Here is a 57094-nt window from a genome sequence, read left to right as displayed (position 1 = left end):
CACCCGCCGATGCGCGCTGCGCCGCCTTCCATGCCGTCGAGCAGTTGGCGATTGCGCAGCAGCAGTCGCACGAGGCCGACGAGGTCGTCGCAGCGCCAGTATCCGTCCATGTACGCCTCGCCCGCGCCGACGGTGCCGTTCGCGGCGACCATGCGATAAAACGCGGGGTCGAGGACGGTCACGTCGACGGTGGGATGCCGCGCGACGGGCACGCCCAGCTCGAATTCACCAACCGCGTCCCGTACGACGAGGGCGCCGTCCTGCAATCCACCCAGGCGATCCAGCAGCAGTCCGCGCAGGTGGCGATCCAGCCAGCCCGGACCGGCCCGCGCGGCGTCGTCGTCGATGAATGCGCTCATGGGGTTCCTCGCGAGTGATGCGGATGGTCGAAGACGGGGTTGCGCTTGAGCCATAGCCGCAATGCCTGCCAGTGGATGGCTGCGAGCACCTGCAGGGTCATGGCCGGATAGCGGGCCAGTACGCGTGCAAGCGAGCGCGTGTCGATGGCGCGGCGGTGCAGGGCGAGATCGGCATCGAAGTCGCGTTCGCCACCGCGAAGCACATCCATGCGCACGCGCAGGTCCTCCGCGGGAGGCGTGAAGGTCCAGCGATAGCGGCGGTCGAGCGGGAGGAAAGGAGACACGTGGAAGCGCTTGTCGAAGTCCCAGCGCAAGGCACGCCCATGGCGCTCGGCATCCTCGACCGGCAGGACGTAGGCGTGCCGTTCGCGCCAGGGCGTGTTGGTGATCTCGGCGACCACGCAGCGCAAGGCGCCGCAGTCGTCGTGACAGTAGTAGAAACTCACCGGGTTGAAGACGTGGCCGAAGTAGCGCAGGTGCGTGAGCAGTCGTATCGGTCCCGTCGGCGGCTCGATGCCCTGGGCCCTGATGCGCTCTCTGACGGCGCCTGCGAGCGGCATCGCCGCAGGCCCGAGGTAATCCGCGCGCCGGAATTGCGCGACGTTCGCGCCACGGCTCGACCATAGCCAGCGCCGCGCGAAGATCCCGTCGATTTCATCGAGGTCGAGGTACAGCTGGGCGATGCGGTAGCGGAACCCGTGCGGGACCGGCGCGTGCCTGCGATGCCGCACGACGCCTTCGTAGACGCAGCTTGCGAACGGTACGTCGTTCATGCGGACGTCCATGCGAGTGCCGGTGGGTGCCCCGTCGTGTCGGTCGCGCGCGTCGACGAGGAACTCCAGCGCACCCCGAGCGCGTTCGCGACCTCGACGGCGCTACGCATGCCGTCCTCGTGGAAACCCCAGCCCCAATACGCCCCAGCGAACCAGACGCGTCGTCGTCCCTGGATCTCGGCCTTGCACCGCTGCGCCGCCACTGCCGCTCGGGTGAACACCGGGTGGTGATAGCGCATGCGACGCAGCACGCGCGCGGGATCGATGTCGCCCGCGCGGTTGAGGCTCACGATGAACGGCACGGGTGCCTCCAACCCTTGCAGGAGATTCATCCAATAGCTGACCGTGCAGTTGCCGTCGGCCTCGTGCGGCACATGCGCGTTCCACGCCGCCCAGGCCTTGCGATGGCGCGGCAGCACGCGCTCGTCCGTGTGCAGCACCGCCTCGTTCGTGTGATACCCGATCGCGCCGAGGATGTCGCGTTCGCGCTCGCTCGCATCGCGCAGCAGCACGAGAGCCTGGTCGCTGTGGCAGGCGAGAACGACCTGGTCGTAACGATCGATCGAACTGTACGCGTGCACGTCGACGCCGGATGGCGAGCGGACGACGCGGATCACCCGCGTGCCGAGTCGCACCTTCACGTTCCAGCGCGCGGCCATCGCGTCGACGTAGCTGCGCGATCCATCGCACACGACGCGCCACTGCGGGCGTCCGGCGACGCGCAGCATCGCGTGGTTGGCCATGAACTCGACCAGATGGCGTGCCGGGAAGGCGAGCGCCTGCGACGCCGGCGCCGACCATAGCGCCGAGGTCATCGGCACGAGGTGGTCGTCGCGGAATGCGGCGCCGAACCGGTGACGCTCGAGGAACTCCGCGAGCGTCGGGCCCTCGCCACGCTGCGCGAGCAGCGAAGGCGCGAGGCGATAGAAGCGCGCGACGTCGCTCAGCATGCCGAGGAACCGGGGCGATGCGATGTTCCTGCGCTGGCAAAACAGCGTGTCGATGGTCGCGGCGTTGTACTCGAGGCCCGTGCGGTCGTTGCGCACCGAGAAGCTCATCGTCGTCGGGCGCGTCGCGACGCCAAGTTCGTCGAACAGCCGCGTCAGCAGCGGGTAGTTGCCGCGGTTGTGCACGATGAAGCCAGAATCGATGCGGTAGCTGCGTCCGCCCCACTCGATGTCGTGCGTGTGCGTGTGCCCGCCGAGGCGGGCATCGGCTTCGTACAGCACGACCTCGTGTTCGCGCGAAAGCAGCCAGGCCGAAGCGAGGCCGGAGATGCCGGAACCGACGACCGCGATGCGCATGTCAGCGCGCTCCCTTCGCGAGCACCCAATCGGGCACGGGCTTGAGGCCGCGCACCACCCCCATTGCCGCAAGCAGCCGCAGGCCGTACCAGGTGGGGTCCACTTCCCACCAGCGGAATCCCTGCCGGGCCGATCCGGGAAAGAAGTGATGATTGTTGTGCCAGCCTTCGCCGAACGTGAGCAGGGCGAGGAAACCGTTGTTTCGGCTGTCGTCACGTGTCGCATAGCGCCGAGTGCCGAAGCGATGGGCGAGCGAGTTGATCGTCACGGTGGCGTGGAACAACGCCGTCGTCGAGACGAAGAATCCCCATACGAGCATCTGCGCGCCGTTGGTGCCCCATTCGGGCGCGCACGCTTGCAGGAGTACGCCGGCCAGGTACAGCGCCGACGCAAGCGCGACGGGAGCGGCTATGTCGTAGCGATCAAGCCAGCGCAACTCGGGATACGCCGCGAAGTCGCCAATGCGTTCGTCGGCGGTGCGGAACGCACGGGGCGTGAGGAACCAGCCGGCGTGGCTCCACAGGAACCCGTGCACGCGCGGCGAATGCGGATCCAGCACGGTGTCCGCGTGACGATGGTGGTCGCGGTGGTGCGCGGCCCACCACAGCGGGCCGCGTTGCGCGGACGTTGCGCCGATGAACGCGAACAGGAACTGCACCGGGCGCGATGCTTCGAATGTCCGGTGCGAGAAGTAGCGGTGGTAGAACGCGGTGATCGCGAACATGCGCACGGCATACAGCGCGATGGCCGTCCACACGGCCACTGGCGACGCGCCGACGGCGAACACGCCCAAGCACGCGAGGTGCATCGCGACGAAAGGCAGGGCACGCAGCCAGTCGATGCGCTGCGCGTCATCCGAGGCATGCGCGGACCAAGCGCCACCGTCGAACCAGGCGCGCAGTGAACGAACGGCTGCCGCGCGGCGGTGACGAGCTTCCGACCATGACTGCGCCACTATGCGCTCCCGCCCCGTTTCGATGCCCTTCGTACGGACGGGAGCGGCGATCGGATGCGCCCGGCAAGCCGCGGCAGGACGGGTTCGTCACCGAACGGCGGGCCGGTCATCGTCATGGGCAATGCCCGCTCAGTTCGACGCGCTGTGCTGCAACGAGCTCGGCCTCGCTCGCGGCCGACGCGGACAATTCGCGCGGAAAGCGGATCACCATCTCCTGATGGCGCCCGTGTTCGTCACGGATGGTGCCGATGCCGCGGAACTCGCGCAGCACGCGGTCGTCGTCGTAGACGAGCGACATTGCGGGCAGGGCAAACCCGTACCAGGCGTCGAGTCGCACCTTCAGGCGTCGCTGGTGCAGCACGCGATCGGCGTCCGTGGTTTCGTCGCGCACGCGAACGTCGACAGCGGCAAGACGGCTGGGCAGAAGCAGGCGCACACCGAGGTCCGTGCCTGGCGCGAAGGAGTTCCAGCGCGACCTGATGTATGCGTCGAACCCGGCGTCGACGACGACGTCCGGTGCCGAGGAGAACTGCCGCGTACGGACAGGCGTGCCGGCGCGCTCCTGCAAGTAGATCTCGTGGCCTCCTTGCGATCGGCGCGCGCCCTCACGGTGGCCGTCGCGACCGTCGATGAAGTCAAAGTCGGGGCGGCTGGCGCCGCCGGTGTCGCGCAGGGTCTTCCGCGCGAACGGTGGCCCGTCCGGACAGCTGTAGAGGACCAGGCGTGTCGCGACGCCGTTGTCGCGATAGAGCCAATGGGTTTCCCGGTAAAGGAGTGCGGCACCGTCGGCGCCATACGCGCGACCCTCGTATCGCTTTACGTCGACGTCAGGCGATGCCGTCGCGCGCGTGAGGAGAAGCGCCGCCGGGAGCATCGCGCCCGCGAGGATTGCCCGCACGGCGTGCGAGGGCGCGCGATACAGTGATGCCCGCAATCGCGCGTTGCCGACATGAGGATTCATGGTCCGGCGATACGCAGTGCAGCGGCGTCCGGATGCAGGGGCGATTCAGCTGGCGCCGTTCGCGTGGCGCAGACTTTGGTAGCCCTCGAGCGCCGCGGTGCGGCTGGCCGCGAGGTCGATCAGCGGTGTCGGATAGCCGCTGCGCCGGAGCGCCGCAGGATCGGTCCACGGCCGATGGATCGAGCGCGCGTCGAACGCGGCGAGTTCCGGCACCCAGCGGCGCACGTAGTTCCCGTCGGCGTCGAATCGCTCGCCCTGCGTGACGGGGTTGAAAATGCGGAAATACGGCGCCGCGTCGACGCCGGTTCCGGCCGTCCACTGCCAGCCCTGCGTGTTGTTGGCCAGATCGGCGTCGACGAGGGTATCCCAGAACCAGCGCGCGCCGTGCAGCCAGTGATGGCGCAGGTTCTTGGTAAGGAATGACGCAACGAGCATGCGCACGCGGTTGTGCATCCAACCCGTGGCCCAGAGTTCGCGCATGCCGGCGTCGACGATCGGGATGCCGGTTCGGCCCTGCTGCCAGCGGCGCAGCCGGCGCGGCGCGATGCGCGCCCACGGATACCGGTCGAACGCGGGATTGAGGTTGTGGTCGGTGCTGTCCGGGAAGTGGAACAGCAGATGATGCGAGAACTCGCGCCAGCCGAGCTCGCGCAGGAAACGTTCCTTGCCGTCGCTGCGCGCGCGTTCGAGTTCCCACGCAATGCGCATCGGCGATATCTCGCCGAAGTGCAGGTGCGGCGACAGGCGCGAGGTGCCCGATATCGACGGCAGATCGCGCGCGGCGCCGTAGTCGCCGATCGCTTCGTCGAGGAAGCGCTGCAACGCGGCCTCGGCGCCGGCTTCGCCGGGGCGCCAGAGGGCGTCCAAGCCGGCGTCCCAGCGGATGCGCGGCAGCAATCCCAGCGCCTCGATCGTCGACGTCGCGACGGCGGACGTCGGCAGGTGTTTCGGTGCAGGCAGGGGCGGGCGTGGCTGCAGGCGCGCACGCAGGTTGCGCCAATACGGCGTAAAGACGCGATACGGAGCGTTCGATGCCGTGGTGATCTCCCACGGTTCGCACAACAGCGCTGCGTTGAAGCTCCTGGTATGGACACCGACGGCGCGTAGCGCCTGCTCCACGCGCAGGTCGCGGGCGAGCGGCGCGGGCTCGTACACGCGGTTCCAGTAGACCGCGCGCGCGTCGGTTGCAGCGGCGAGGCAGCGCAAGGTCGCCAGGCTGTCGCCCTCGTGCACGTGCAGCGCGGAACCGCGCGATCGAAGGTCACGATCGAGTGCCGCGAGCGAACGATGCAGCCACCAGCGGCTCGCTGCACCCGGCGACCAGGGTGCCTCCTCGCGTGGTGCATGAACGTATACGGGAACGACGCGCTCGTGCGAAGCGAGAGCCGCCGACAGCGCGGGATTGTCGGCGAGGCGCAGGTCGCGGCGGAACCAGACCAGCGCGACGGTCATGCGAAGGTCGCTCTGCAGGAGGAAGCCGGATCGCTCGTCATCGGTCGGAGTCGGCGGGAATGTCCTCTCTACGCACGCGGGTGCGTTCCGGATGCAGCTCACTCCACGCGCAGGTCGTCCACCCGTGCCGCGCAGATGAAATCGTTGAGCGAAAGCCCGCCGACGTCGTGCGTCGAGTAGTGCACGACGCATCGGTCGTAGTGGACTTCGAGGTCGGGGTGATGATCCTCGCGGTGCGCGACCGAGGCGACGGCGTTGACGAAGGCCATCGTGCGGAAATAGTCGGGGAAGCGAAATTCCTTGCGGAGGCCTTTGCCGTCGGCGGTGCGTTCCCAGCCGGGCAGCGCGGCGAGCGCGTCGTTGATGCCGGCGGCGTTGAGGCCGGCCTCCTTGCCCTTGCGTGGCACGCAGTGCGCGGCGCGCAGTGATTCGATCGAAATGGTCATGTCGAATATCCGTTCGAAGAGGGTGGGAAGAGGGTGGTTCGAGTATAGGCGGATGACGGCGGGTCAATTCAGTACTAAACTGGTACGGTATTTTTGCGGACGTCCTGTCCGCGAAAGACGGAGCGGTCGTCGCTGGCCGCACTTTTCATCGAGAGCAGAGCATTCGGGCAGGACACGCATCATGATTTCGTTGTCGGCTTCCGCGCAGGAGCATTTCCGCAAGCTGGTCGAGCAACAGGCGCTGCCGGGACTCGGCATCCGCGTCGTCGCGGTCGATGCAGGGACGCCGAAGGGCGATTGCCAGCTCGAGTTCAGCGAGCCGGGCGATCGCGACGGCAGCGAGTGGGAAGTCGAATGCGACGGCTTCTCGCTGTTCGTCGATGCGCACAGCGTGCCGTTCCTGGACGGCGCGACGATCGACTTCGCGCGAAGTGCAACCGGTGGCGAGTTGACGATCCGCGCGCCGGCGCTGCGCGGCAGCGTGCCGGGCGAGGACGCGAGCGTGGTCGAGCGCGTGCGCTACGTGATCGAGAGCGAGATCAATCCGCAGCTCGCCTCGCACGGCGGCCGCGTCGGCCTGCGCGAAGTGACCGCCGACGGCATCGTCGTGCTGCAATTCGGCGGCGGTTGCCATGGTTGCGGGATGGTCGACAAGACCTTGCGCGGTGGTGTCGAGCAGACGCTCAAGGCGCGCGTACCCGAGGTGACCGGCGTCGCCGACGCGACCGATCATGCGAGCGGCAGCACGCCGTACTACAAGCGGCAGGCGAACGCCTGAAGCGTGGCCGCGCGCCGGATGGTCGCGCGGCGAACCTGCGGCGAAAGAAATGCGGGGTGGAACAACGCCCCTCACACGCAAGGGCGCGGCATCACGCCGCACCCGCATGGATCAGTCGCCCTGCACCTTGTTGTGCAGATCGGTGAGCTTGCTGCCCGGAAGGCTGGCGAAATAGGCGGACACGTTGACGATGTCTTCCTCCGACAGCGTCGTCGCGAAGCCCGCCATGATCGGGTTCTTGCGTTCCCCGGTCTTGTACTCGCGCAGCGCGCGTTCGAGGTAGTCGTGATACTGGCCGGCGAGGCGCGGATATTGCGGATCGGCAGCGTTGCCGTCGGCGCCATGGCAGGCCTGGCACGGCACGGATTTGGCCTTGCCGGCCTCGATGTCGCCCTTGGCGAAGGCGGGCGTCGCACAGGCGGCGAGCGTCGTGATCAACAGCGATGCGGTGAAACGCTTCATCTCGTGCGGTCCTGTCTCAGGGCGTGAGGCTGGAAAGGTAGGTGGCGATGTCGCGGATGTCCTGCTCGGACAGGCTCTCGCCCTGGGCGCGCATCGTCGGGTGGGCACGCTCGCCCTTCTTGTATTCGGTCAACGCCGCGACGAGGTAGTCGTAGTTCTGTCCGCCGATCTTCGGCACATGGTAGTTCGGATACGGGTTCTTCCAGCCCGGGATGCCATGGCAACCGGAGCAGGTGTAAACCTTGGTTTTGCCGGCGGCCGCGTCGCCTATTTCGGCGGCGAAGCAGGGCAGGGAGGTGATCAGCAGGGCAGCGGCAAGCAGAGGCGCTCGGGTCATTTTCGTTCCGGTACGGCGTTGGTTGAACTTCTCGGGCGTCAAGCCTGTGAAGTATAGCGGCCAACCGCCGTTGCCGGCCACCGTTCGCATGCACGAACTGCGCCGCGTGTGTTCCTGCGGCCGTGCGCATCCCACGCAACGCTTCGGCTTCTTCGTGCATCCAACGCCGCAAGCCGCGCGCTCGTGACTACCGGCTCACGACGCGGCGCCGGTTCCGGCGCACGATCCGCTGCACGGATCGCCACCCTGCTGCAACGGCGGGGCAGCACGGAAGCACGACCACGGGTCGAACTGCCGGGCTGCCCGGGCTATTGCACTAGAATAGTGATGTAGTCTACTATAACACCAAGTCAACCCCTCCCAGGCCGACTCCCATGCTCCCGAACTTCGCCGCCTCCCCCAATTCCCGCGGTTTCCGTTACCTGCGTACCTCCGCCCTCGCGGCCGCGATCGCGCTGCTGGCTGCCTGCGGCGGCGGTGGCGACGGCATGGGCAAGGAGGCCAATACCCAGGCCTCGATCCCGGTCGAAGTCGCCCCGGCCTCGCATCAGACGATCACCGCCAACTACTCCGGTACGGCCACGCTGGAGGCGGTCGGCGACGCGCAGGTCGTCGCCAAGACCTCGGGCATCGTGCTGAAGCTCTTCGTCGAGGAAGGCACGCACGTGCAGAAGGGCCAGGTGCTCGCCGAACTCGACAGCGATGCCGCGCGCAACAAGCTCGCGCAGGCCACGGCGACCCTGAAGAAGGCGCAGGCCGCCTACGACAAGGCCGACAAGGGTTTCGCGCTCAAGATCACGCCCAAAGCCGACTACGACAGCACCAAGTACGACCTCGAAACGCAGAAGGCGATCGTCGAAGGCGCGCAACTGGATCTCTCCTATACGCGCGTCGTTGCGCCGATCTCCGGCGTGATCGCCAAGCGCTCGGTCAAGCTCGGCAACCTCGTGCAGCTCAACCAGGCGCTGTTCCAGATCGTCGACCTCGATCCGCTCGAGGCGGTGCTCAACGTGCCCGAGCGTGATCTCGACACGCTCAAGGCCGGCCAGCCCGTGCGCATGCGCGTCGACGCGCTCGGCGGCAAGTCGTTCGACGGCTCGATCGCGCGCATCGCGCCGGTCGTCGACGCGGCGAGCGGCACGTTCCGCGTGACCTGCGCGTTCCGCGACACCACCTCGACGCTCAAGCCCGGCATGTTCGGCCGTATCGAGGTCACCTACGACCAGCGCCATGACGCGCTCGTCGTGCCGCGCAACGCGATCGTCGAGGAAGACGGCGTGAGCTCGGTGTTCGTGATCGAGCCGGCGCCGCCGAAGGACGAGAAGAAGGACGGCAAGGACGTGCCGAAGGGCAAGGCGGGCAAGGCGGGCGAGGCGGTCGCGGCGGAAACCGCGAAGGCGGCGCTGCCTGCGTTCGTCGCCAAGCGTCGCGTCGTCAAGACCGGCTACGCCGAAGGCGACCGCATCGAGATCCGCGACGGCCTCGCCGACGGCGAGCGCGTGATCACGATCGGCCGCAACGCGGTGCGTGAAGGCACCGAGGTGCAGGTACTCGACAACGCGACCAAGAGCCCGGACGCGATGGCCTCGGTCGCGAAGACGGAGACGCATTCGTGAATCTCCCGGAGCTCGCGACCCGCCGGCGGGTCACGATCGGCATGATGACCGTGACCCTGGTCCTGTTCGGCCTGATCGGCCTGACCGGACTCAAGGTCAACCTGCTGCCGGACCTGTCGTATCCCACCCTGACGGTGCGCACCGACTACGAAGGCGCGGCGCCGCTCGAGATCGAGAACCTCATCAGCCAGCCGATCGAGGAAGCGGTCGGCGTGGTGAAGAACGTGCGCAAGGTGCATTCGGTGTCGCGCACGAGCCAGTCCGACGTCGTGCTCGAGTTCGCCTGGGGCACCGACATGGACATGGCGAGCCTGGAGGTGCGCGACAAGCTCGACACGGTGCAGCTGCCGCTGGAAGCGAAGAAGCCGCTGCTGCTGCGCTTCAACCCGTCGACCGACCCGATCATCCGGCTCGGCCTCAGCGCGAAGGGTGACACCGACGAGGCGCGCCTCAAGCAGCTGCGCCGCTTCGCCGACGACGACCTCAAGAAGCACCTCGAACCCGTCGCCGGCGTCGCCGCGGTCAAGGTTGGTGGCGGCCTCGAGGACGAGATCGAGGTGCTGATCGACCAGCAGAAGCTCGCGCGCCTCGGCATCGACATCAACGACGTCAACACGCGCCTCAAGAACGAGAACGTCAACGCCTCGGGCGGCCGCATCGACGAAGGCAGCCAGCGCTTCCTCGTGCGCACGATCAACCAGTTCAGGACGCTCGACGAGATGCGCGAGCTGCTCGTCAAGATCGACGGCACGGTGCCGATCCGCCTCAAGGACATCGCCGAGGTGCGCCAGGGCTTCAAGGAGCGCGAAGGCATCGTGCGCATCGACGGCCACGAGGCGATCGAGCTCGCGATCTACAAGGAAGGCGACGCCAACACGGTCAATGTCGCCAACTCGGTCAAGGCCGAGATCGAGCGCCTCAAGAAGACGCTGCCCACCGACACCGACCTCTCGATGATCGAGGACCAGTCGGTATTCATCGAAGGCGCGCTCAGCGACGTCAAGAAGGACGCGCTGATCGGCGGTGTACTGGCGATCCTCATCATCTTCTTCTTCCTGCGCGATTCGTGGAGCACGTTCATCATCTCCCTGTCGCTGCCGGTGTCGCTGATCGCGACGTTCTTCTTCATGGACCAGCTGCATCTGTCGCTCAACGTGATGTCGCTCGGAGGCCTCGCACTCGCGACCGGCATGGTCGTTGACGACTCGATCGTCGTGCTCGAGAACATCGCGCGGTTGCGCGAGCAGGGCGCGTCGATCCTCGAAGCCGCGGTGCGCGGCACGGCCGAAGTCGGCATGGCGGTCACGGCTTCGACGTTGACGACGGTCGCGGTGTTCTTCCCGCTCGTGTTCGTGCAGGGCGTCGCCGGCCAGCTGTTCCGCGACCAGGCGCTCACGATCACGTTCGCGATGCTCACCTCGCTCGTCGTCGCGATGACGCTGATCCCGATGCTCGCCTCGCTGAAAGGACGCTCGCCGCTCGCCTACAAGGACGAGCCGGTACAGGGCGACCCGCTCTGGCGCAAGACCCGTTCGGTCCTCCCGATGATCACGTGGCCGCTCAGGAAGCGCTGGCCGGCGGTGCTGCGCTGGGCGATGCTCGTGCTGATGCTGCCGTTCTCGGTGCTGCTCGCGCTGGTCTACGTCGTCACGTTGCTCGTGATGTTCGTGATCTCCTTCATCGTGCGCCTGTTCACGTTGCTCGGATTCATCGTGTTCCGGCCGATCGGCGCCGGCATTGGCTACGTGCTCAAGCGTATCGCGGCCGTCGTGCTGTGGCCGTACGAGCGTGCGGCGAAGGCGTACCATGGCTTCCTGCCGAAGGCGATCGAACGGCCGTGGCCTGTGCTCGGATTCGCCGTCGTCGCGCTCGCCGCGACGCTCGCGCTGGTGCCGACCCTCGGCCTCGACCTCATCCCGCAGCTCGCCCAAGGCCGCTTCAACATGACGGTGACGCTGCCGCCGGGCACGCCGCTCGCCGAAACCGACAAGGTCGTCGACGAGATCTCGACGCGCCACGCCAAGGATCCTGGCGTGGAGTCGATCTACGGTGTCGCCGGCACCGGCACGCGCCTCGATGCGAACCCGACCGAGTCGGGCGAGAACATCGCGCGCCTGTCGATCGCGCTCAAGGATGGCGGCAGCAAGAAGGTCGAGGCGGCCGAAGTCGAGCGCCTGCGCAGCGGCATGACGCGCGCCGATGCGAACGTGAAGTTCGCGCGCCCGGAGCTCTTCAGTTTCTCCGCACCACTCGAAATCGAGATCCGCGGTTACGACCTCGAAGCCCTCGCCAAGGGCGGCCAGCGCCTCGCCGGACTCATGAAGGATTCGCCGCGCTTCGCCGACGTCAAGTCGACGGTCGAAGGCGGCTATCCGGAGATCCAGGTGCACTTCGACCAGGATCGTGCCGCCGCGCTCGGCCTCACCACGCGCGAGATCGCCGATCGCGTCGTGCGCAAGGTGAAGGGCGAAGTCGCCACGCGCTACGACTTCCGCGACCGCAAGATCGACGTGCTCGTGCGTGCACGTGCCGCCGACCGCACCGGCGTCGAGGACGTGCGCAATCTCGTCGTCGGCTACATTTCCGCGAAGGGTGCGAGCACCGGTTCGACGAGCAGCGCGGCGGGCGCGATCGGCAGCGGCGATTCGGGCAGCGGCACTTCCGGGGGGAGCGGCAATGGCGTCAGCGAAACCGCGCAGTCGAGCGCGGACACGCCGGTGCGCCTGTCCGCGGTCGCCGATGTCATCGCGACGGAAGGGCCGAGCGAAATCCATCGCGTGAGCCAGGAACGCGTCGCGATCGTCTCGGCGAACCTTCGCCACGGCGACCTCGCCAGCGCGGTCAAGGAAGTCGAGGGCCTCGTCGCGAACAACCCGCTCGCCGCGGGCGTCAAGGTGCGCATCGGCGGCCAGAGCGAGGAACTCGATTCCTCGGTGCAGTCCCTGGTGTTCGCGCTCGGCCTCGCGATCTTCCTCGTCTACCTCGTGATGGCGTCGCAGTTCGAGTCGCTGCTGCATCCGTTCGTGATCATGTTCTCGATCCCGCTCGCCGCGGTCGGCGCGATCCTCGCTCTGAAGCTCTCGGGTTCGGCGATTTCGGTGGTCGTGTTCATCGGCCTCATCATGCTGGTCGGCATCGTCGTGAAGAACGCGATCGTGCTGATCGATCGCGTGAACCAGTTGCGCGGAGCGGGCGTGCCCAAGCGCGAGGCGCTCGCGCAGGGCGCCGAATCGCGCCTGCGCCCGATCGTGATGACCACGCTGTGCACGCTGATCGGCTTCGCGCCGCTCGCGCTCGGCTGGGGCGAAGGCGCCGAGGTGCGCGCGCCGATGGCTCTCACCGTGATCGGCGGCCTCGCCGTGTCGACCCTGCTCACCCTCGTCGTGATCCCGATCGTGTACGACCTGCTCGATCGCCGCGGCGACGAGTGGTACGTCGCGCGCGGCGAGCGCCATCGCGCCAAGGCCGAGCACGTCGGCGCGGACGAGGATCTGCCGATCGAAGGTCCGGCGCAGGGGCAGCACGCATGACACTCGCCGAGCTCAGCCTGAAGCGGCCCGTCACGGCGATCATGTTCTTCGTGACGATGGTGGTGATCGGCCTGATCGCCGCCTTCAGGCTGCCGCTCGAACAGTTCCCGAGCATCGACGCGCCGTTCCTGTTCGTGCAGATCCCGTACCCGGGTTCGACCCCGGCGGAGATCGAGCGCACGATTACGCGCCCGGTCGAGGAAGCACTCGCGACCTTGCCCGGCGTCAAGCGCATGAACTCCACCTCGGACGCCGAGTCCGCGCAGATCTTCATGGAGTTCAAGTGGGGCGAGAGCGTCGCGATCAAGGCGGTGCAGGCGCGCGAAAAGATCGACGCGATCCGCTCCGAGCTGCCGTCGGACATGCAGCGCTACTTCGTGCAGAAGTTCTCGACCTCGGACGAGCCCGTGCTTCAGCTGCGCATCGCCTCCAATGGCGCCGACCTTTCGAACGCGTACGAATTGATAGAGCGCGAGATCAAGCGCCCGCTCGAGCGCATCCCCGGCGTCGCCAACGTCGACATTTCCGGCATCGGCAAGCCGGAGGTGCAGATCGAACTGTCGTCGGACCGCCTCAGCGCGCACAACATCAACCTCAACGACCTCTACACGAAGCTCTCGAACGCGAACTTCGCGATCTCGGCCGGGCAGGTCGATGCTGCCGGCACGCGCTTCCGCGTGCAGCCGCAGGGCCAGTGGCGCACGCTCGACGACATCCGCGCGGTGCTGCTCGACGCGAAGGGCCTCAAGCTCGGCGATATCGCGACCGTGACCCTGCGCCCCGCGCGCGTCGATTTCGCGCGTCGCCTCGACGGCAAGCCGGCGATCGGCGTCGACATCCGGCGCGAACGCAACGCCAACCTCGTCGACGTCGGCACCGCGGTGATGGCCGAAGTGAAGAAGATCCAGGCCTCGCCCGAACTCAAGGGCATGCAGGTCTACGCGATGGAGAGCCAGGCGGAAAGCGTGACCGGCTCGCTGTCGCAGCTCGGCAAGGCCGGCCTCGAGGGCACGCTGCTGTCCGTGCTCGTGCTGTTCTTCTTCCTGCGCGACTGGCCGTCGACGCTGATGGTGTCGCTGTCGATCCCGATCTGTTTCGTGATGACGCTCGGCTGCATGTACTTCTTCGGCATCAGCCTCAACGTGCTGTCGATGATGGGCCTGCTGCTCGCGGTCGGCATGCTCGTCGACAACGCGGTCGTGGTGGTCGAGAGCATCTACCAGTACCGCGAGAAATATCCCGACAAGCCGTGGTACTGCGCGGTGCAGGGCACGCAGGTCGTCGGCGTCGCGATCGCCGCGGGTACGCTGTCGAGCGTGGTCGTGTTCCTGCCTAACATCTTCGGCGAGGCGAACAACATTTCGATCTTCCTCGCCCAGGTCGCGATCGCGATGTCGATCGCGCACCTCGCCTCGTGGCTGGTCGCGGTCAGCATCGTTCCGATGTTCGCCGCGCGCATGCCGCCGCCGAAGTTCATCGGCCACGAGAACGCGATCACGCGCCTGCGCGACCGTTACGGCCGCTTCGTCGCCTGGACGCTCGCCCACCGGCGGTGGACCATGCTCGGCGTGCTCGGCCTCGTGATCGCGAGCTTCGTGCCGATGACGCAGACGAAGATGGATTTCTTCGGCGGCGGCGAGGCGCGCAACCTGCGCATGTTCTACCAGCTCAACGCCAACTACCGCCTGCAGGACCTCAAGCCCGAGGTCATGAAGGTCGAGAAGTACCTCAACGACAACCGCGAGAAGTTCGAGATCGCGTCGATCTACACCTGGTACTCCGAGCAGGGCCAGGCGATGACGCGCGTGCTGCTGCAGGACAAGAAGCCGGGCGTCGTCGAATGGGTCAAGGACCTGTTCGGCATGGGCAGCAACCGTCCATCGTCGGCGATCAAGGAGGACATCCGCAAGGGCCTGCCCAAACTCGCGACCGGCAAGGTCGGTTTCGACGGCAACGGCGACGGCGGCCTCGGTGGCGGTGTCGACATCTCGCTGATCGGCGACTCGATGGAGGAGCTGCGCGAGATCGCGCCGAACGTGATCAATGTGCTCTCGCACCTGCCAAGCCTGCGCGACGTGCGCGCCGAGAAGGGCAACGGCGACCGCGAGGTCGCGACCCAGGTCGATCGCATCCGCGCCAAGCAGTACGGCTTCGACGCGCAGACCGTCGCCAACTACATCCAGATCGCGCTGCGCGGCATGCCGCTCAAGGATTTCCATGCCGACGATCGCCAGTTGCCGGTATGGCTGCGCTTCCAGGGCGCGGACACGCAGAGCCTCGCCGGCCTGTCCGACTTCAAGCTGCGCGCGCCCGACGGAACGCAGGTGCCGCTGCTGACGATGCTGCGCACCGACTCGCACGAGACCGCGTCGGCGATCCAGCGCGTCGATCGCCTCACCGCGCTGAAGATCACGGCGAACCTCGGCGAGAAGAAGACGATGCAGGACGCGCGCAAGGAAATCACCGAGGCGCTCGACACGTTCGCGTTCCCGCCCGGCTACCGCTGGAGCTTCGGCGAAGGCTTCGACCGCGAAGACCAGGCCGGCCAGCAGATGCTCTTCAACACGCTGATCGCACTCGTGCTCGTCTACATCGTCATGTGCGCGATGTTCGAATCGCTGATCTACCCGCTCGCGATCCTCACGACGTTCGTGTTCTCCGTGTTCGGCGTGTTCTGGCTGTTCTGGCTGAGCGGCACGACGTTCTCGATCATGGCCGCGATCGGCATCCTGATCCTCATGGGCGTGGTCGTGAACAACGGCATCGTGATGATCGTGCACATTAACCAATTGCGCCACCACGGCCACCTGCGCACCGAGGCGCTCGTGCTCGGCGCGATGGAGCGCCTGCGCCCCGTGCTCATGACGATGGCGACCGCGATCCTCGGCATGCTGCCGCTCGCGCTCGGCGGCGCCGAAGCGTGGAGCGACGGCCCGCCGTACTTCCCGATGGCACGCGCGATCGCCGGTGGCCTAACGTTCTCGACGATCGTGACCCTGCTCGCGCTGCCGTGCATCTACTCGCTGCTCGACGATTCGAGCCTGTGGATGCGCCGCGTGATCGCCGACGCGAAGGGCCGCTTCGGCGCCACGGCGAAGCCGGCAGCGAGCTGAAGAGCAGGGCTGAGGGCCCAGGCCAGCGAGCATCGGGGGTTCCGCTGCTCCCGAGGAGGACTCGGCCAGACTTCGGTAGGAACGACATGGGCGGTACGCGCGCTGCGCGTGCCGCCGTCGCGATCAGCCCCCGAGCAGCAACCGCAGCATCCGTCGGAACATGGTTCCGTACGGCGGATTCAGCAGCCCGACGAGATTCCAGCGCGCCTGGCGGAACACGGGTTTCATGCGCGAGAACGTACGGAAGCCGTCTTCGCCGTGGTACGCACCCATGCCCGATGCGCCGACGCCGCCGAACGGCAGGTGGTGCTGGGCGATGTGCAGGATCGTGTCGTTGACGCTGACGCCGCCCGCCAGCGTCGCATCGAGCACGCGCCGCACGACCGCGCCACGATCGTCGAACACGTAAAGCGCGAGCGGATGCGGACGCGCATTGACGTAGGCGATCGCCTCGTCGACCGAGTCGTACGGGACGAGCGGCAGCAGCGGTCCGAAGATCTCCTGCTGCATGACGCCCATGCGGTCGTCGACACCGGTAAGCAAGGTCGGCGCGATCACGCGCGCATCCTTCGGTGCTTCGGCGAGTTCGTGCGCGACAGCGCCCTGTTCGACCGCGGCGTCGCGCAGTTCGCCCAGCCGCGCGTGATGGCGCTCGTTCGCGATGCCGGCGTACTGCGGATTCGCGGCGAGCTGCGGATAGAGCCGGCCGACCGCCGCACGCGCGCCGTCGATGAATTCCTGCACGCGTGCGCGCGGCAGCAGCACGTAGTCGGGCGCGATGCAGGTCTGGCCTGCGTTGAGCATCTTGCCGAGCACGATGCGTTCGATCGCATGCGGCAGGCGCGCGCCTTCACCGATGATCGCCGGCGACTTGCCGCCGAGTTCGAGCGTGACCGGCACGAGGTTCGCCGCGGCTGCGCGCATGACCTCGCGGCCCACCGCGGTGGAACCCGTGAACAACAGGTGGTCGAACGGCAGCGCCGAGAACGCGCGAGCGACATCGACGTCGCCATTGACGACGACGACCTCGTCCGGTTCGAAATGGCGTGCGACGAGCTCGGCCAGCAAGGTCGCGAAGGCCGGGGTGAGTTCGCTCGTCTTGAGCATCACGCGATTGCCCGCGGCGAGCGCGTCGGTGAGCGGCCCGGCGGCGAGGTAGAGCGGGTAGTTCCACGGCACGATGATGCCGACCACGCCGAGCGGTTGAGGGCGCAGCTCCGTGCGCGCGGGCAGGAACCAGAACCCCGCCCAGCGCCGCCGCGGCCGCATCCAGCGGCGCAGGTGCGCACGCGCGTAGCGGATGCCCGACAGGCTCGGAAACACTTCGAGCAGGTCGGTTTCCTCGGCCGGGCGGCGGCCGAAATCCGCTGCGATCGCTTCGGCGATCTGCGCGCGGTGGTCGCGGATCAGCGTCTCGAGCGCGCGCAGCCGGCGCTTGCGCGTGGAGAGGTCGGGTGCGCCGCTGCGCGCCTGCGCGTCGCGCAGGCGGGCATGCTGGTCGTGCAGGGTAGGCCCGCCGTCGGTCATCGGCTCAGAATCTCACGAGTGCTTCGATACCCCACATGCGCGGCGGCGTGATCAGCGCGTACGGCGTACCGAAGACGGTCGCCGAGATGTTGCTCACGCCGGTCACGTAGCGCTTGTCGAACAGGTTGTTGACGAAGAATGCCACACCGAAGCGCTCGCTGTCCGAGGTCCAGCCGATGCGTGCATCGGTGCGCTGCTGTGCGCTGCCGACGCTGAAGTTCGGACTCACCTGGCAATTGCCCTGCAGCACGGAATCGGCATTGCAGCGCGACTTGCCGCGCCATGCGTGCGAGAGGTCGAACTCGACGTCGCCACCGAGCACGGCGTGCCAGGTGTAGGCGAAGCCGGCCGACATCGACCAGCGCGGTTCGCCGGTCGGTTCGCCGCCGAGGTCGACGCCGGACGGCGAGATCGCGTGGCCGTAGGTCGAGTCGATGTAGGCGCTGGTGAAGTTGAGGCGAAGATCGTCGGTGGGCGCCCACTGCGCCTCGATCTCTAGGCCGTCCGCCTTCTGGTTGCTGCTGCTGACGAGGTAGCGCGGCACGCCGGAGCCGGCCGTGTTCGGATCGAGCGTGAGCGACTGGCGGTTGTCGTAGTCGTAGTGGTAGATCGACGCGTTGAGCAGCAGCCCGTATTCGGGGAACACGCTCTTCACGCCCGCCTCGTAGTTCCACACCTTCTCGGGTTCGAAACGCGAGGCCACCTGCACGCTGTTGTAGCCGCCCGCCTTGTAGCCCTTCGTCGCGGATACATAGCCCATCACGTCGGGCGTGAAGTGGTAGTCGAGCACGACGCGCGGGCTGGTATCGTTCCAGCGATCCTTGAACGTGACCGGCACGCCGACCGCATCGGTGAAGACGAGGTTCTGCTGGAACGTCTCGATCGGGATGCCGATGAGGTCGAGCACGCCTGCCGCCTGCAACTGTGCCAGGGTCGCGTCGAGGCCGGGCGCTTCGCGCGGCGCGTTGAACCAGGAGAACGTCTTCTCGTCGCGGGTGAAGCGCACGCCGGTCGTGAGGTTCCAGTTGGAACCCAGGTGCCAGATCACGTCGCCATAGGCGGCGAAGGCCTTGAAGCGACCATTGTTGGAGATCTGTTCGCGCCATGGTTCGCCGAGGAGCGTATTCGGGAAGCCATTCAGCGCGAGCACCTGGCTGAGGTAGTTGTAGAGCGTGCCGTCCGGCGTCGGCGCGGGCGAGAGGTTCAGCGCGAGCGTGTCGATGCCATCGGTGAAGATGTCGGTCTGGCTCGTCTGGTGCGCGTGCTCGTTGTAGTAGCTCGCGCCCGCGACCCAATCCATCAGCGCGGTGTTGCCGGCGAACTTGAACTCCTGGTACCAGCTGCTGTTGGACTCGATGTTCGCGGTCGAGAGGTAGCTAACGATGTGGTTGGTACCGTCGTAGTCGCCGCGGTTGAGCGTGTCGAAATCGCGCCACGCCGTCGTCGACGTGAAGCTCGCCCAGCCGAACTGGTGGTCGATCGACAGGGTCGCGCCGTCGAAGCGGCGCGATTCGCGCGGGTCGACGGTGTCGTTGTAGAGCGGCGCGTGCAGCGGATCGAGGAACGTCGAGGGATCGGGCGGAAAGGGCGGGCGCTGATAGGTATCGTTGGCGAGGGGGACCAAGCCGATCGCCGCCTTCGGCAACTGGTTCAGTTTCTCGTGGTCCCACGACAGCAGCACGCGGGTATCGTCGGTCGCATTCCAGCGCCAGGCCGCGCGCGTGCCCCAGTCGTCGTCGCCGCCGTAGCGCGTCGCGTTCGCCGCGTCGCGGATCCAGCCTTCGCTCTGGTTGTCGACGATGCTCAAGCGCAGCGCCATGTCGTCGCGCAGCGGCAGGTTGAGCAGGCCGTCGATGTACTGGCGACCGTAGTTGCCGACGCGCACGCGCGCGCGGTCCTCGAACGTGTTGGACGGTTCGTTCGTGATGATCGAGATCGCACCCGCGGCGGCGTTGCGGCCGAACAGCGTGCCCTGCGGCCCCTTCAGCACCTCGATGCGCTTGACGTCGTTGAAGGCGAGCAGGGCGCCGCCCGAGCGCGCCGCATAGACGCCGTCGATGTAGACGCCGACGGCCGATTCCGTACCGACGCCGAAATCGTCGGTCGAAATGCCGCGGATCTGGTAGTTCGGCTGGGTCGGCTGCTCGCCGCTGACGACGAGGCCCGGCACGAACAGGCTCATGCGGCTGAGATCGGTCGCGGCGAGCGTATCGATCTGCTTGGCGGTGACGATCTGAAGCGGGATCGGCACTTCCTGCATTTCCTGCGCGCGGCTCTGCGCGGTGACCGTGATGACGTCCAGGCGCGAAGCGTCGTCCGACGGTTTCGCGTCGGCCGCCGGTTCCTGCGCATCGTCGGCGGCGAGGACGGCGGGGCCACTGGCGACGGCGGCGAGGCCCGACAGCGCACGGGCGAGGCACAGCGCGAGCGCGCGTTTGCGGATCATCATATTGTTCCCCTTGCTGGTTGCGGGTTCACACCCGTCGAGTCGTTCTTCAGCCCGTGCCGCTGCAGGACCCCTCGCGTGCAGCGATCCAGGCGCGGATCAGTTCGAGTCCTTCGCGGTGCACCGTGCTGCGACCGAGCTCGGGCAGCATCACGCCCGGCTCGGCCGACTCCATGCGGAACGGCAGGATCGAGTCGTCGGGCTTGCCGGGCACGAGGTCGATGAAGTGTTCGCCGGTCCCGCGGCCGGCCGCGACCGGCGGCTTGCAGATGCCGAGGTGACGGTCTTCCGGCGTCGCGATGTCGAGCGTGAGCGCGGTCGTGTTCGCCGCGCCCTTCGCGTTGTGGCAGTGGCCGCAGTTGATGTCGAGATAGGCGCGCGCGCGCGCGTCGAGCGGTTGCGCCGCGTCGTTCCAGACCGCATCGCGCGGCGCGTCCGCGGGTGCCGGCGCACCGCTGAGGTAACCGACCCGCGCGAGCTCGGCGAGCTGGTTGCGCTCGCCGCCGGCGTAGTGGAAGTCGCGATTGAGATGGCGCGCCTTGGGACCGATCGGAGCGATCGCGCGCGTGACCCAGTCGCGCGCATGGCAGCTCGCGCATTGGCTTTCATCGGGCACGACGTAGTTGAACGCTTCGCGCGCGCCGTCGGCGGCGACGAGCTCTAGCGGGATCACGTCGCCCGTGCGCGCGAGCACCGCGTCGGTCTGCGCGGCGTTCCAGACGTAGGGAAACGCGGCCCAGCCGTCCGCGCGCCGCACGAGCAGGCGCGTCTCGACGAGGCGCACATGGTCGAGGTCGATGCCGGACGGGCCGTAGTCGTGCGCGACGTCGTAGCTGCGCGCGACCGCGGTCTTCGATCGCGATGCGCGCTCGGGCAGCGGGTAGTAGAACGTCTTGCTGATGATCGTGCCGACCGGGAAGTCGAACGCGTCGGTCGCCGAGTAGGTCGCCGACACGCCCTCGGGCATCCAGATCGTGCGCAGCTTGTGTGCGTAGTCGGTGAAGAGCGGCGTGTTGAGGTCATACGGCACGACGCCCTCGTTCGACACGAGCCGCTTGCCCGCGACGTCGAGCACATGCCAGTCGCTGAGGAGGGGCGGCCGTCCTTCCGCGTGGAACGCGACCGGCGCTGGCGCCTGGTGGCATGCGCCGAGCGCGAGCACGCCGAGGGCGCAGAGGGCGCGCAGGAACGGCGACGACGGCAGCCTCGTCCCTCGCGTCATCACGCCTTGCCCGCGAGCACGACCGGCGGCAGCTTGTCGAGCGTGCACTGGTACGGTTTGGTATCGGTGCTCGGATTCTTGTAGCCGCCAGGCCCATCGGCATTGAGCACGCCGATGTCGCCGTTCTGCACGCAGATGCGATCCGCCGGCGGCGGCAGCCCATCGACGAGCGCCTTGCCGTCGACGTAACCGTCCCAGACGATGTCCGGGAAGTGGCCGGTCACGCCGTAGACCGCGCTCTTGAGGATCTTGAGGTCCATGCCGTCGGGCGAATCGCCGCCGCCCTTGAAGCGGTTGTCGTAGATGAAGATCCCCTTCGGGTAGGGGTTGTAGTTCGGGTCCACGCCGGCCTTGTTGTAGTAGTTGGTCGAGAAGTAACTCGACACGATCACGTTGGCGGTGCGGTGGTCGGCGATGTCGTTGTCGAAGATCTCGACGCGGTCGTTGGAGTTCACGATCACGCCCGAACCCGCCGGCACGCTTGCCACCGCCGCGCCCTTCGCGGCGAAGTTGCCGGTGTTGTTGTCGTGCACCTTGTTCCTGAAGACACGCGCGTTGCGGCCCGCCTGCGACAGGTTGGGCATGTTGAAGACCAGGATGCCGCCGGTGTTTTCGGTCGCGGTATTCTCGTACACGTCGGCGTCGATCGAATTCTCGATTTCGATGCCGGCGACGTTGCGCTCGGCGCGATTGCGCCGGACGACGATCGTCTTCGACTGGCCGACGTAGATGCCCGCGTCGGACGCGCCGATCACTACCGAATCCTCGATGAGCACGTTGCTCGTCTTGACCGGATAAAGACCGTAGGCCCCATTGGTCGTCTTTGGCCCGCCGGTCCATTCCACGCGCACGCCGCGGATCGTGATGTTCGCGCCCTCGTTGATCTTGAGCGCGTCGCCCTTGGTGTCTTCGAGCGCGAGGTTCTCGATCGTGAAGTCGCTCGCGTTGACGAGCAGTCCTTCGGGGCCGACCACCTGGCCCTTGAACGAGAGCACGGTCTTGTCCATGCCGGCGCCGCGGATCGTCACGCCGTTGCTGCGCAGGGTGAGCCCGCGGTTGAAGCTGTAATGCCCGGCCGGGATCTCGATCACGCTGCCCGGTCTTGCGTCGAGCAACTGCTGCTGCAGTTGGCTCTGGAAGCTGGCGTCGGCGCTGCTCTGCGCGGGCGGCGGGGCGCTTTCGCCGCAGCCGGCGAGGGCGGCTGCGATCAGGATCGCGAGGCAGGACAGGCGCATGGCATCGACTCCGAAGGGTTCCCCGTGGGCGCCGCGCAGGCAGACCATGCCGCGGCGTATTGCCGCACTCTCGGCGAACTCGCCGGAATCGGGGAGGGGGGGATTTTCCGCCAATGGGGGGCGGATCGGCCAACCGGGTGTCGCGTCTAGGCCACCGCGTGGCGCGCGGCCTGCGGCGGCATCCCGGTCCACCGCTTGAACGCGCGACGGAACTCGCGCGGGTCGCTGAAGCCGAGTTCGCTGCCGATCTCCGCCACGCTCAACGGTCCGCGTTGCAGCAGGTCGAGCGCGCGTTCGGCGCGTACGCGATCGTGGATCTCGCGGAACACGCAGCCACGGTCGGCGAGGCGACGGCGCAGCGATCGCTCGCTGAGGTTCAGCGTGCGCGCGACGTCGGGCAAGCGGGGATGCTCGCGCAGCCGGTTGCGCAGCAGGTGTTCGACCGACGTGACGAGTTCATCGCCATGCGCGCCGGCGTTGGCGAGTTGCTGCCGGCACAGCAGCAGGGCCTGGGTCGCGGTCAGCGGGTTGTGGCTCGCGAGCGGATGCGACAGCCAGCGCGTATCGATGACCGCGCGGTTGTGGTCCGCACCGAAGCGCAGCTCGCAGCCGAAGAACGCGGCGTAATCCTCATGGTAGGCCGGCGCCGGGTACGCAAGTTCGAGCCGCCGCACCGTGAACGACGGCCCCACCAGGCCGCGCGCGACGGCGAAGGAACTCGCGAACAACTCCTCGCACAGGAACGGCAGCAGTTCGGGATCGCGCAAGCGCGGCCACGCGGCGAGTGCGACGTCGCGCTCGTCGATCGCCTCGAACGTGACGTCGAGCAGGCTGCCACACACGCGATGGTGCTCGATGCCCACGCGCATCGCGTCGCCGAACGTGCGCGAGGTCATCATCGCAAGGCCGAGCAGCCCGAAGCTGCCGACCGTTTCGTTGCAGCCGACCTGCAACCCCAGCGCGGGCTCGTCGAGCGCCTTGAGGGCGCGCCGGATGACCATGCTCGCCTGCCGGTACGAGACGCGCAGCGCGGGATCGGTCAGCTGTCCGACATCGAGGCCGAGGCCGGCGAACCAGCGCTCGCAGGCGATGCCGCGCGCCTTGGCGAGCTCGGTGAGGTGGACGAGCACGTTGGGCGGGATGTCCGCCAGTGTGTAGCGCGCATCGGCGCTGCGCGCGGCGTCCGCCTTCGCGTCCGCATCGGGTGGCATCATCGGAGAAAGTCCGCGCTGTCCGGGCACGCTATCTAGCATGCGCGAGACCGCGATGGTTCACGCAGCGCAGCATGCGCGGGACTGTCAGGGCAAAGTATCCCTTGCGGCAACCAATGCGCGTTCGATGCGACGGTCGAAACCCGCGTCGACCGGCGCACCGAGTTCGCACCAGCGCTGCAGCAGCGCCGCGAGTTCCTCGGCGGGAGGGGTCGCGGAGCCGCCGCCCATGCGCGCGGACAGGCGGCCGATCTGCACCGCGCGTCGCCGTTCGCGATCGTCGGCGGGTGACTCGATGCCGGCGAGCAGTTCGAGCTCGACGAGGACCTCGCGCTGCGCGTCGTCGAGGGCGGCATCGGGCTCCGCGGGCGCGGCTCGTGCTGCGTCGAAGCGCGCCTGCAACGCGCCGGCGGCGACGTCGCAGGGTGCGGCCATCGACCAGTGTTCCTGCGCCTGCCCGATCGGCGTGGCCGCCGTTTCGACGGCACGGCAGAGGCGATAACGCTCGAGCCATGCGTGGTAACGCAGGTGCCGGCGCGCGCGCTCCTGGCGCCGGGCGAAATCGCGCAGGCGCTCGTGCGCCGCGGCGTAACGTCGCGCGAGCGCCTCGTCGCGCGGGCGCAGCGCATCCCACGCGGCTTGCAGGCGGCTCACCGCGCCACGCTCGGCCGGCGCGTCCGCCGCGGCCAGGGCTTCGAGTTCCGTGCAGATCGCCTCGGCCTGCTGGCGCGACTCGACCTCGCGTGCGCTGCGTTCGGCGCGCTCGGCGTCGAGCTTGCCGAACACGCGATCGACCGCCGCGCGGAACGCAGTCCATTGCGCCTGGTCGCGCGCGCGGCGACCGTGGCCGGCGCGTTGCCAGCGCTGCTGCAACTCGCGTGCAGTGGCGACCGCGCCGCGCGGCAGGGTGTCGGCGAGCGCTTCCGCTTCGGCGATCAGCGCGGATTTCGCGCGTTCGACCTCGGCATCGCGGCGCTGGATGCGCCCGTCGAGCGCGGTCAGGCCGTCCTTGAGCGCCTGCGCGAGCGCCTTGCGCGCGCGCGGGTCGACGCGGTCGAGTGCGCGCAAGGCTTCGACGATTTCGCGGCGCAGCTGGATGACCGCAGTCCAGTCCTCGCTGTCGTCGGCAAGCGCGGCGTGGCGCTCGATCAGCGCGCGAATGGCGTCCGCCTGCGACTGGCGAAGTTCCTGGCGCTTCTTGAAATAGCCCTGGGCCGGCGCGAGTGCGGCGCGGCAGGCCGCATGGAAACGCCGGTTGAGCTCGCCCGCGCGTGCGCTGCCGCCCTCGAGCGCATCGAACCGGTTCCACGCCGCCTGTGCCTCGCGCACCTTGGTGGCGACCGCGTCCGGGTGCAGGCCGCTCGCGGGCAGCGCCTCGATCTCTTCGCACCATTGCTGTCGGTGCTGGTTGTCGGCCCAGCGCTGCCAGCGGGCGAGTTCGCCGTAGCGCGACTCGACCACGGCGAGTCGCGCGACCAGCGACTTTGGCAAGGCCGTGTCGATGCGACGGCGCAACGCCTCGCTGCGTGCCTTGGCGGCATGCGCGTTTGCGCTGTGCCCGGACTCCAGTGCCGCGGCGCATTCGCGCAATGCGGTTTCGAGTTCCGCGAGCAGCGCGCGTTGCTGCTCGGCCTGCTGGCGACGTGCGGCCTGCGCCTCGTCGAGCGACGCGGCGAAGCGGGCCTGCGCGATCAACGGCGCGACAACCGCGTCGGCGTCGGCATCGGATGCGTCGGCGTTGGGTGCGTCGGTGTCGCTGGGCTCCGGCTTCGTCTCGGTCGCCGTCGCGGGCGAATAGGCGGGCGCTTCGTCCGCAGCCACCGCCGGGCGCGCAACCACCGGCTCGCGGCTCGCCGCAAGCAGCGCGCGCGCGGTCTGGAATCGCTGGCGCAGCATCGGGGGCGCCGCGGCATCGACCGTGGCCCATTGCGCCGCGAGTTCCTGTTCGGCGTCCGCGTGGCCGGGCACGCGCAGCAGTTGTTCCATGCGCTCGCACAGCAAGCGCGCGCGCTGTTCCAGCGTCGCGTCGTCGCCGCGGCCGATGCGCAGCGCCTCGATGCGTTCGCGGGCGCGGCGGCTGACCTGCTTGTCGGATTTGCGCGCGCGCTCGGCCAGACGATCGAGCATCGCCTCGTCGGCGATGCGGTCGACCAGGGCGAGGCGAATCGAGGCGTCGCGGTCGGCGAGCGCCCGTTCGAGCAGCAGCGCGGGACGCGCGACCTGCTCGAGCGCCGCGCGGCGCAGTTCGGGTTCGGCCGCATGGCAGGCGATGCGCTCGGCGAGTTCCGCATCTTCCTGCGCCTTCAGCAGGCGCAGACGTTCGGAAAGCGGTGGCGCCGACGGGTGCGTGCCGGTGAGAAGGTCGAGCCAGAGCGCGCGTGCCTGCCCGCGCACGTTCGCATCGGCGTCGTGCTGCGACAACGTCTGCGCGATGCCGGGGTCGGCAAGGCGTCTGGCGGCGGCGATGCGCACGCCGGCGTCGGCGTCCTCGCGGGCGAGGCGGCCGAGGTTGGCGACGAGTTCGGCGTCGTTGTCGTGCGCAATCGCGGCGCGCCGCTGCGCGGCGTCCTTGGACTGCCAACGCGGCTTGCTGAGGAAAGCGGGCAATTTCATCGAGCGATGGTCACAAAAGGTTCTTGATGATGTGGAAGCCGGCGACGTACTCGCCGACGATGGTGCCGAGCGTCACGAACATGAAGTTGAGCAGGGTGCGCGCGATGCGGTTCTTCCACCAGCCGGTCCAGTGCGCGACGTCGTCGCGCAGGCTGTCGAAGTCGGCGACGCGCGGCTTGCGCAGCCACGCCTCGACACCGGCACTGAACGCCGACGCCGGCACGCCGGGCCGGAACGGCTTGAGCGGCGCGGCGATGAACGCGGCGAGTGCGCTGAGCGGGTGCGCCGCCGCGATGATCGCGCCGAGCGCCGCGCCGCAGCCGGTGAACAGCGTCCAGGCGAGCAGCGCGTCGGCGCCCGCGCGCGTGCCGCGCGTGAACGCGAAGCCGATCGCGCCGGCGATGACGACGAACACGCCGATCGCCAGCCATTTCGGCCAGCGCGACGGCGGCGGCACCTGCGACAGCTTCTCGACCAACGGCCGCGGCATCTCGTGCTGGCTCGACAGCTCGCGCTGGATGCCGGCGAGGTGGCCGGCGCCGATCACCACCAGCACGCGGCGCACTTCGCCGGACGCGGCCTGCTCGCGCAGGCGAGCGGTCATGTAGCGGTCCCGTTCGCCGATCAGCGCGTCATAGAGCGGCGGCGACTCGCGCGCGAATTCGTTGAACATGCTGCCGAGCAGGTCGCCGCGCTTGAGCTTCTCGATCTCGTCCTCGCTGACGTCCTCGCGCGAGAGCACGCTCGCACCGAGCCCGCCGACGATCGACAGGCGATCGAGGAAGCCGACGCTGTGGTACGCGCGCTTGAGGGTGACGCCGATCTCGCGGTCGACCAGCCACACCGGCAGTCCGCGTTCGTCCGCGCCATCGATCGCGGCCTTCATCTCGGCGCCGGGTTCTATGCCGAACTGCTCGGCAAGGCGGCGCTGGAACGCCGACAGCGCGAGATTGGCGGCGACCAGGCCGACCTTGCCCTGGCGGATCACCTGGAACAGGTCGAGGCGGCGGAATGCCTCCGGATCGCGGATCGACTGGTAACGGGGCTCGCACAGCTCCACCGCGACGGCATCGAACTCCTCGCGCTCGAGGATCGCGCGCACCGCGTCTGCGCTGACGCGCGAGACGTGCGCGGTGCCGAGCAGCACATACTCGACTTCGCCGCGCCGCACGCGCGCGATCGGCTGGCCGGCGAGGGCGTCGGACGGGGCGAGGTCGGTGTTCATCGGCTCATGGCCCGGGGCGTCGGCGTTCAATCGCGGTACCGCCGGGTCAGGTCGGCATACGCATCGATGCGGCGGTCGCGCAGGAACGGCCAGATACGCCTGACGTTCTCGCTGCGGCCGAGATCGACGTCGGCGAGCAGCAGCTCGCGACCTTCGGTCTTCGCCCGGGCGAGGAACTCGCCCTGCGGGCCAGCGACGAAGCTCGAACCCCAGAACTGGATGCCGCGCGCGCCGTCGGGCGCGGCCTCGAACCCGGGGCGGTTGCAGGCGAGCAGGGGCACGCCGTTGGCGACCGCGTGGCCGCGCTGCACGGTGATCCAGGCGTCGCGCTGGCGCTCCTTCTCCTCGTCGGTGTCGCCCGGGTCCCAGCCGATCGCGGTTGGGTAGAGCAGGAGCTCGGCGCCGGCGAGCGCCATCAGGCGGGCACCCTCGGGATACCACTGGTCCCAGCAGACGAGCACGCCGAGCCTGCCGACCGAGGTCGACACCGGTTCGAAACCGAGGTCGCCCGGCGTGAAGTAGAACTTCTCGTAGAATGCCGGATCGTCGGGGATGTGCATCTTGCGGTACTTGCCGGCGATCGCGCGCGAACGATCGAACACCACTGCGGTATTGTGGTAAAGGCCCGCGGCGCGGCGTTCGAACAGGGAGGCGACGACGACGAGCCCGAGTTCCGCGGCGAGGCCGCCGCTGCGCTCGGTGCTCGGGCCGGGGATCGCTTCGGCGCGATCGAATTCGCCAACGTGCTCGTGCTGGCAGAAGTAGGGTCCGTTGTGCAGCTCCTGCAGCAGCACGAGGCGGGCGCCCGCTGCGGCGGCTTCGCGCAGGCCCGCCTCGATCGCATCGAGGTTGGCGTCGCGACTGCCGCGGTCGGTTTCCTGCAGCAGGGCGACCTTCAGGGTTTTCGTGGACATGGCGTCGAGGCGGGGATCCAAACCGGGGATGTTAGCGCGGATCGCGAACGGGGGAAGGACCATGGGGGCGGGGCGCCTGTTGTGGAACAGGCCGGGTCGGTGTAGGAAGGCGGGATGACCGGCACGGGCGGGGCGAATGCTGCACTCGAGGTCCTCGTCGTCGTCGGCAATGCCGACGAGACGGGGCTGCGCGCGCTGCTCGTCGATTCCGGTGCATCGATCACGAGTTGCCCCGGCACGCACGAGGCGGTCGCGCGGCTCGTGCACAAGGCATTCGACGCCGTCGTGTTGTACGTCGCCGGCGCACGCCAGCTCGAATCGGTCGCGAAGCTGCGCGCGCGTGCGCCGGACGTCGCGCTGATCGCCCTGCTCGGGCGCCAGGACCGTACCCTGTGCGAGCTCGCCGTCAGCCGTGGCGCCAGCGACGCGCTCGCGCTGCCAGGGCTGCAGCCGCTCGTGCTGCATTACGCGCTGCGCCTCGCCGTGCAGGGCGTCCTGCAAGCGCGCGAGCAGCGCACGCAGAAGGTAAGCCTGCGTACCGTGTTCGATCTCGACGCGCACCCGGTGTGGATCTGCGATCCCAACACATTGCGCTTCATCGGCGCGAACCGCGCCGCGACCGAGACCTACGGCTACACCGAAGCCGAATTCGCCGAGCTGAGCGTGCCCGACCTGCGCCCGCGTGGCGTCGCGGTCGGCCCCGACCTGCCGCCCGCGGGACGCACCGCGGTCGGCCGGCATCGCACCAAGGACGGGCGCGAGATCGAAGTGGAGTCGTTCGCCGAGCGCGCCGCGCTCTCGGGCCGCGAGGTGCTGCTGCTGCGCGCGCGCGACGTCACCGCCGAGCGGCGCGCGATGCGTGCGCTGGAGGCGAGCGAGCGGCGCTTCCGCGACTTCTTCGAGCACAGCACCGGCTTCATCTGGATCCACGAGCTCGACGGCACGTTGCTGTCGATCAATCCGGCGGCTGCGGCAGCGCTCGGGCGCAGCGTCGGCGACCTGCTCGGCACGCCGCTGCGCGACCTCGCACCGCCGCATCTGCGCTTCCTCATCGACCAATACCAGCAACGCATCGCGCGCTCCGGCGAGGACGCAGGTTTCATGCGCGTGCAGAACCGCGACGGGGCCGAACTCGTCTGGCAGTACCGCAACCGGCTCTACACCGATGCGGACGGCGCCGCCTACGTGATGGGCTACGCGCAGGACATCACCGCGATGCGCGCGGTCGAGCAGGCACTTCAGCTGAGCGAACAGCGCCTGCGCACGGTCGCCGACACCCTGCCGGTCAAGATCGCCTACGTCGACGCGCAGCTGCGCTTCGTGTTCGCCAACGAAGCGTTCCGCCGCGCCTATGCGGCGAACGCGCCGACGATCGTCGGCGAGAACCTGCAGGCCGTGCTCGGCGAAGCGAGATACGCCCGGCGCGAGCCGTACCTCGGCCGTGCCCTCGCCGGCGAACGCGTGACGTTCGAGGACGAAGAGGGCGACGGCGACGAATACCAGTGCGTCGAGATCACCTTCATCCCGGAGACGGCCGAGAAGGACGGCAGCGTGATCGGCGTGCACGCGATGGTGCAGGACATCACCTCGAAGAAGCGCGAGGAGCGGCGCCTGATCCACCTCGCGCGCATCGACCCGCTCACCGGCCTGATGAACCGCGCCGCGTTCCACGAGCGGCTCGACGCGGCGATCGCGCGCTCGCGCGAGAAGGAATGGCTGCTGTCGGTGTTCTACCTCGACATCGATCGCTTCAAGCAGGTCAACGACACCCACGGCCATGCGGTCGGCGATGCGCTGATCCGCGCGTTCGCGACGCGGCTCGGCGAGAACGTGCGCGCGTCCGACGCGGTCGCGCGCCTGGGCGGCGACGAGTTCGTCGTCGTGATGGAGGGCATTCCGGACGTCAAGCGCGTGCGCACGATCGCGACCAAGCTCGTGATGGCGATGTCGCGTCCCTTCGAACTGCGCAGCGAAGGGCTGACGCTCGCGATCGGCACGAGCATCGGCGTCGCCGCCTGCCAGGCCTGCCCGCTGCCGCCGGCGCAGCTCGTCGCGCGTGCCGATGCGATGCTCTACGAAGCGAAGCAGGCCGGCCGCGGCACCTACCGGCTCGAACTCGTCGCGCCGGTGTCGCCGGACCAGGCGAACGCCTGAGCCCCGCTCAGGCGGCGAGTACGCCTGCCGGAAGCTGCATCGTGAGGCAGTGCACGCTGCCGTTCTGCCAGATCAGTTCGCGCGCATCGACCGCGACGACTTCCCGACCCGGGTGTGCCTCGGCGATCACGCGCGCCGCCGCGGCGTCGGAAGGATCACCGTACGCGGGCATGACGACGCCACCGTCGACGACGAGGTAGTTCGCGTAGGACGCCGCGAGTCGGCGCCCGCCATCGACGATCGCACGCGCCCACGGCAGATCGTGCAAGCGGTACGGCTGGCCTCCCGGGGTGCGCAGCGCCGCGATTTCCGCGCGCATGCACGCGAGTTCGGCGTGGTGCGGATCGGACGGGTCGTCGCAGGTCTGCAGCACGATCGCGTCGCCGGGCGCGTAACGCGCGAGCGTGTCGATGTGCGCGTCGGTGTCGTCGCCTTCGAGGTAGCCGTGTTCGAGCCACAGCACCCGCTCGACCGCGAATGCATCGCGCAGCAGCGCATCCATCTCGGCGCGGCTCATCCGCGGATGGCGCTGGTGCAGGCAGCGCCAGGTCGTCAGCAGGCTGCCCTTGCCATCGACCTCGATCGCGCCGCCTTCGAGCGCCCAGTCGATGCGCCGGTGCGTGGCGTCGCCGAACAGACCGCGTGCGTGCAGCGTCTCGACCAGCGCATCGTCGCGGCCACTTTCGTATTTGCCACCCCAGCCGGTGAAGCGGAAGTCGAGCAGCTCGAACCTGCCGTCGCCGGCGAGGGTGAGCGGGCCGGAGTCGCGCAGCCAGGTGTCGTCGTAGGCGATTTCGACGAAGCGCAGGCGTGCGGTCGCGACGCCCGCTTCGGCGAGCAGCGCGTTCGCCCGTGCACGCACCGCCGCATCGGCGACGCAGACGACCAGGGGTTCGAAGCGCGCAATGGCCGCCGCGAGGCCGACGTAGGCGCGTTCGATGCGCGCGAGGCGCGGGCCCCAGTCGGTATCCGCATGCGGCCAGGCAATGATCACCCCTGCCTGCGGTTCCCATTCGGCAGGCAGGCGCAAGCGACGCCCCATCGATCAGGACTTCGGCGCCGGCGGCGCCTCGTCGACGACGTTGTGCAGCACGCGATTGCGTTCGAAGTAGACGGTGTAGCCGGCATAGCGCCAGCGGTTGATCGTCGGATGGCGCGCCGTGTCGCCGCCGGCGGGCGCAAGCTTCTCGGCCGGTGCGCCGAAGCGACGTTCGACCTGGGCCATCGTCATGCCGCGGACGGGCATGTTGGAGGCCGCGCTGGACACGGCATGGTGGTGGTGGCGCTTCGTGGCTTTCGTATCGAGCGTGTCGGCATGGGCGGTCGGGGCGATCAGGATCGCCGCCGCGAGGCTGGTCGCCGTTACGAGAACAAGCTTTACAAACATGGCTCAAATCCTTGTCGGGAAAGGAGGAACTGCCACTGATCCATACCAGCAGCCGCCTTTTTAGCAGAACCCTGCCGATGGTTCCATGACCCGGCGCCGGATGTGCGATGGCGCACAAGAAAAGGGCCGCAAGAAGCGGCCCTTTCTCCAGAATCCGGGAGCCAAGCTCCGCTCAGCGCTGGCGCGCCTTGAAACGCGGGTTGCTCTTGCAGATCACGAACACCTTGCCACGGCGACGCACGACCTTGCAGTCACGATGGCGCGCCTTGGCGGACTTGAGGGACGACAGCACTTTCATGGAAACGCCTCGCAACGGGTTTTGAACGCGGAAAGCGCGGAATTCTAAAAGAATTTTCGCGGCAATGGAAGCGGGGGCGACGCCGGGGGCGCGGTGCACCTCGAATCACCCTTGTGCGGCCTGCGCGGCGGGGCTGGAGCCCCCCGGCGCGCGCGGTCTTCAGTCGATCGAATAGGACTGCAGGTCGACCGGATTGGTCACCTGGATCGTGCCGACCATGCCGGACCCCTGGTGCGCGTCGCAATGGTAGCCGATCGAACCGTGTGCGGCGGCCTGGGTGATCGTGATCGTCGCGCTCCATCCGGCATTGCTGACGTCGCCGTTGCCGCCCGCGCCGTCGCAGCCGTTGGCGCAACGGAAGGCGAGCGGTGCGCCGGCGTCCGATGCGACATTGTGGAAGCCGCCGTCATTGACGAAGGTGACGGTGTCGCCGACGAGTACGTCGATGCTCGAAGGCGTGAAAACGAGGCCAGCACCACCGACGTGGACCGTGTGGTCGATCGCGGACGCGGGGCCTGCGGCCAGGGCGAGGATCAGCGTGGGCAGGGAAGCGGACTTGCGCATGGGTTCGTACTCCTGAGGTGTTTGCGGGCGGCCCGGTTGCGGGGCGTCGGTCAGTGCGTCCCTTCCGGGATCGCAGGGTTCACCGTGGGGCTCCCGCCGGGGGCCTGGGGCGCGTCCGGTGACGGCGCACCCGCCTCGAGCCAGTGCGTGATCGCCTCGATGCTGGCGGCATCGAGCGAGCGCGCGATCGGCGCCATCACCTGCGCCGTGCTCGTCCGCGGGGCGTGGGTCGCGAGGTCCTCGAGCCGGTCGGCGAGGTAGGCGGCGTGCTGGCCGCCGAGGACGGGATACAGACGCGTGCGTGCGTCGTCGGTGGCGGTGCCGACGCGGGCGCGTGCATCCGCGCCGTGGCAGCCCTGGCAGGGCGGCACGCCGCGCGCAGGATCGCCATCGCGATAGATCGTCGCCCCTCGCATTCCGGCAACGGCGCCGCTACCCGCAGCCGGCGGCAGGCTGGCGAACCAGGCCGCGAGATCACGCATCGCCGCATCGTCGAGTTGGGCCACCTGCGCAGTCATCGGCGAGTCTGCCTCGCCCGCGCGCTTGAAGGTCACGAGGCGCCAGTAGAGGTAATCGGCCTTCTGGCCCGCGATATTCGGGAACGCCGGCACCATCGCGACACCGAGCGGCCCATGGCAGGCGCCGCACACGGCCGCCTTGGCCTTGCCCGCGGCTGCGTCGCCGCGGACCGGGGCGACACCGCGCAGGTCGATGAGGTCGTCCGACGCGTGCGCGAATGGCGCGCCGAGCAGGGCGGTCGCGAGCAGCAGGCGGCGCAGGCGTTCGATGGCGATCATGGCGGCCCCCGTCACAGGCGCACGTCGAGCAGTAGGCCGACGAGATTGGCGTCATACCCCTGCGGCCCACCGTCGGTGTATACGCGATGGTCGAACGTTCGCATCGCGTCGAAACCGAGGTAGTGCCAGTCGCTGATTCGCCCGCGTTCGTACAGGTCGAACACGCGCAGCGCGACGCGCTCGTGCAACGGGATGCGCACGCCGACGCTGAACGAATTCACGCGATAGGTCATCGCCGGGAACGAGCCGGAGCCGGCGCCGTCGCCGGTCACGGTATCGGCCCAGGCGAGCGCGAGCGGCGAAGCGAAGCGATAGTCGGTACTGCCGCGCGCGTACAGGTAATTCCAGCTCGCATCGACGCGTACCCGGCCGAACGCGTGCGCGAGCACGACCCCGGCATTGTGGTTGCGTTGCGCATCGTCGGCCCACCAGCGGCCGATCTCGGCGTAGGTGCTGCCGCCCAGGCTCGGATCCGAGCCGCTGTCGAAGATCTCGTTGATGTTGGCCAGGCGCAACCGGGAGCGGTCGTAGCCGTAATAGACGCTCGCATGCGTGCCGGCCGCGGGTTGCCACTCCCATTGCACGGTCGCGCCGAGCGTGTCGTAGCCACGCCGCCCGAGTTCGGCATCATAGTCGTTGAAGTCGCCGCGAAGCGAAGCGCTGACCGTCATGTCCTCGCGCGGCATGAAGGTCGCCATGAGGTCGAGCTTGTGCTCGCTGCGACTGGCGACGTCGTACTTGCGCAGCGCATCGACCGTATGCGCCGGCACGCCGTTGGGCGGCGCGACGAAGCCGGGCAGGCTGATCGAATAGGTGAAATCGTAGGGGTCGTAGTCGTAGCGGTCGCCGTCCTGGTGCAGGTACGTGTAGTTCGCGCGCAGGGTAAGCCAGTCGATCGCGCGGTTGGTCCAGTTGAGTTTCACGCTACCGTCGTCGACGTTGCGCCGTTCGCGGTTGGTCGGCTCGTATCGGCTGAATGCGAGCGTGGCGCCGAGCGTGTCGTGTGCGCCGAGCTTCCAGTCGGCGCCGATGTTCGCCTCCGTGGTCTCCATGTCGAGCGGCAGGCTGCGTACGCGCGTGATCGCCGACGTATCGGACGGATCCCAGATGCCCGATTCCCCGGGCACCACGCTTCCTTGCGACCCGTTCTCGCTGACGTAGCCGTACTGGCCGGTGAGCGGATTGTAGGCGAGGTAGACGTTGCGGTAGTCCTCGCGCTCATGGCGCACGCCTGCGCGCAGCGTGAGGTCGGAAACCGGCTGCAGCGCGATGCGCGCGTCGAGCAGGCTCGTGTCGATGCGCATGTCGGCCGTGCGCCGCGACAGCGCGGCGGGCGTGTTCCAGTTCGCGCAGTCGTGAAGGAACGGATTCTGTGCCCCTGTTTGCAGGCTGCCAGCTAGGCCGATGCCGAACACGCCCTGGCAGTCGATCGGCGCGATCAGGGTGTCGTCCTGGCTCATGCGCCCGCCGGAGGCGGTGATGGAAAGCTCGCCATTCATCGGGAGCTTGCGCGTGAAGGCCGCCTTGATGGTGTGGTAATCGTTGTCGGGTTCGGTCGCGAATTGGCCGGTGGTGAGCGGCGCCGATACCGCGCCACCGACGAGCGGACTCAGCGCGAACGGCATCTCGTAGGTGTAGCGCGTGTAGCGGTCGCGGTAGAACGAACCGGTGTAGCCGAAATCCATGCGCCAGACGCTGCCGGCGTAGCGCAGGCCACCGGCGAGGTTCACCGTCGAATCGTCGATCGGCTTGACCGTCTCGAGCACGCCGCCGTTGTCGGGGAACGGGAAGTTGAAGAAGAACGGCCCGCCGAACGGGCGCGCGCCATGGCGCTGCTCGTCGGTCGCGTTGGCATAGGCCGTCCACTGCGGCGTGAGATAGATGCTGAAACCGAGGCCCTGCTTCTCGCGCGTCACGCCGAGCGTGCGTTCGGGCGTCGCGGCGGACAGTGCCGCGATCGCGTCCGGCGTGCTCGCGCCGGCCGCGTAGCCCGCAGGCAAGGTCAGGCGATTCGTGCCGACGCCGTTCCAAATCGGTTTGGCGGTGTTCGTCACGAGGTTCGGCATGTCGCGCAGGAACGCCTGCACCTTGTAGCTGCCTGCGCGCCCGAACACGGCTTGGTAGTACTCGTCGTCGTCACTGATCCGGCTCGCGCGCACATTCACGTAGCTGCCGTCTTCGGCGCGTTCGGCGTCGAAGGCGAGCAGGGCGAGGACGATGCCGCCCTCCCAGTCGACGTAGCGGTTCCACAGTGCATTGTCGTCGTCGCCGCCGGTCGCGACCGCGCCGACCCTGAGGACGCCCGAGGTCGTCCACGCGCCGTGTGCGGACGTTACGGGAGACGGTGGCGGACAGGCGTAGAGGTTGCCGGTCGGGCTGCGGTGCACGCCCGCTTCGAGCCAGCTCGTGCCGCGTTCGTCGCAGCCCTCGATCGTCGCGCCCGCGGCAGGATCGAGCTTGTTCGCGCGCCAGGTGTCGACGCCGACGCCGCTGTCGGCGCGGGCATTCGTCGCGATCGCCGCGATCGCGACGGCGAGCGGCAGCGGGCGGAGCAGGCGAGGTGTGCGCATCGGTCCTCCCGCGGTGCTATTCGTGGAACTTCGGACCCGACGGCGCGTTCGAGCCGTGGATGTTCGCGTGACAGGTCACGCAGGCACGCCCCATCGCGCGTTCGTCCGGATGCAGGCCGTTGCCGAGCGAGCCGGGCGTATGGAGGTCGTTCGGGTGCCGCAGGCCCGAATGGCACTGCTGGCACAGGAACGGCAGCGGCGTGACGAGCAGGGTCTGCTGGTTCGAACCGTGCGGCGTGTGGCAGTTGAGGCAGTTCTCGCGCACCGGCGCGTGTTCGAACAGGAACGGGCCGCGCTTCTCGGCATGGCACTGGTAGCAGGTTTCGTTGACGCTGTTGGTCTTCAGCAGCGGGCTCGTGATCGAACCGTGCGGGTTGTGGCAGTCGTCGCAGCTCATCTGGCCTTCCGGCAGCGGCATGTGCGAACGTCGGTTGAACTGCAGTCGCACGTCGCGATGGCATTGCGCGCAGGTGTCGTTGATCGACGCCTTCGCCATCAGGCCTTCGGCGGAGAACTTCGCCATCGGATTGTGGCAATCGCTGCAGGAAAGGCCGTTGCGCTGGTGGACCGAACCCAGCCAGTGGTCGCGCGGACCGCCCTCGTGGCAGGTGAGGCAGGTCCTGGTCTGCGTTTCGATCGGCGTGGCCGAGCCTTTCGTGTAGCCGATGATCAGGCCCTTCGCGCTCGGATCCTTCGCGTGCGCGGAACCCGGGCCGTGGCAGGTCTCGCATACAGGGATGGAAGCGTCGGCCTTGTTCGCCGCGTGCAGGCCGAGCGCATGGAACGTATGCGTGAAGTGTTCGCTCTCGAGCTGGTGGCAGGCGATGCAGGTGCGCTCACCGACGGCGGTCGCGCCCGGTGCTCCTGGATTGTCGGCGACCTTCGCCTTGGCGAAGCCCGGCGCGACGGTCCGGTCCAGCATCGCGGCGCCGGCGTGCACGTCGTCGCCGGTCAGGTTCGTCGCCGGCAACGACTTCGCGAGGTCCTCACGGCTCTGCTGCGCCAGCACCGGCACCAGCGTCGCGCATCCCAGCACGAGCGCCAGCAGGCGCCGGATCACGTCAGAGCTTCGCATGGGCCAGTCCCGTCGCCGTGGTCGTCGAGTCGCAGTTGCCGGTCTTGCGTGCGAGTTTGCGCACGGCGGCGCAGGCGTCAATCGAGGCGTCCGCGCTTCGGCTCGAGCCGTCGAGCAGCGCGAACAGCGCCTTGGCGTCGAGGCGCGGATCGATTTCGAGCAGCAACGCGACCGCACCGGTCACGTGCGCGGTCGCGAGCGAACTGCCCGACGCATAGTCGTAGTGACCGCCGGGTTCGAGCGTGAGGATGTCCCGACCGGGTGCGGCGAGCGCCGGGCGGGAGACGGCAGGGGAATCGCTGCTGCGCACCGCGACGACGCCATCGACATCGACCGGGAATCCGTCCATGCGTGCATCGGGCGGCACCGCGCCGACGACGACGATGCCACGCTCGATCGCCTTGGCGACGAGTTGTTCGAGCAGCGGGTCGGACGGGCCGCCGAGGCTGAGATTGATCACGCGCGCGCCGGACGAAATCGCCGCGCCGAGCGCCTGCGCGAGCGTGAACGTGTCGCAGCGCGCGGCGCTGCCGCCGACCTCGACCGGCCAGCAGGCACGCAGCGCGCGGATGTGCGTGCCTGGCGCGACGCCGACGATGCCGACGCCGTTGTTGGCGACCGCGGCGATCACGCCCGCGACTTCGGTGCCGTGGCGGTCGCGCTCGGCAGGCTCGCTCGCCCGCGTCGCGAAATCGCGTTGCGCGACGACGCGGCCGGCGAGGTCGGGCTGCGCGGCGTCGGCCCCGGTGTGGACCACCGCGACTTCGATCTTCGCGCCGCTCGCCCAGCGTTGCGCGGCTGCCGCGCCGATGCGCGAGAAACCCTGTTGCAGGCCGACGTACGGGTCGTTGTACGGCGCGCCGGCGCTCGCGGGCGGCACGGGCGCAGCCGTGGCGGCGGGAGCCGTGGAATAGGTGGTGAATTCCTGCAGTGGTTGCGCGAGGCTCACCCGGCGGTCGCCGCGCATGCGCGCCAGCGCGGCGGCGCGATCACTGCCGGCGGGCAATTCGTAGAGCATGCAGCGCAGGTGCAGCGCGTCGATCGTCCACGCCGACACTTCGCGCAGCGCGTAGTCGTCGGCGATGCGCCGCGCGGCGGCGCGCGTGCGTTCGCTGCCGCCGGCGTAGTCCGGCAGGCCTGCATAGCCGCGCGGAGTCGCTCCCGCGGACGGCGCGGGATCGGCCCTGTCGGCGATTGCGACGACGATCATGCGCGCGCTGTCGGCAGCGTCGCCGGGTGGCCGCTCCAGCGCATGCGCGCCGGGTGCGACGAATGCGAGCAGCGCCGCAAAGGCGGCGGTGAGGCCGGGCAGCGGTGCGGTCATCCAGCTCGAGCGCGCCAGCATCGTCCGGTCACCTCTTCGACGCATTCGCGATCGGTTCGACCAGCAGCACCCCCGGCGCCGCGCGCAGGCGCGCGACGACGTCGGGTGCGGTGCTGCCTGCGGCGACCGGCGCGAGCGTGTAGATCGTGCCGGCCTCGTTCGTGCCGACCACATGCAGGCCGTGCTCGCGGAGCAGCCGCTGCAGCTGGCCGACATTGAGTTCCGGCGACGGCACGAAGCGCAGGCTTGCATCGGGCAGCCGCGTTTCCGGCGTACTCAGCGTGCGATACGCGGGTTCCGCGCTGCGATGCACCGCCCAAGTCGCGAGTGCCGCCAGGCCGATCGCCTGCACGACGACGGCGGCGGCGAGTGCGCGCAGCAGGCGGCGCTGCCGTGCCGGCCGCATCGCCGCGGGATCAGTCGCCTGTTCGCCGGCGATGCGCTCGAGCAGGCGTTCGAAGGCGGGGCCTGCCGCGGGCGTGGCGCTCGTTTCGGCGGCGAGCCCCGCCTGCACGCGCGCCTGGAACGCGTACTCGTCACGGCAATCGGCGCAGCCGGCGAGATGCGCTTCGGCGAGCGCGCGGTCGGCCGCGGCAGCGGTGCCGTTGACGAGCCAGGGGATGAGGTCCCAGGTCTGGCGATGTTGCGGAGACTGCATGGTCAAGCCTGTGCGGAACGGGGATCGGGAGTGATGTCGCCACCGAGCGCGGGCAGCGTGTTGCGAAGGCGCAGTCGCGCGTGGAACATGCGCGCCTTCACCGTGCCGACCGCGCAATTCATGATCGCCGCGATCTCCTCGCACGACTGTCCGAGGTAGTACGCGAGTTCGATCGTCATGCGCTGCTCGTCCGGCAGCAACGCCATGCCGTGGCGCAGCCAGTCGCGCAATTCGGCCTGGCGCGCTTCGCTTTCATCGGGCGCGGCGTCGTGCAGCGCCTCCTGGTCGCGCGCCCCGGCGCCATAGGTCGTCTCGGCCGGGTGATCGCGCAGGTGCTTCATGAGGCAGCGGTAGGCGATACCGATGATCCAGGTCCCCACCTTCGACTCGCCGCGGAAGCTGCCAGCGGTGCGCCATACGACCCACAAGGTCTCGTTGACCATTTCCTCGATGACGTCGCGGCGCGACGTGAAACGGGCGAGGAAACGCGTAAGCAGGCCGTGGTAGTGTCGGTAGAGGCGTTCGAACGCGACGCGATCCTGGCGCGCGATCGCCCCCAGCCAGTCGAGCTCCGTCTCGGAACCCGCGGCATGGTCGTGGTCTGTCCGTGTCTGGCTCACGCGATCCAGGCTCCGCCTATGGCCATCCTGGCGTATGGGTACCCGCCACGGGCAGAAAGGTTGCGCCTCGGGGGCGCGAGGTGCAATGGTGGCGGCCGCCGAGGATCACGGACCGGTTCGGACGACGGATCGCATTGCCGCCACTGCCTGGGGATGACAGCGTTTGCGGCACGTTCACAGCACATCGATGGTCGTTGACGCCGGTTCGTGGCCCTCGTGGGTCGGCGCGGTGCTGCTCGCGCTGACGCCGGTGGCGCACGCCGCCGGACGCTGCGGTGGCGCCGTCGGCCTGTCCTCCGACAACCTCTATCGTGGCACCAGTCTCACCGACGGCCGGCCTGCATGGTTCGCGGACGGCCACTGCGAGTTCGCCGACGGCTGGGTCGCCGGGGCTTCGATCAGCACGGTCCACCTGCCAACGCGCGGGCGCAATGCGCAGCTCGGCCTATATCTCGACCGGCGCTGGCAGCTCGACGACGACTGGAGCGCGAAGATCGGTGCGGTCCACTACGACGCATTCCACCACGGTCGCGCCGAAGGCCTGCGCTACGACGAACTCAACGCCGTGATCGGTTATCGCGGCTTCTGGCGCGCGTCGATCGCCTGGTCGCCCAATGCGACCGACCTGTACTTCGGTGGCGCTGGCACGACGCACCGGACGGTGTGGGCCGAAACCACCTTCCATCGGCCGCTCGCCGGGCGGCTGTCGGCCGACCTCGGCCTCGGCATCGCGCTGCCGGGCGGCCAGGGTGAGCGAAGCTACCGTTACGGCAGCATCGGCGCGAGCTACGCGATCGGCGACGTCTATTTCTACGCAAGCCGGATCTGGACCGATTCGCTGAGCTGGTCGTTCGACTATCTCGGCGAGACCTACACGGCGACTTCACCGTCAAACGCACAGTGGGTCGGCTCGGTGGTCTGGAGTTTCTGATCGTGGAAAGCCCCCAAGGCCTGACCACGTTCCTCCTGCGGACCAAAGCCGGCCGCCCAAGCGGGGAACCCGAGAACCACCAAGCGCGTTTATACCGTGTTCAATTCTGCGGCCGAATCATTGATTCGACGCGCCGGGCGTCGATGCATCGAGGAGAACGCCATGGAACCGATGCTCGTCATGCAGACCGCCGCGGTGCTGCTCGCCATTTCGGCCGCCGGTGGCGTCGTGATGGCTTTCATTCGCTTCGGCGGCAAGCCACACCCACCGATCGCGCTCGCGATGTTGCACGGGTTCCTGTCGGCGGCGGCGGTGACGCTGCTGCTGTACGCCGCCTTCACGACCGGTTTGCCGATGGCCGCGAACGTCGCCCTCGTGCTGTTCCTCGTCGCGGCAGCCGGCGGCGTGGTGCTGAACCTCAATTTCCACTGGCGGGCGATCCCGCTGCCGAAATGGATCGTGATCGTCCACGGCGTCATTGCCGTCATCGGTTTTCTCTGCCTGCTGGGTGCCGTATTCGGCACGCGAGGCCCGTTGTCCTGATCCGCACGATCGCTGGCCGCGCAGCCGAGCGCCGTATGGACGGGAGCGCCGCGCTCACACGCCCGGATGTTCCACCTCGCGGATATCGCTGAGCCACACGTAGGCGGTCCATGGGGGCGCCACCGGATCGTCGATGCGCACGACCGCGTTGAACCCTTCCTCGCCGTCCGCGTTCTGGAACAGCTGCAGCGCAGGCCGCTCGACCACCGTGCCGCAGATCGACTGGCCGTCATGCACGATGATGCGCACGCGCATGTCACTCGGCAGCAAGGTGACGAGATGCTCGAGGCGATCGATGTCCTCGGGGTTCGTACATACGGTCGCAGCGAATCGGCCCATGCTCCGAGAAGACAGGGGCCGTGGACAATCCGCGCTGAACTTCCGCCTGGCGCGGTCGGTGGCGACTCAGGTTCGCCGTCACGGGACGCGTGCCGCCATCCGCTCTAGTACGCCAGGGCCGGCGTCGCTCCATTCCTGCGCCATGCGGCCACGCCCGCGACGATGAAAAGCAGCACGACGATGCCTTGGGCGATCGCGAATGGCGGCTCGGAACCGGTCGGCGCGAGCGCGTGCAGCGCAGGGACCTTCTGGAACAGCTGGGCGACGAGGACGAAGACGTTGAACCACTGGCTCGCCGTTGCGCCGACGATGAAGCCGCGCTTCCAGCCGCCGGCCAAGCGATACGGGCGCCACGCGAGCCAGGTGGGAACGATCACCAGCAATGCGATCGCGCCCACAACATGCGACGGCAGCAGATGATCGCGCTGGAACAGGTAGCCGGTGGCGCTCGTCAATGCGGTCGTCACGAGGAACATGTTGACAGGAGCCGCGCGGAACGTCCCGTGCAGGAAATCGCGCATCACGACGGATCCTGCGGCGATGCCGAGCAGGCTGAGCGCGACGTGCGGGTAGAGAAGGGCGATCGGATCCATTGGCTGAACTCCGTTGAACGACGGAAACACCATGCGCTCTTCGCGCAGCGTGCCTGCGATGCACTGAAGCAACACTCCACTCGCGGACGGTGCGTTCGCACGAACCGTCCGCGCGTTTGCGGTGCTCAGCCCTTGATGAATGCCAGCAGGTCGGGGTTGATGACCTGCGCATGGGTCGTGCACATCCCGTGTGGCAAACCCTTGTACGTCTTCAGCGTGCCGTTGCGGAGCAGCTTCGCCGACAGCAGCGCCGAATCCGCGATCGGCACGATCTGGTCGTCGTCGCCGTGCATGACCAGCGTCGGCACGCTGATCTTCTTCAGGTCGTCGGTGAAGTCGGTCTCGCTGAAGGCCTTGATGCAGTCGTAGTGGGCCTTCGCTCCGCCCATCATGCCCTGTCGCCACCAGTTCCAGATCACGCCCTGGTCCACCTTCGCGCCGGGCCGGTTGTAGCCGTAGAACGGACCGCTCGGCAGGTCGAGGTAGAACTGCGCGCGGTTGGCGGCGAGCGCGTTGCGCAGCCCGTCGAACACGTCGAGCGGAAGGCCGCCGGGATTCGCCTCCGTCTTCAGCATGATCGGCGGCACCGCACCGATCAGCACCGCCTTGGCGACGCGTCCCGGCTTCGCGCGCGCGACGTAGTGCGCGACCTCGCCGCCACCGGTCGAATGACCGACGTGGATCGCGCCCTTGAGGTCGAGGTGGTCGGCCAGTTCCTGCACATCGGCCGCATAGGTGTCCATTTCGTTGCCGTCCCAGGTCTGCGTCGAGCGGCCATGGCCACGACGATCGTGCGCGATGACGCGGAATCCCTTCGAGAGGAAGAACAGCATCTGGTTGTCCCAGTCGTCGGCGCTGAGCGGCCAGCCATGATGGAACACGATCGGCGTCGCGTCCCTGGGTCCCCAGTCCTTGTAGAAGATCTCCACGCCGCTCTTCATGCGGACCGTCGACGACATCGGTGATCCACCGCCGGAATGGGAGGCGTGCGCGGTGCTGGCGCCGAGTACCGGCGCCAACGCGGCGCCCGTGCCGATCGCGGCACCTGCGGCGAGCACGCGACGACGCGTGCGATCGGTTGAATCGATGTCATGGCTGGAACGGGAACGCTTCATGGCTTTGTCTCCTCGCGACCAACGACTTCGGAACCGCAGGGGCGCCTGCGGGCGGTGGGGCAGTCCGGACGGCAATTGAGGGAGAACGAGCGCTGCGTGGAAGGCATCGGGCCCACGCGGATGCAGACTCCGCAGACAAGGCCGCATGTGCGCGAGCCGGCGGCTCTGACAGCCCTATGCGTCGGTCCTGCCCCGCACCTCCCCGCGGGCGGACCGGCCGCCATCATAGGCGTGCGCCTTCGAGGCGACGATGAGACCATCGTCGAGTGCCCGCATCGTTCGCTCACGGCCGCGGTGCCACGGCGGTTTCCGGCGCGGGCGGGCCCCGATCGGATTCAGCCTGCAGTCGCGACATGTATCGTTCCATGGACGCAGCCGACCGGAATGGAGCCAGCCGATGTCCCCGCAGCACTCCCTGGTGCTCTACGGCGTCATTCCGCTATGGCTGCTCGCCGGTGTCGCGGACTGGTACTTCCATCGGCGCACCGACATCGAGGACACGAGCGGCGTTCCGGAATCGGCGCTGCACCTCCTGATGCTTGCGGAGATGGGCCTGCCGCTGCTCGCCGCGATCTATTTCGAGGTCAATGCACTGGTGCTCGCGCTGCTCGGCGTCGCATGCATCGTGCATGAGATCACCGCGTACGTCGACGTGCGCTATGCGATCACGCGCCGCGAGGTCGGCGTCGCCGAGCAGTTCGTGCACAGCGTGCTCGAAATGTCGCCGCTGATGGTGCTCCTCCTGCTCGCGAGCGCGCATTGGTCGCAATGGCTTGCGCTGTGGGGGCTCGGCGCGGACACCGCACGCTTCGACCTCAGCGCGTCGAGCGAGATGCCGCCGCTCGCCTACAGCGTCGCCCTCGCCGTCGCGATTGCGTTGCTGGCAGCGCTTCCCTATGTCGAAGAGCTGCTGCGCGGATGGCGTGCAAGGCAGCCGTCACGACTCTAGCAGGATGTTGAAAAAGGCGCTATCCAGCGCTGTTTCAACTCAGCGCGTCCGGCGCATGTCCGGACTCGCTTCCGCGATTCAACGACGTGCGTCGTCGACTCGCGAGCGATCCATTCCTGGATCGCGTCCGCAGGCTGTTTTTCAACAGCCTGCCAGACGCAGACTCGGCGAAGCTGCGGGCACACGATTCACCCGTGGGCGGGCAGGGGCGGCGCAGGAGGTCCCAGCGGCCGCACGCCCGCTTCGGCAAGCGCCTTTTGCAAGGCCTCGATGAGCGCGGACCGCGCGGTCGCGAGATCCTGGCGCGGCGCCCAGGCCTGGATCATGAGCTGCACGCCCTTGTCGCTGAGGTCGCTCGCCGCAACGAGCGGCGCGGGTTCGCGCAGCAGCGGAGGCCGCTGGAGCACAGGCGCGATGGCCTCGACGACGCGCGGCAGCGGCGTGTCGATGGAGAGTGCGAGCGAAACGTCGATGCGGCGCTTGTCGCAGCGCGACGCATTGACGATCGCCTGGTTGACGATCAGCGTATTCGGCAGGGTGATGAGCCGGTTGTCGGGCGACAGCAGCACGGTCTGGAACAGGCGCACCGATTGGACATGGCCTTCCTGTCCGGCCACGGTCACCTGGTCGCCCGCGCGAAACGGCCGCAGCACCATCAACTGCACGCCGGAGGCGAGCTGCGCGAGCGAGTCCTTGAGCGCGAGGCCGATCGCGAGGCCCGCGGTACCGAGCACGGCGAGGAACGACGCTGTCGGGATGCCCGCGAGCTGCAGCGATGCGAGCACGACCACCACGATCCCGACCGCGACGATCGAGCTGCGCACGAAATCGGCCAGCAGGCGATCGATATGACGGGCGATCAATGCCGCCCCGACGGCGCGAGCGGTCCAGCGCGCGAGCTGCAGCCCGATCACGATCAGGACGAGCGCGATGAGCAGGCGCGTGCCGTAGCGGAGAAGCTGCTGCAGCCAGAAATCGAGCGTTTCGGTGGGCATGTCGGGTATCACTGCGGCCCGCGTTGCTGCCGTGGCGGCGGCCGGCGGTCACGAAGCAGCGAACTCAGCACGAGACCCAGGCCGAGGAGGGCGGCGGTGACGAACAACGTCATCGCGAGCAGTGGATAGGCCGCCCCGCTGGTACCAGGGGGCACGCGCATGACGAGCGCGGACGCGATGAGCAGCGCGGCGACCACGAGCCCGGCGGCGATACGGTTCGCGATCTTCTGCAGGTTCTCCATGAGGTGCGACTCGCGCAGGCCGACCACGCGCAACTGCAGGCGGTTCTCGGCGACGAGCGTGAGCGCGTCGGCGAGCTTGCGCGGCAAGCCGAACACGAGGCGTTCGGCGTCGAGCAGTTCGCCGGCGAGCAACGCGGGCGAGAATGCCTGCCGAAGGTAGCGGCCGATCAGGCTTTCCAGATGCCGCTCCACCGGCTCGCGCATGTCGAGACCCGGCTCGAGGCAATCGCAGACGTGGCGCAGGTTGAACAGCGTCTTGCCGAGCAGGTTGAGGTCCGCCGGCAGGCGCAGTCCACACTCGGCGCTCACGCGCGTAAGTTCGAGCATGAGCCGGCCTTCCGACAAGCCCCGCTGTGCACGGTGCGCGGCGTAACGCGCGACCAGTTGCGCGACGACGCGCTCGTAGCGCTCCTCGTCGAAGTCCTCGAGGCGGGTGCCGATCGAAATCGCTTCGCGCACGACATCGTCACCGCGACCTTCGACGGCCGCGAGCAGGAGCTTGAGCAGTTGCGTACGGCGCCGCGGCGGCAGGTACGCGATCATCCCCGCATCGAAGATGCCTAGGCGCCCGTCGTCCAGCACGCGTACGTTGCCGGGATGCGGGTCCGCGTGGATCTCCCCATGCACGAATGCCTGGTCGAGATAGGCGCGCACGAGGGCCTGCGCGAGCGGAGCGTAATCGCATTCGGTACGCCGAACGCCGTCGAGCGCGGTGACCTTGCTGCCTTCGACGAGGTCCATCGTCAGCACGCGGCCGGTCGTGAAGGACCAGTGCGGTTCGGGCACGAACAGTTCCGGATACGGCTCGAGGTGCGCGCGCAGGCGCTCGAGATTCTCGGCTTCGGAGCGGAAGTCGAGCTCGGCCATGAGCGTCCTGCGCATGTCGAGCACGGCGTCGCTGAAGCGGATGCGGCGGCCCGCTTCGGTCACGCGATCGAACCGGCGCGCGAGCGAGGTGAGCACGTCCATGTCGCAGCGCACCTGTTCGCCGATCCCGGGCCGTTGCACCTTGACCGCGACGACGCGGCCGCCGCGCAGCACGGCACGATGCACCTGAGCGAGCGAGGCCGCGCCGAGTGGATGCTCGTCGAAGGCTTCGAACGCATGCGAAATCCGGACGCCGAGCTCGGACTCGATGACTTCACGCACTTCGGCGAAGTCGAGCGGAGCGACGTCCTCCTGCAACGATTCGAGCGCCTCCACCCACGCCGCGGGCAGAACGTCGCCGTGCGTTGAAAGGAGCTGGCCGATCTTCACGAACGCCGGTCCGAGCTGCGCGAGGTCCTGCTTGAATGCCTGCGCGCGTCGGGGGTCGTCTCCGGTGGCGGCAGCCTTGCCGTCGAAAGGCGCAGCGAGGTCGCGGCGATACTCGAGGAGAAATCGCAGGATCTGTCCGGTGCGTTTCCAGTAGCTCGCGGCCATGCTTCGCTTCCCGTCGACGTGCAGACGCGCGGTACTGTCGCAGCCGGCGTCCATGGCGGTCATCCTCGCAGCGCCTTCCCGAGCGCGCGATTAACGCCGCGGCACGCGCTTCACGGCGGGTTACACCGATTCGGGGGAATGGCGAGCGTCAGGTTCCGAACAGCAGGCCCCGTAGGGGCTTGCGCTCGTCGCGCGATCGATAGCGGGACAGGCGGTTGTATACCGTCTTCGGCGTGACGCCGAGCTTGTCCGCCGCGGCCCGCTTGTTCTCGTTGCACATCGCGAGTGTCTTGAGCAACATCTCGCGCTCGACTTCGGCGAACGTCATGCCGACGGTGAAGAAGATCGAATCTTCGGTGAGGTCGACCGCGGCATCCGACTCGTCGTGGCGCGGCGGCTGGCTCAAGTCGACGAGATCGGAATCAGCCAGTATGTAGTGCCGTTGCACGGCATGCCGAAGTTCGCGCACGTTGCCCGGCCAAGGCAATTCTGCCAGGCGCTGCAGCGCTTCCGGCGCGAATGCACGGCGCGTTCCGTGACGCTCGTTGAGGCGCTGCAGGAAGTGCAGGACGAGCAGCGGGATGTCTTCGCGGCGCTCGCGCAAGGGCGGAATCGTCAAGGGGAATTCCATGAGCCGGAAATAGAGATCGCTGCGCAGTCGTCCGTCGCGCACGGCCTGTGCAGGATCCCTGTTGCATGCGGTCACGATCCTCGCGTCGACCGCGACATCGCGCGATCCACCGACGCGGCACAGCGCATGCGACTCGAGCACGCGCAGCAGGAACACCTGCAGCAGCGGCGGCATTTCGGTGATCTCGTCGAGAAACAAGGTGCCGCCCTTGGCCTGTTCGAACAAGCCGGCGTGCGCCTGCTGCGCACCCGTGAATGCGCCCCGCTCGTGGCCGAACAACTGGCTGGCGAGGAGGTCCGGCGCGATCGCGCCGCAGTTGAGGGCGACGAAACGCCCGGGGCGGCCGCTGAGATCGTGCAGCGCGCGTGCCGCGAGTTCCTTGCCGGTGCCGCTTTCGCCGTAGAGGAGGATCGTCGCATCGAGCGGCGCCACCTTGCCGATGCTGTCGAACAGGTCGAGCATCGCCCGGCTGCAGCCGATCATCTGGCCGAGACGCCGGGGCGGTTACGGGCCGCTTTGTTGGCTGCTGCTGGGGCAACTTGTTGGCGCCGAACACCTGGGCTGACTCAGGGCGAGGCTCAAGCGCAGCTCGCGAAAGCCGTCAGGAGCGAGATACCAGAGCCGGCGACGGCGCGGCTTGGAGCCCCTTCCCGGAGCCCCAGAACGTGCGCAATGCCTATTATGTAAAATAAATGTTTTCCTGCTGTCCGGCCCTCGACGGCAGCGAGTCCCAAATCGCGCTTGGGAAAGGCCGAGCCTCTGCGATGCAAATCACGCGGTCTCGCGACTGCTTGATCCAGATCAGCAGCGGCCGGCGCCACGGACGCTAGGGTGCCGTGCATCGCCGAGTTGAGATGGGGCCATGAAAGACATCCTGGCTTATGCGGACAACTACACCTCCGTGACACCAAGCATGGAGTACGCAGCGGGCATGGCTGCCGCTCTCTCCGGACACCTGACTGCCGTGCATGTCGTCGCATCGCCGTACATGATGGTCTCGCCCTACGACGCGCCGCTGTTGCTATCGCGGATCATCGATGACCTCCGGCAGATCAAGGAGGAAGCGTGCGCACGGCGCAGCGCGTTCGAATCCAAAGCGTGCTTACTCGGCGCACGCTCGGCGCTCTGGGTGGTCGCCGAGGGCGAGGTTCCGGAAGTGCTCTCGCAGATTGGCAATTGGCACGACGTGCTCATCCTTGGCCGCGATGCAGAGAGCAACTGGGGCTCGCCGCAGGCGTTGGGAGGCCTGGTCCTGCGCAGCCATCTGCCCTGCATCGTCACCCCGCCGAGTTGCGCGACGGCTCGCGCGCAGTGCGTGGCAATCGGCTGGAATCACTCACCCGAGGCGATCCGCGCGATCCATGCAGCGCTACCGCTTCTTGCCGCCGCCGGTCGCATCGTGGTCCTTTCCGGCAAACCACGCGAGCAGCCGCTGAAGGTCGGCTGGATGCCCGAGTTCGACCTCGGAACCTACCTGCGCGGACATGGGCTCATCGTCGAGGATCGCGAACTGGGCGCGAGCGACGCGGACGCCGGTGCGGCGCTGCTCGGAGCCGCTGCGGAGTGCCGCGCGGACCTCCTCGTGATGGGTGCATACGGGCGTGCGCGCTTCAGCGAATGGATCTTCGGTGGCGCGACCCGCCACGTGCTGGCCGAAGCGCACATCCCGGTCTTCCTGCGGCATTGATCCGCGAGCGCGGCGCCTCAAGCGCGCTGCGTTCGCGACGACAACCGCTGCTGCCGTGACGGCGAATGTCGCCCGCGCCGGCGAAAGCGAATCCAGGGCTCGCCTCGAGCCGATCGATCAATCCGACGCCGTGCCTGAATCCGACTGCAGGATCTGCGCCTCGGTGTCGCCGCGCAACGCGGGCTGGTCCGTCACCAATACGGTCGTGCCCGCGGCGATGACGCTGCGCACGTGCTCCCTGAACTCGTCGGCCACCTTGAGGTACGCCGCGAGCGAATCCATCGACCGCCGGCCGAGATCGCCGCGCAGTGGCACGGCGAGCCAGCTGCGCGATCGGGCTGCGCCGCCCTGCTCTTCCTGCGCCACGTAGACGACGGCTCCCCTCGCCTCGAGCCCTTCGGCGACATCCACCGGCGCCACGCCGATACGCAAGCCGTTGCGCATCACGTACGCACGCCGATCCGCCAGGCTAATGAGGATGCTGACGGGCCCTTCATCCTTCGCATTCGCTTCCCACCAGAAAGACGCGGCGCGTCCGACATGCGAGTCCGGTGTGCCGAGCGGCGTCACGGGCGCGAGCACCGACGGATGGATGATTTCCGGGTCGATGGCGTCCCGGTCCGACACGACGACGGTATCGCCCTTTCGGGTCACCCCGAACAGCCACTCGGCGAACGCGTGCGGCATGCGGATGCAGCCATGCGAGGCGGGATATCCGGGAAGCGTGCCCGCATGGATGGCGACGCCATCCCACGTGAGCCGCTCCATGAAAGGCATCGGCGCATCGTCGTACAGGTTGGATCGATGCTCGCGCTCCTTCTGCAGGATCGTGAACACGCCCGCCGGCGTCGCGTGACGGCGCTTGCCCGAGCTGACCGGACCGGTGCCGATCGCGATGCCGTTGCGATAAACGTACGCGCGCTGCTCGACCAGGCTGACGACGATCACGACCGGGCCCGTCGGCGCGACCTGCGGGTACCACCACGTGTCGTTCGCGAGCGGTGCCGCATCCGGACCGTCCGCGACTGCGGCTGTTTGCGCAGACAGAAGGATCGCGAACAGTGCGCCGGTCCACTGGCCTCTCATCGTTGGACCCGCGGCGCACCGTGCGCATCGGCGGGCCGGCCCGATACGGTACTCGTCACGGGTCGACCGCTACGCCCGGAAGTCCGCCGCGCCCCCGATCGGCTTTCATCGCGACTCCTCCGGTTGGTATGGACAGGGCCACGATAGGACGGGCGACGTCCTCGCGATTTGATGCAGGTCAAACCACCTCGTTTTCAGCATCCTCCACGTCTATCGGGCGGGCGCAGCTCGCCGAGGAACTCGGCGCCGGACGCACGATGCCGTCATACCGCATTGCGCGGCCGATGCGTGATCGCGTAGTACAGCACCGGAATCACGACGAGCGTCAGCACGGTACTGACCAGGATCCCGAAGATCAGCGAGATGGCCAGACCATTGAAGATCGGGTCGTCGAGGATGAAGAACGCGCCGAGCATCGCCGCAACGCCGGTGAGTACGATCGGCTTGGCGCGGACAGCGCAGGCGTCGATCACCGCCTCCTCCAGCGCTACGCCGCGCGCGACTTCGTGGTCGATGAAGTCCACCAGAAGAATCGAATTGCGCACGATGATGCCTGCGAGCGCGATCATGCCGATCATGCTCGTCGCGGTGAACTGTGCCCCGAGCAAGGCATGGCCCGGCATCACGCCGATCACGGTCAACGGTATCGGTGCCATGATCACGAGCGGCACGACATAGTTGCGGAATTGCGCGACCACCAGGAGATAGATGAGCACCATGCCGGCGGCATAGGCGATGCCCATGTCGCGAAAGGTCTCGTAGGTGATCTGCCATTCGCCGTCCCACTTCACCGCATAGCGGCTCGTGTCCGCCGGTTGCGCGATGAACGTCTGTTGCAACGGCGATGCCTGGCCTTCGAACCGCGCATCGTGCAGTTTTCCGACCATCGCGAACATGCCGTACAGCGGACTGTCGAGCTTGCCGGCCTCGTCGCCGGTGACGTATGCCACCGGCAGGCCGTCCTTGTGATGGATCGCGCCGTCCCACTCCTCCGTTTGCACGGCAACGAGTTCCGACAACGGCACCAGCCCGCCCCCTCCCCCGCGCACCTGCACGGCAAGCAGCGATGACGAGCCCGCCTGCTGCTCGGCGGGCAGGCGCAGGCGGACAGGGCGCGGATACTTCGAGCTTCCGTCATGTATGAATGCCGCATCGTTCCCCGCGACGGCTGCGGCAATCGCATCCGACACGGCGGCCTGCGTCACACCCAGCCGCGCGGCGCGCACCCGGTCGAGCACATAGGTCTCGCGAGGCGCATCGGCCTCCACGCTCGTGTCGACATCGACGATGCCTTCGGTGTATGCGAACTGTGTCGACGCGAGCTCACGCGCGATGCGGCGCTGGCCCGCGTAGTCGGGTCCGTAGACCTCCGCCACGAGCGGCGCGAGCACCGGCGGTCCGGGCGGCACCTCGACGACCTTCACCGATGCTCCGTAGCGGGCACCGATCGCCGCAAGACCTGGGCGCATCGCCCTCGCGATCGCATGGCTCTGTCGCGAGCGAAGATGCTTGTCGATGAGATTGACCTGCAAGTCACCGACGTTGCTGCCGCTACGCAGGAAATACTGTCGCACGAGTCCATTGAAGTTGATCGGAGCCGCGGTGCCTGCGTAACCCTGATAATCGAGCACCTCGGGTATCGTGTCGACTTCGGCAGCCAGTTCCTTCAGCAGCGCGTCGGTCCTCTCCAGCGTGCTGCCTTCCGGTAGGTCGACGACGACCTGGAGTTCCGACTTGTTGTCGAACGGGAGCATCTTCAGGACGACCCATTCCGCGGCTGCGAGCGATGCCGCCAGCACCACGAGCACGATCATCGAACCGAACACGAAGCGACGCCTCCGGCGTGCATGCGGCACGAGGAATGGCGACATCAATCGCCGGAACAGTAGGCGCAATGGGTCCTGCTGACGGACTTCGGGAGGCGATGAGGCGTGTCCGGTCGCCTCGTGCCGCCGCAGCAGCTTGAGCGACAACCACGGCGTGACCGTCAATGCGATCGCCAGCGACAGCAGCATGCCGGCCGACGCATTGACCGGGATCGGGCGCATGTACGGCCCCATGAGTCCCGACACGAAGGCCATCGGCATCAGCGCCGCAATCACCGTGAAGGTTGCCAGGATGGTCGGGCCGCCGACTTCGTGCACGGCGCCCGGAATCACCTCGGACAACGTGCGCGCTCGACCGTCGGGGCCTGGCAGCGTCAAGTGCCGATGGATGTTCTCGACGATGACGACCGCGTCGTCCACGAGGATGCCTATCGAGAAGATCAACGCGAACAGCGAGACCCGATTGAGGGTGAAGCCCATCGCGTGGGAAGCGAACAGCGTCACCGCGAGCGTCAGGGCGACGGCGCTGCCGACCACCACCGCCTCGCGCCACCCGAGGGTGAACAGGACCAGCGCGATCACCGACAACGTGGCGAAAAGCAGCTTCTGCATCAACTTCTGCGCCTTGTCGGAAGCGGTCTTGCCGTAGTCGCGGGTCACGGACACATGCACGTCATCGGGGATCATCTCGCCGTGGAGCTGAGTGATGCGATGGCCGATCGCAGTCGTGATGTCGGACGCATTGCTGCCCGGCTTTTTGGCGACCGCGATGGTCACTGCCGGAGCGATGCCGGCACCGGGTCCCGCGCGACCCGGCGGCGAGCCGAACCATGCATAGCGAGCAGGCAGGTCGGCCCTTGCCTCGACAGTGGCGACGTCCGAAATCAACAGCGGCTTGCCGCCATGGCTGCCGATGACGAGCGCGGCGACGTCCTGCGCGGACGCGAGGAAGCGGCCGGCCGTGACGGGCAATGCGCCATCGGCATCCACGCGTTCCCCCGGCTGGCGCACCACGTTCGCCGCCTGCAGCGCCGTCGCGAGATCGCCCGGCTCGAGACCGTAGGCTGCGAGCTTGGCCGCGTCGAGGGTGACCATGACGACCCGATCCGGCGCACCGATCGTATACACGTTGCGCGTGCTTGGAATGCGCTTGAGTTCGGCCTCCAGCGCATGTGCCACCTCCGCGAGGCGGCTGGCGTCCGTCGACGCATCGTCGCTCCAGAGAGTCAGGGCCATCACGGGCACGTCGTCGATGCCCTTCGGCTTCACCAGAGGCGTGCCGATACCGGTGTTCGGCGGCCATGCGTCCAGGTTCGAGAACACCTGGTTGTACAGGCGCACGAGGGCCGCCTGCCGCTCCACGCCGACCTCGAATTCGACGGTGACCACTGCCGCCCCCGGGCGGCTGACGGAATACACGTGCTTGACGCCTTCGATCTCCGACAGCGTCTGTTCCAGCGGCACCGCCACCAGCTGCTCGACATCGCGCGAACTCGCGCCTTCGAAGGGGACGATCACGTTCGCCATCGTGACGTCGATCTGCGGCTCTTCCTCGCGGGGCGTGATCACCACTGCGAGCAGGCCCAGCAAGAGACCGGTGAGTGCGAGAATCGGCGTCAACGGATTGGACTGGAACGCTGCGGCCAGACGACCCGCAATGCCCGAGCGCGGCGGGTTCGGCATGTCATTCATGCGTCGAATCCGCCGCCTGCCGTTGCGCGACCAGGGCCTGCACCGCCGCAACGGGATCGCGCACAACCATGTCGCCCGCGCGCAATCCGCTGATCACGTCCACCATCTCCTCCTCGCGTGCGCCGAGACGGACCTGGCGCAGCACGATCCGATCACCCTGTTTGACGTAGATGCCGCTGAGTTCGCCCCGTTGCGCGATGGAGGCAGCAGGAACGCGCACGGCTTGGCTTTCCGCTTCGCCGCCTCCCGCATCGAACATGACCTTCGCGGTCGTACCCGGTGCCGGCGGCGCCGCGAGCTCGGGCAGGTTCGCCCGCACGATCACGCTGTGACTTGCGACGTCCGCCGACGGAAATACGGTCACTCGCGGCGACACCGCTTCGCTTCCGTCGGGAAACAGCACGCGGGCGCGCGGGTCGCGCCGGATCGCGTCGGCGCGCGTCTGCGGCACGGACACCTCGATGCGCAGGTCCCGCGGCGCGTAGACCGACATCAGCGGCTGGCCGGAAACCACCGTCTCGCCGGGTTCGACGTCGCGCCGCGACACCACGCCCGCGAACGGCGCACGCACCACGGTATAGCCTGCCTGCTGCTCCACCTGCGTCAGCCGTGCGCGCGCCGCATCACGCGCGGCGACGGCCGCATCACGCTCGGCACGTGCTTGGTCGAGCTGGGCACGAGACACGTACTGCGCACCCGACAACGCATCGAAGCGCGCGTACGTGCGCGCCGCCACCACGGCGGCGGCTTCCGCCGCGCGCAACTGGGCTCGTGCGGTATTCGCGATGGCATCCTGTTCGACAGCGACGATCCGTACCAGCACCGCATCGGCGCCGACGCGGTCGTTCACGTCGGCTTCGACCGCGGCGACGGTTCCGCTGGTCTGAGCGCTGAGATCCGCTCGCCGGACCGCTTCCACCACGCCGTCCCAGGCACGCCCCGCGGTCAGCATCGGCCGCTCGACCGGGAAGGTCGATAGCTCGGGCAGCGGCGACATGCGATCGGCCATACGCTCACTGCCGCATGCCGCGAGCGCCAGACCCATCGCGGCCGGAAGCCACCGCCTATCTGAAAGCACAACCGCCCCCTCGCACGCCGATCTTCCTGAAGACAAACGCGGCCGGGCAGAAGCCTGTCACGCTCGCCTGCAGGAGGTTGAGGCCGATGAATGCGGTCAGGAGCAGCCACCAGGCGGAATGGAAATGCACCAGCAGCACGCTGACGAGAATCATCACGCCGGCGAATGCCATCACGGCTCGATCGATGTTCATGTAACCAGCTCCTTGTTCACGTGGAGGATTGCGCAGCGCGCGCCCGCGCTGGACCGGTGCTTGCTCATGCGAGCGATCCGGGCTTGTGTCGTCTTTCCGGACACCCAGCGGCTCAGTATATTAGCAATTTCATATATAACAATCAACTGATATTATGCCGCCGGGGCCGAGCTAGACTGAGCGCATAGCCCGGATGCCCGGGCGACGTCTTTGCAGGAGGAAACCCAATGGCGCGCGGCAGGAAATCCCCTCTCGGGATCGACCCCCGGCGGATGCGCGCGCATTCGCGCGACGCGAGCCGGCTGCTCAGGACGCTCGGCAACGAAAGCCGGCTGGTGATCCTGTGCCTGCTGGCCGAGGGCGAGCGCTCCGTGACACAGCTCAACGAGCACCTCGATCTGAGCCAGCCCGCGCTTTCTCAACATCTCGCGGTCCTTCGCGACGAAGATCTCGTGACGACCCGGCGCGACGCGCAGACGATCTACTACGCGCTCGCGCCCGGCCCCGCCGCCCGCGTGGTGGAGGTCCTGCACGACATCTATTGCGGCACCGAATCGAAGGGCGGGTGATGCGGCCATCGGGGTACGCCCGCCGCTCCATGGCGGGCCTCGCCCGGCTCGCTGCGCCGCGCACGCCAGACCGCCGCCGGCTCGAGGAAAGTTCCACAACCGCGCGGGAAAGGTGATCGCGACGGCGTGCTCCAACGGCTTGCCACCAACGTCCAGATCAGCGCGGGTGGACATACAATGTCGCGTGGCGAAGTGCCCGACGCCCTCGCCGGGACATTGCATTTCCTGAAGGGGGAAAGAGATCACGCCGGTGCCGGCTCGGTGCTCATGGGCAACGCAGCGCTCATGGGCAACTCAGCCATGGATCTTTGCGCGGCCATCGGTCGCGCCGAAAAACGTATCCCTCCCCCGCTCCTGGCCGCGAACATCGACCTGGAACGTAGCGAACGAGGACCTATGCGTACACACGTGATCTCATTCCTGAAACGGCTTCTCGGCATCCACCACCAATCCGGCGTCGAGCCACTGGCATCCATGCGCACGGTCGGTTGGCGTCGCCACAGCTACTGGGTGCCCGAAGGTTTGCTGGGGCCGGAATCCGTCTGTTACTGCATCGGCGCCGGTGAGGACATTTCCTTCGACGTCGAACTTCGAACGAATTTCGGCTGCCAGGTCTTCATCTTCGATCCGACCCCGTACGGCATCAACCACTTCGCCGAACTCGAGCGCCACGTCGAACAAGGCAAGCCGTTCAGCACGAAAGCCGTCAACCACCCTTACACCTACGACATCGACGCTGCGTCATTGGCCCGCATCACGTTCGTTCCAACGGGCGTGTGGGATCGCAAGACGGTCCTCAAGTTCCACGACCCCCAGCAGGCGGACTATGCCTCCTTCTCGGCATGCCTCTTCCAGGATTCGGACAAGGTCGTCGAGGCGCCGGTGGACAGGCTCGCGAACCTGATGGCCGAGCTGGGCCATCGCACGATCGATCTGGTGAAGATCGAGATCGAAGGCGCGGAATACCGGGTCATCGAGACGATCATCGAGGACCGCCTCGACATCAAGGCGATACTCGTGGAGTTCGACGAGGTGTACCACCCGCGAAACAAGGCCTACCATTTCCGGGTCAGGCGGGCGTGCTCGCGTTTGCGCAAGGCCGGCTACGTACTCGTCCATTCGACGCCGAACTTCAAGCGGACGTTCCTCCGGCGCGACATCTACGATCGGCTCAGGGCGCGGTCTTCGTGAGATGCATCCGTGCCGTGCGACGACGCGACCGCGCGTGACGGGCCAGGCTGATCCCATGGGGAAACGCGCATGACGCGGCGGACGGA

48 protein-coding genes (1 of these 48 cut by a window edge) are annotated in these 57094 nt (G+C 68.0%); 11 read left to right on the top strand and 37 right to left on the bottom strand.

All coding sequences use genetic code 11. The features are described from left to right. The 7 genes from ACTHK2_RS10950 to ACTHK2_RS10920 all read right to left on the bottom strand — a co-directional run. A protein-coding gene (locus ACTHK2_RS10950) for a class I SAM-dependent methyltransferase (protein ID WP_440245743.1) crosses the window boundary here: on the bottom strand, positions 1 to 359 show its 5' portion. It extends 919 nt beyond the left edge of the window; 359 of the gene's 1278 nt are visible here — the first part of the coding sequence; its start codon is at positions 357 to 359; its stop codon lies beyond the left edge, outside the window. Continuing rightward, a complete protein-coding gene (locus tag ACTHK2_RS10945; protein ID WP_440245742.1) occupies positions 356 to 1132 on the bottom strand; it encodes a DUF1365 domain-containing protein in 777 nt (258 codons plus the stop codon). Before ACTHK2_RS10945 ends, ACTHK2_RS10950 begins: the two co-directional genes overlap by 4 nt. Then, positions 1129 to 2436, bottom strand: a complete 1308-nt coding sequence (locus ACTHK2_RS10940; protein WP_440245741.1) for an NAD(P)/FAD-dependent oxidoreductase — start codon at positions 2434 to 2436, stop codon at positions 1129 to 1131. The genes ACTHK2_RS10945 and ACTHK2_RS10940 overlap by 4 nt, the downstream gene beginning before the upstream one ends. Position 2437: 1 nt before the next feature. Then, positions 2438 to 3337, bottom strand: coding sequence for an acyl-CoA desaturase (locus ACTHK2_RS10935; protein ID WP_440245763.1), 900 nt, complete (start codon positions 3335 to 3337; stop codon positions 2438 to 2440). 166 nt (positions 3338 to 3503) lie between these two features. Next, on the bottom strand, positions 3504 to 4289 hold the full coding sequence (locus tag ACTHK2_RS10930) for a hypothetical protein (RefSeq protein ID WP_440245740.1): 786 nt from the start codon (positions 4287 to 4289) through the stop codon (positions 3504 to 3506). A gap of 108 nt (positions 4290 to 4397) precedes the next feature. Beyond that, a complete protein-coding gene (locus ACTHK2_RS10925) occupies positions 4398 to 5804 on the bottom strand; it encodes a cryptochrome/photolyase family protein (RefSeq protein WP_440245739.1) in 1407 nt (468 codons plus the stop codon). 98 nt (positions 5805 to 5902) lie between these two features. Beyond that, a complete protein-coding gene (locus tag ACTHK2_RS10920; RefSeq protein ID WP_440245738.1) occupies positions 5903 to 6250 on the bottom strand; it encodes a 4a-hydroxytetrahydrobiopterin dehydratase in 348 nt (115 codons plus the stop codon). 181 nt (positions 6251 to 6431) lie between these two features. Here ACTHK2_RS10920 and ACTHK2_RS10915 point away from each other — a divergent pair, with 181 nt between their 5' ends. Further along, entirely contained in the window at positions 6432 to 7028 is a 597-nt protein-coding gene (locus ACTHK2_RS10915) for an NfuA family Fe-S biogenesis protein (protein WP_440245737.1), read from the top strand. A 111-nt stretch (positions 7029 to 7139) separates the two neighbouring features. On the opposite strand, the gene ACTHK2_RS10910 is transcribed toward ACTHK2_RS10915, so the two are convergent. Further along, positions 7140 to 7490, bottom strand: coding sequence for a c-type cytochrome (locus ACTHK2_RS10910; protein WP_440245736.1), 351 nt, complete (start codon positions 7488 to 7490; stop codon positions 7140 to 7142). Between the two features lie 16 nt (positions 7491 to 7506). Continuing rightward, complete coding sequence (locus tag ACTHK2_RS10905; protein ID WP_440245735.1) at positions 7507 to 7827, bottom strand: c-type cytochrome; 321 nt, start codon at positions 7825 to 7827, stop codon at positions 7507 to 7509. A 374-nt stretch (positions 7828 to 8201) separates the two neighbouring features. On the opposite strand from ACTHK2_RS10905, the gene ACTHK2_RS10900 reads away from it, so the two are divergent. Genes ACTHK2_RS10900 through ACTHK2_RS10890 form a run of 3 tightly spaced genes read left to right on the top strand, consistent with a single transcriptional unit; the run spans position 8202 to position 16086 of the window. Next, positions 8202 to 9443, top strand: coding sequence for an efflux RND transporter periplasmic adaptor subunit (locus ACTHK2_RS10900; protein ID WP_440245734.1), 1242 nt, complete (start codon positions 8202 to 8204; stop codon positions 9441 to 9443). Then, positions 9440 to 12973 (top strand): efflux RND transporter permease subunit, encoded by a 3534-nt coding sequence (locus ACTHK2_RS10895; protein ID WP_440245733.1) that lies wholly within the window; start codon positions 9440 to 9442, stop codon positions 12971 to 12973. Before ACTHK2_RS10900 ends, ACTHK2_RS10895 begins: the two co-directional genes overlap by 4 nt. Next, complete coding sequence (locus tag ACTHK2_RS10890) at positions 12970 to 16086, top strand: efflux RND transporter permease subunit (RefSeq protein ID WP_440245732.1); 3117 nt, start codon at positions 12970 to 12972, stop codon at positions 16084 to 16086. The genes ACTHK2_RS10895 and ACTHK2_RS10890 overlap by 4 nt, the downstream gene beginning before the upstream one ends. A gap of 123 nt (positions 16087 to 16209) precedes the next feature. On the opposite strand, the gene ACTHK2_RS10885 is transcribed toward ACTHK2_RS10890, so the two are convergent. The 8 genes from ACTHK2_RS10885 to ACTHK2_RS10850 all read right to left on the bottom strand — a co-directional run bounded on the left by ACTHK2_RS10885 (position 16210) and on the right by ACTHK2_RS10850 (position 28479). After that, a complete protein-coding gene (locus ACTHK2_RS10885; protein WP_440245731.1) occupies positions 16210 to 17613 on the bottom strand; it encodes a coniferyl aldehyde dehydrogenase in 1404 nt (467 codons plus the stop codon). A 4-nt stretch (positions 17614 to 17617) separates the two neighbouring features. Then, positions 17618 to 20059 (bottom strand): TonB-dependent receptor, encoded by a 2442-nt coding sequence (locus ACTHK2_RS10880; protein ID WP_440245730.1) that lies wholly within the window; start codon positions 20057 to 20059, stop codon positions 17618 to 17620. 49 nt (positions 20060 to 20108) lie between these two features. Beyond that, on the bottom strand, positions 20109 to 21281 hold the full coding sequence (locus tag ACTHK2_RS10875) for an SO2930 family diheme c-type cytochrome (RefSeq protein ID WP_440245729.1): 1173 nt from the start codon (positions 21279 to 21281) through the stop codon (positions 20109 to 20111). Continuing rightward, a complete protein-coding gene (locus ACTHK2_RS10870) occupies positions 21281 to 22516 on the bottom strand; it encodes a parallel beta-helix domain-containing protein (RefSeq protein WP_440245728.1) in 1236 nt (411 codons plus the stop codon). The genes ACTHK2_RS10875 and ACTHK2_RS10870 overlap by 1 nt, the downstream gene beginning before the upstream one ends. A gap of 146 nt (positions 22517 to 22662) precedes the next feature. Continuing rightward, positions 22663 to 23730, bottom strand: coding sequence for an AraC family transcriptional regulator (locus tag ACTHK2_RS10865; RefSeq protein WP_440245727.1), 1068 nt, complete (start codon positions 23728 to 23730; stop codon positions 22663 to 22665). An 84-nt stretch (positions 23731 to 23814) separates the two neighbouring features. Beyond that, complete coding sequence (locus tag ACTHK2_RS10860) at positions 23815 to 26340, bottom strand: DUF349 domain-containing protein (protein WP_440245726.1); 2526 nt, start codon at positions 26338 to 26340, stop codon at positions 23815 to 23817. 10 nt (positions 26341 to 26350) lie between these two features. Beyond that, positions 26351 to 27565: a TraB/GumN family protein gene (locus tag ACTHK2_RS10855; protein WP_440245762.1), complete on the bottom strand. Its 1215-nt coding sequence runs from the start codon at positions 27563 to 27565 to the stop codon at positions 26351 to 26353. Between the two features lie 26 nt (positions 27566 to 27591). After that, positions 27592 to 28479, bottom strand: a complete 888-nt coding sequence (locus ACTHK2_RS10850) for a carbon-nitrogen hydrolase (protein ID WP_440245725.1) — start codon at positions 28477 to 28479, stop codon at positions 27592 to 27594. A gap of 114 nt (positions 28480 to 28593) precedes the next feature. On the opposite strand from ACTHK2_RS10850, the gene ACTHK2_RS10845 reads away from it, so the two are divergent. Next, entirely contained in the window at positions 28594 to 30633 is a 2040-nt protein-coding gene (locus tag ACTHK2_RS10845) for a diguanylate cyclase (RefSeq protein WP_440245724.1), read from the top strand. A 7-nt stretch (positions 30634 to 30640) separates the two neighbouring features. On the opposite strand, the gene ACTHK2_RS10840 is transcribed toward ACTHK2_RS10845, so the two are convergent. The 10 genes from ACTHK2_RS10840 to ACTHK2_RS10795 form a co-directional block, all read right to left on the bottom strand. Further along, the gene (locus ACTHK2_RS10840; protein WP_440245723.1) at positions 30641 to 31675 is read right to left on the bottom strand and encodes an agmatine deiminase family protein; all 1035 of its coding nucleotides are present in this window, start codon (positions 31673 to 31675) and stop codon (positions 30641 to 30643) included. Positions 31676 to 31678: 3 nt separating this feature from the next. Then, the gene (locus ACTHK2_RS10835) at positions 31679 to 32020 is read right to left on the bottom strand and encodes a hypothetical protein (RefSeq protein WP_440245722.1); all 342 of its coding nucleotides are present in this window, start codon (positions 32018 to 32020) and stop codon (positions 31679 to 31681) included. A gap of 172 nt (positions 32021 to 32192) precedes the next feature. Further along, positions 32193 to 32318, bottom strand: coding sequence for a type B 50S ribosomal protein L36 (ykgO, locus tag ACTHK2_RS10830; RefSeq protein ID WP_010342887.1), 126 nt, complete (start codon positions 32316 to 32318; stop codon positions 32193 to 32195). Between the two features lie 159 nt (positions 32319 to 32477). Next, positions 32478 to 32882: a cupredoxin domain-containing protein gene (locus tag ACTHK2_RS10825; protein ID WP_440245720.1), complete on the bottom strand. Its 405-nt coding sequence runs from the start codon at positions 32880 to 32882 to the stop codon at positions 32478 to 32480. A gap of 50 nt (positions 32883 to 32932) precedes the next feature. After that, positions 32933 to 33679: a c-type cytochrome gene (locus ACTHK2_RS10820; protein ID WP_440245719.1), complete on the bottom strand. Its 747-nt coding sequence runs from the start codon at positions 33677 to 33679 to the stop codon at positions 32933 to 32935. 11 nt (positions 33680 to 33690) lie between these two features. Next, on the bottom strand, positions 33691 to 36249 hold the full coding sequence (locus ACTHK2_RS10815) for an MtrB/PioB family outer membrane beta-barrel protein (RefSeq protein ID WP_440245718.1): 2559 nt from the start codon (positions 36247 to 36249) through the stop codon (positions 33691 to 33693). Between the two features lie 16 nt (positions 36250 to 36265). After that, the gene (locus ACTHK2_RS10810; protein WP_440245717.1) at positions 36266 to 37324 is read right to left on the bottom strand and encodes a DmsE family decaheme c-type cytochrome; all 1059 of its coding nucleotides are present in this window, start codon (positions 37322 to 37324) and stop codon (positions 36266 to 36268) included. After that, entirely contained in the window at positions 37311 to 38669 is a 1359-nt protein-coding gene (locus ACTHK2_RS10805) for a S8 family peptidase (protein WP_440245716.1), read from the bottom strand. Before ACTHK2_RS10805 ends, ACTHK2_RS10810 begins: the two co-directional genes overlap by 14 nt. A 7-nt stretch (positions 38670 to 38676) precedes the next feature. Continuing rightward, complete coding sequence (locus ACTHK2_RS10800; protein WP_440245715.1) at positions 38677 to 39306, bottom strand: zf-HC2 domain-containing protein; 630 nt, start codon at positions 39304 to 39306, stop codon at positions 38677 to 38679. Between the two features lie 2 nt (positions 39307 to 39308). Next, positions 39309 to 39926: an RNA polymerase sigma factor gene (locus tag ACTHK2_RS10795; protein ID WP_440245714.1), complete on the bottom strand. Its 618-nt coding sequence runs from the start codon at positions 39924 to 39926 to the stop codon at positions 39309 to 39311. 187 nt (positions 39927 to 40113) lie between these two features. Here ACTHK2_RS10795 and ACTHK2_RS10790 point away from each other — a divergent pair, with 187 nt between their 5' ends. Beyond that, positions 40114 to 40857, top strand: coding sequence for a hypothetical protein (locus tag ACTHK2_RS10790; RefSeq protein WP_440245713.1), 744 nt, complete (start codon positions 40114 to 40116; stop codon positions 40855 to 40857). Between the two features lie 180 nt (positions 40858 to 41037). After that, a complete protein-coding gene (locus ACTHK2_RS10785) occupies positions 41038 to 41400 on the top strand; it encodes a hypothetical protein (protein WP_440245712.1) in 363 nt (120 codons plus the stop codon). Positions 41401 to 41454: 54 nt separating this feature from the next. Here the strand turns inward: ACTHK2_RS10785 and ACTHK2_RS10780 are convergent, their stop codons facing one another. From ACTHK2_RS10780 to ACTHK2_RS10770, 3 genes are all read right to left on the bottom strand, one after another. Further along, a complete protein-coding gene (locus ACTHK2_RS10780) occupies positions 41455 to 41739 on the bottom strand; it encodes a DUF3247 family protein (protein ID WP_440245711.1) in 285 nt (94 codons plus the stop codon). Between the two features lie 104 nt (positions 41740 to 41843). Then, positions 41844 to 42332 (bottom strand): hypothetical protein, encoded by a 489-nt coding sequence (locus ACTHK2_RS10775; RefSeq protein WP_440245710.1) that lies wholly within the window; start codon positions 42330 to 42332, stop codon positions 41844 to 41846. A gap of 125 nt (positions 42333 to 42457) precedes the next feature. After that, on the bottom strand, positions 42458 to 43291 hold the full coding sequence (locus ACTHK2_RS10770; RefSeq protein ID WP_440245761.1) for an alpha/beta fold hydrolase: 834 nt from the start codon (positions 43289 to 43291) through the stop codon (positions 42458 to 42460). A gap of 553 nt (positions 43292 to 43844) precedes the next feature. On the opposite strand from ACTHK2_RS10770, the gene ACTHK2_RS10765 reads away from it, so the two are divergent. Beyond that, positions 43845 to 44396, top strand: a complete 552-nt coding sequence (locus ACTHK2_RS10765; protein WP_440245709.1) for a hypothetical protein — start codon at positions 43845 to 43847, stop codon at positions 44394 to 44396. 188 nt (positions 44397 to 44584) lie between these two features. Here the strand turns inward: ACTHK2_RS10765 and ACTHK2_RS10760 are convergent, their stop codons facing one another. The 3 genes from ACTHK2_RS10760 to ACTHK2_RS10750 all read right to left on the bottom strand — a co-directional run bounded on the left by ACTHK2_RS10760 (position 44585) and on the right by ACTHK2_RS10750 (position 48169). Further along, a complete protein-coding gene (locus tag ACTHK2_RS10760; RefSeq protein WP_440245708.1) occupies positions 44585 to 45391 on the bottom strand; it encodes a mechanosensitive ion channel family protein in 807 nt (268 codons plus the stop codon). A gap of 8 nt (positions 45392 to 45399) precedes the next feature. Beyond that, positions 45400 to 47055, bottom strand: coding sequence for an ABC1 kinase family protein (locus ACTHK2_RS10755; protein ID WP_440245707.1), 1656 nt, complete (start codon positions 47053 to 47055; stop codon positions 45400 to 45402). Between the two features lie 148 nt (positions 47056 to 47203). Then, complete coding sequence (locus tag ACTHK2_RS10750; RefSeq protein WP_440245706.1) at positions 47204 to 48169, bottom strand: sigma-54 interaction domain-containing protein; 966 nt, start codon at positions 48167 to 48169, stop codon at positions 47204 to 47206. A 379-nt stretch (positions 48170 to 48548) separates the two neighbouring features. Here ACTHK2_RS10750 and ACTHK2_RS10745 point away from each other — a divergent pair, with 379 nt between their 5' ends. Further along, positions 48549 to 49373, top strand: a complete 825-nt coding sequence (locus ACTHK2_RS10745) for a universal stress protein (RefSeq protein WP_440245705.1) — start codon at positions 48549 to 48551, stop codon at positions 49371 to 49373. A 117-nt stretch (positions 49374 to 49490) separates the two neighbouring features. Here the strand turns inward: ACTHK2_RS10745 and ACTHK2_RS10740 are convergent, their stop codons facing one another. The 4 genes from ACTHK2_RS10740 to ACTHK2_RS10725 form a co-directional block, all read right to left on the bottom strand. Then, on the bottom strand, positions 49491 to 50459 hold the full coding sequence (locus ACTHK2_RS10740) for a L,D-transpeptidase (RefSeq protein WP_440245704.1): 969 nt from the start codon (positions 50457 to 50459) through the stop codon (positions 49491 to 49493). Positions 50460 to 50722: 263 nt separating this feature from the next. Further along, a complete protein-coding gene (locus ACTHK2_RS10735) occupies positions 50723 to 53968 on the bottom strand; it encodes an efflux RND transporter permease subunit (protein ID WP_440245760.1) in 3246 nt (1081 codons plus the stop codon). A gap of 1 nt (position 53969) precedes the next feature. Beyond that, the gene (locus ACTHK2_RS10730) at positions 53970 to 55022 is read right to left on the bottom strand and encodes an efflux RND transporter periplasmic adaptor subunit (protein ID WP_440245703.1); all 1053 of its coding nucleotides are present in this window, start codon (positions 55020 to 55022) and stop codon (positions 53970 to 53972) included. A gap of 19 nt (positions 55023 to 55041) precedes the next feature. After that, the gene (locus tag ACTHK2_RS10725) at positions 55042 to 55248 is read right to left on the bottom strand and encodes a YgaP family membrane protein (protein ID WP_440245701.1); all 207 of its coding nucleotides are present in this window, start codon (positions 55246 to 55248) and stop codon (positions 55042 to 55044) included. 227 nt (positions 55249 to 55475) lie between these two features. On the opposite strand from ACTHK2_RS10725, the gene ACTHK2_RS10720 reads away from it, so the two are divergent. Beyond that, a complete protein-coding gene (locus tag ACTHK2_RS10720) occupies positions 55476 to 55817 on the top strand; it encodes an ArsR/SmtB family transcription factor (RefSeq protein ID WP_440245700.1) in 342 nt (113 codons plus the stop codon). A gap of 192 nt (positions 55818 to 56009) precedes the next feature. Beyond that, on the top strand, positions 56010 to 57008 hold the full coding sequence (locus ACTHK2_RS10715) for an FkbM family methyltransferase (RefSeq protein WP_440245699.1): 999 nt from the start codon (positions 56010 to 56012) through the stop codon (positions 57006 to 57008). The last annotated feature ends 86 nt before the right edge of the window (positions 57009 to 57094 follow it).

Origin of the sequence: Dokdonella sp. (genome assembly GCF_051958935.1) — a bacterium.
GTDB lineage: Bacteria > Pseudomonadota > Gammaproteobacteria > Xanthomonadales > Rhodanobacteraceae > Dokdonella_A.
The sequence above is the reverse complement of the archived record's forward strand: the minus strand, read 5'-3'. Positions and strand labels throughout refer to the sequence as shown.

Coding starts and splice junctions, on each gene's coding strand:
- ACTHK2_RS10945 (WP_440245742.1), bottom strand. CDS start 1,132: ATGAACGACGTACCGTTCGCAAGCTGCGTCTACGAAGGCGTCGTGCGG.
- ACTHK2_RS10940 (WP_440245741.1), bottom strand. CDS start 2,436: ATGCGCATCGCGGTCGTCGGTTCCGGCATCTCCGGCCTCGCTTCGGCC.
- ACTHK2_RS10925 (WP_440245739.1), bottom strand. CDS start 5,804: ATGACCGTCGCGCTGGTCTGGTTCCGCCGCGACCTGCGCCTCGCCGAC.
- ACTHK2_RS10920 (WP_440245738.1), bottom strand. CDS start 6,250: ATGACCATTTCGATCGAATCACTGCGCGCCGCGCACTGCGTGCCACGC.
- ACTHK2_RS10915 (WP_440245737.1), top strand. CDS start 6,432: ATGATTTCGTTGTCGGCTTCCGCGCAGGAGCATTTCCGCAAGCTGGTC.
- ACTHK2_RS10910 (WP_440245736.1), bottom strand. CDS start 7,490: ATGAAGCGTTTCACCGCATCGCTGTTGATCACGACGCTCGCCGCCTGT.
- ACTHK2_RS10905 (WP_440245735.1), bottom strand. CDS start 7,827: ATGACCCGAGCGCCTCTGCTTGCCGCTGCCCTGCTGATCACCTCCCTG.
- ACTHK2_RS10900 (WP_440245734.1), top strand. CDS start 8,202: ATGCTCCCGAACTTCGCCGCCTCCCCCAATTCCCGCGGTTTCCGTTAC.
- ACTHK2_RS10890 (WP_440245732.1), top strand. CDS start 12,970: ATGACACTCGCCGAGCTCAGCCTGAAGCGGCCCGTCACGGCGATCATG.
- ACTHK2_RS10885 (WP_440245731.1), bottom strand. CDS start 17,613: ATGACCGACGGCGGGCCTACCCTGCACGACCAGCATGCCCGCCTGCGC.
- ACTHK2_RS10880 (WP_440245730.1), bottom strand. CDS start 20,059: ATGATCCGCAAACGCGCGCTCGCGCTGTGCCTCGCCCGTGCGCTGTCG.
- ACTHK2_RS10875 (WP_440245729.1), bottom strand. CDS start 21,281: ATGACGCGAGGGACGAGGCTGCCGTCGTCGCCGTTCCTGCGCGCCCTC.
- ACTHK2_RS10870 (WP_440245728.1), bottom strand. CDS start 22,516: ATGCGCCTGTCCTGCCTCGCGATCCTGATCGCAGCCGCCCTCGCCGGC.
- ACTHK2_RS10865 (WP_440245727.1), bottom strand. CDS start 23,730: ATGATGCCACCCGATGCGGACGCGAAGGCGGACGCCGCGCGCAGCGCC.
- ACTHK2_RS10860 (WP_440245726.1), bottom strand. CDS start 26,340: ATGAAATTGCCCGCTTTCCTCAGCAAGCCGCGTTGGCAGTCCAAGGAC.
- ACTHK2_RS10855 (WP_440245762.1), bottom strand. CDS start 27,565: ATGAACACCGACCTCGCCCCGTCCGACGCCCTCGCCGGCCAGCCGATC.
- ACTHK2_RS10850 (WP_440245725.1), bottom strand. CDS start 28,479: ATGTCCACGAAAACCCTGAAGGTCGCCCTGCTGCAGGAAACCGACCGC.
- ACTHK2_RS10845 (WP_440245724.1), top strand. CDS start 28,594: ATGACCGGCACGGGCGGGGCGAATGCTGCACTCGAGGTCCTCGTCGTC.
- ACTHK2_RS10840 (WP_440245723.1), bottom strand. CDS start 31,675: ATGGGGCGTCGCTTGCGCCTGCCTGCCGAATGGGAACCGCAGGCAGGG.
- ACTHK2_RS10835 (WP_440245722.1), bottom strand. CDS start 32,020: ATGTTTGTAAAGCTTGTTCTCGTAACGGCGACCAGCCTCGCGGCGGCG.
- ykgO (WP_010342887.1), bottom strand. CDS start 32,318: ATGAAAGTGCTGTCGTCCCTCAAGTCCGCCAAGGCGCGCCATCGTGAC.
- ACTHK2_RS10825 (WP_440245720.1), bottom strand. CDS start 32,882: ATGCGCAAGTCCGCTTCCCTGCCCACGCTGATCCTCGCCCTGGCCGCA.
- ACTHK2_RS10820 (WP_440245719.1), bottom strand. CDS start 33,679: ATGATCGCCATCGAACGCCTGCGCCGCCTGCTGCTCGCGACCGCCCTG.
- ACTHK2_RS10815 (WP_440245718.1), bottom strand. CDS start 36,249: ATGCGCACACCTCGCCTGCTCCGCCCGCTGCCGCTCGCCGTCGCGATC.
- ACTHK2_RS10810 (WP_440245717.1), bottom strand. CDS start 37,324: ATGCGAAGCTCTGACGTGATCCGGCGCCTGCTGGCGCTCGTGCTGGGA.
- ACTHK2_RS10805 (WP_440245716.1), bottom strand. CDS start 38,669: ATGCTGGCGCGCTCGAGCTGGATGACCGCACCGCTGCCCGGCCTCACC.
- ACTHK2_RS10800 (WP_440245715.1), bottom strand. CDS start 39,306: ATGCAGTCTCCGCAACATCGCCAGACCTGGGACCTCATCCCCTGGCTC.
- ACTHK2_RS10790 (WP_440245713.1), top strand. CDS start 40,114: ATGGTCGTTGACGCCGGTTCGTGGCCCTCGTGGGTCGGCGCGGTGCTG.
- ACTHK2_RS10785 (WP_440245712.1), top strand. CDS start 41,038: ATGCAGACCGCCGCGGTGCTGCTCGCCATTTCGGCCGCCGGTGGCGTC.
- ACTHK2_RS10780 (WP_440245711.1), bottom strand. CDS start 41,739: ATGGGCCGATTCGCTGCGACCGTATGTACGAACCCCGAGGACATCGAT.
- ACTHK2_RS10775 (WP_440245710.1), bottom strand. CDS start 42,332: ATGGATCCGATCGCCCTTCTCTACCCGCACGTCGCGCTCAGCCTGCTC.
- ACTHK2_RS10770 (WP_440245761.1), bottom strand. CDS start 43,291: ATGTCGTCGACGGTCCGCATGAAGAGCGGCGTGGAGATCTTCTACAAG.
- ACTHK2_RS10765 (WP_440245709.1), top strand. CDS start 43,845: ATGTCCCCGCAGCACTCCCTGGTGCTCTACGGCGTCATTCCGCTATGG.
- ACTHK2_RS10760 (WP_440245708.1), bottom strand. CDS start 45,391: ATGCCCACCGAAACGCTCGATTTCTGGCTGCAGCAGCTTCTCCGCTAC.
- ACTHK2_RS10755 (WP_440245707.1), bottom strand. CDS start 47,055: ATGGCCGCGAGCTACTGGAAACGCACCGGACAGATCCTGCGATTTCTC.
- ACTHK2_RS10750 (WP_440245706.1), bottom strand. CDS start 48,169: ATGATCGGCTGCAGCCGGGCGATGCTCGACCTGTTCGACAGCATCGGC.
- ACTHK2_RS10745 (WP_440245705.1), top strand. CDS start 48,549: ATGAAAGACATCCTGGCTTATGCGGACAACTACACCTCCGTGACACCA.
- ACTHK2_RS10740 (WP_440245704.1), bottom strand. CDS start 50,459: ATGAGAGGCCAGTGGACCGGCGCACTGTTCGCGATCCTTCTGTCTGCG.
- ACTHK2_RS10735 (WP_440245760.1), bottom strand. CDS start 53,968: ATGCCGAACCCGCCGCGCTCGGGCATTGCGGGTCGTCTGGCCGCAGCG.
- ACTHK2_RS10730 (WP_440245703.1), bottom strand. CDS start 55,022: ATGGGTCTGGCGCTCGCGGCATGCGGCAGTGAGCGTATGGCCGATCGC.
- ACTHK2_RS10725 (WP_440245701.1), bottom strand. CDS start 55,248: ATGAACATCGATCGAGCCGTGATGGCATTCGCCGGCGTGATGATTCTC.
- ACTHK2_RS10720 (WP_440245700.1), top strand. CDS start 55,476: ATGGCGCGCGGCAGGAAATCCCCTCTCGGGATCGACCCCCGGCGGATG.